We start from the raw sequence: 57671 nt of genomic DNA, 5'->3' as shown, positions 1-57671 counted from the left end.
CAAGGCCCTTAATTATGCCGTCTATGTATAAACCTGTTCCTCCGCATATAATAGGAAGGCTGTTTCTTTTTTTTATTTCATCCAAAAGCGATTCCGCGTCTTTTTTAAACATAGCTGCTGAATAAGCGCTTTCAGGGTCAATTATGCCGATAAGATGATGAGGAATACCTTTTTGAGCTTCAATTGAAATTTTATTTGTGCCTATATCCATATCCCGGTAAACCTGCATGGAATCGGAAGATATTATTTCGCCGTTTAAAACCGCGGCCGTTTCCACCGCAATGGCAGACTTGCCCGAGGCTGTAGGGCCGCAGATTACCATAAACATTATTCCGTCTCCTTGTTATTAAGACAAAGATAATCTTATCGGATTTTACGCAATGTTATTCTTACAGTTTTCTTTTGAACATTTTTTCAATTTCTTCAAACCCAATTTTAACGATAGGCGGCCTTCCGTGAGGGCATGAAAACGGCGCGTCTATTTCAAAATACCGGGTAAGCAGCGCCTCTATTTCATTCTGGTTAAGCGCGTCGCCCGCTTTATACGCCGCCCTGCACGCCATTGTGGCGGCCGCGTCTTTCATAGCTTCATCCGCGCTTGCCGTCCCTTTTTCTTTTAATGCGTCAACAACCGCTTTTACTATATTTCCTATGGCTTTATTTTTAATAATTACGGGGTGAGCCCTTATGCCAAAAGCATTGCCGCCAAACGGCTCCAGCTCTATTCCCATTTTTATGAAAACTTCCATATTATTTTCCACGGTAAGTTTTTCCGCGGGTGTCATTTCCACCACTTCCGGTATCAGCATTTCCTGAATTCTTACTTTCCCGGAATTAATCTCTTTCATTATTTCCTCAAAAAGCACTTTTTCATGCGCCGCGTGCTGGTCAATTATTACAAGGTTTCCCTGTTCTTCACCCACTATATAAGTAAGATTGACCTGCCCTAAAAACCTGAAATTAAAATACTGCCTTCGCTGAGACTGCGTCTGAAAAGAGACATCTTCCCTTGGCCCTGAAACAAGCGGCGACGTAAACAGCTGGTGCGATTCATTTGAAAAAAATCTGTTTACGGATTCTCCCACCGCGTTTTTATAGCTGTCCTGATTCTGATTGCCGTCAAAAACATCAGCATATGCGTTTCTGGTTAAATTGCCCGCTGCCAGAGCGTTTTCCACTGCCTTTTTTATAAGGACATAAATGTCATGTTCATTTCTGAATTTTACTTCCGCTTTTGTAGGGTGCACGTTGACATCCACAAAAGACGGGTTTATGTCTATAAATATGAAAGTCACCGGGTAATTGCCTTTCATTAGAAGGGTGCCGTACCCTTCATAGACGGCGTATGACAGAGCCCTGCTTGAAATCACGCGCCCGTTGACAAACATAAACTGCCCGGAACGGTTGGTTTTGGTGACAGACGGCGCGCAGATGAAACCCGTTATCTTGATGTTATCCGTGTATTCGCCTATTTCCAATAAAGCGGCGCAGGCTTCATTTCCGAATACCGCGCAGACTTTTTCCTTAAAATCCGCCCCCGGCGGAAAAACCACCGCTTCTTTTCCGTCAATAAAAAGTTTAAGGGAAATATCTTCTTTTGATAACCCCTGTGACATAACCGTATCAATTATCTGCGCTTCTTCCGTGTATTTGGATTTTAAGAATTTCAGGCGTGCCGGCGTATTATAAAAAAGGTCCCTTACCCTTATAATAGTGCCCGGGTTTGCCGCGGCCTTTTCATTTTTCTGAATTTTGCCGTTTTCAAAAAGTATCCTTGTTGCGGCTTCATCTTTTAGCGTCCTGGTTATCATTTCCATCCGCGAAACAGAGGCAATAGATGCCAGCGCCTCCCCGCGAAACCCCAGCGTCTGAATTGAATCCAGGTCTTTTATCGCGGTTATCTTTGAAGTGGCATGCCTTAAAAAAGAATTAACGGCGTCTGTTTCATCCATACCGCAGCCGTCGTCTTTTATCTCTATTAATTTTTTCCCGGCGTCTTCAATATTGATTGTAATATTTTTCGCGCCCGCGTCAATTGCATTTTCCAGAAGTTCCTTTACGCACGACGCAGGCCTTACAACCACTTCGCCTGCCGCTATCTGGTTTGCCACATTAGCCGGCAGCACCTGTATTCTTCCCATTTAGTAACCCCTGCTTTATTCTCTTATTTAACTACAGCTGCTTTTTCTATTACCCTTACGCCGTCCATTTCAAGCACAATAAGATAAGCGCCGGATGCCACTTTCTTACCGGACTGATTTGTGCCGTCCCAGAAAATGTCACCGCTTTCAAATGGCAGATTTTTAGTTATTCCCTGTTCTGATGTACTTTCAATAAGCGTCCGCACATGCACTCCGCTTAAAGTGGTGATATAAAATTTAAGTTTGCCGCTCTTTACAAGCAGGTATTTTAATCTTAGTTTTTCCCCTTTGCTTAAATCCACAAGGTTGGAAAACACCCTTATTTTATTTTTCGGAAGCGGCAGTTCCACTTTAACAGGCGTGTATGTGGCGTCTGTATTCCCGCCTGAATCCACCACACGTACCATATAAAGATAATTATTATCCCATTCCGTTGCTGTATCGGTGTATTCCACAACAGAAGCGGCAGTTACACTTAAATGCACATAAGAATAACCGTTGTCATTGCTTCTGAAAACGCTGTAACCCGCAACCTGATATGTTCCGTCAGACGCGGGATTCCACCATAACCTTACGTCTTTTTTATTTTCTATTTCAAATTTTACCGAAGCGTCCGCCGGAAGCCCCGAAGCAAGGTACGGCGTGACATAAACCGGATTGGACTTGGGGCCTTCACCGGAATCATTTACCGCGGCCACCGCGTAAATGTAAGTGATGTTATTTTCCACATTACTGTCCACGTACTCTTTTACGTCAAAACCCAGATTATAGGCAATAGGCGCACCAAATTCAGCCGCCGTCTGTGTTGTTTTTCTGTACACACTGTAAGAATCCGGATTTATCGATGACCAGACAAGCCTTACCTGTTTGTTGGAAGCCACGCCTTTTAAAACCGCAGGCGGTTCCATAACCCCGCTTAACACTATCTGCACGCCCGTTGTGGATGTATCTTCATTTCCCATGTCGTCAATAACTTTTATCTTATAGTAATAAGTTCCCGCCGTATTTATCTGCGCGTCAATATAACTTGCCCCCGTATATTCCGATGCAAGCGCGGTAAACGCGCTTTGGCTGTAAGAAAGCGACGAAGTGCTTCTGTAAATATTATATTTCACAGTTGTTTTGTATGTATAATCATTTGCCGGTGAATCCCATGTAAGATATACCCTGTCATACAGGCTTGTAAGCGTAAGATTTAAAGCCGGACCCGGCCTGATAAACGGTGCTGCTGAAACTTCAGCTGACTTTGCGGTTTCTGACACCCCATAGCCGCTGACTTTATAATAATAAGTGGTAAGCGTGGCGGCCGCGCTGTCTGTATATGCGGTGATTGTAACAGCCGTCGCGTAAGGCACAGTGTCATAAGACCCTGACACCGTGCTTCTATATATTTTATACCCTGTAATTTCCTGCGATTGAACCGCGGACCATGAAAGTATTATTCTGCCGTCCCCCGCTTCTGCCGTTGCAGTCAGGTTTTTTGGTTCCGTAAAATACCCCGCCTGCGGGGTAATGGTCACATGCTCGGAGTGGGTGCTTTCGCCATAAATATTTACAGCAGACACGCGGTAATAATAGGTACTGCCGTTTGTAAGCCCTGCGTCATTAAACTGCGGGGGCGAAACTGATGCCAGATAATTAAAAACAGAACCATCTGTGCTTTTATATATTTTAAATGAAGCAATCGCGTATGACGCGCCGGGATTATCCCACGAAAGTTCGGCATAATTGCTGTAAGCGGTTGCTGTCAGATTTTCCGGCTGCGCCGCGTAAGTCACAGCCATTGCAGAGACTATTTCAGAAAAAGACTCATACGCAGTTTCGGTCACCGCTGATACACTGTAAAAATATGGCGTCCCCGTTACAACGGCTGCGTCTGTAACGCCGGCTGTTCCCGTACTTAAATACGGGGTTGTATAATTAAATGTCACCGCGGACGTGGCCCTGTAAATATTATATGTCTGAATATTTTCTTCAGCATTATTATCAGCCCAGTTAAGATAAACAGTTCCGGGCAGCACACCTGTGGTTGCAGTAAGACCTGCCGGTGGCGCGGGTATAACCGTCTGTGTCACCGCAGATGAGCCATCCCCTGTGCCGAAAGAATTTATTGCCTGAATATAATATGAATATGTATTTCCTAAAACCACATCCATGTCTTCGTATGAAGCGGCGGTTGGGGTGGCTTTTGTGGCAATTATTGCGGAGTTTCTTATTACCTGATACGCGGTAATATCTTCAGCTGCCGGATTTGCCTGCCAGGAAATATTTATCCGCGCCGCATTTGCCGCCGTGACAGTAAGCCCCAAAGGTACCGACGGCAATCCTGGATTATATGCGGAAAACCAATACGCCGGCGAGGAATTTCCCTGTGTGTCAATGGTGCGCACCGCGTAATAATATAACTGCCCGGCAAGCGGCAGGGTTTCGCTGTAAGAAGTGTACGTAACAGAAGCCGGAGAAAAACTTTCATCCCCATAAGAAGTTGACCTGAATATTTTGAAACTGTCTATTTCGTAAGTCCCCTGCAGAGCGGACATTGTCCAGGCGGCGGTAAGCTCCCCCGCTTCCACAAAAGCATCAACTGCGCTTACAGGAAAAGGAGGAATATATGGCTTTGCCGAAGCAGAACACGCGCAGGCACCTTCCTGATTTGTTTTTAACGATGCCACCCTGTACCAGTAAAGGGTGCCGTTTGCAGCGCTTTCATCAGTGTACTCTGTACTATAAGTATTATTAAGTATCTTAAAACCATATCCGCTGCTTCTGTAAATGTTATATGACTCAACCGCACCGTCCGAAGACGGCTGCCAGGATAGCATGTTTTTTGCATTATAAGGTACTGCCTGCAGGTTTTCAGGCGAAGCCGGCAAAGTGCTTTTTGCCGCTGACGCAGCGCCTGTAGCGCCGGTAAAATCCACCGACTTAACCGTATAATAATACGCCAGCGTGGTATCAGCTGATGCGTCATAGTAATTATTAACAGAAGCGGTAACGGTAAGGTCAAACGGCCCTGCGCTTATCACAGACCTGTTTATGACATAAGATACAGCAGTCGAAGTGTCAGACGGCGCGTCCCATACAAGTTTTATGCCGCCGCAATTATATACCGACAGCCCGGTTACCGCATATGGCGCAGCCATGGCAAAACCGGATAGAAGCATTAAAAGTGCTGTTAAAAATAATTTTTTCATAAAATAATTTCCATCCCTTTTAAAATATTTGCTAAAATTCCGCTATAAACTCAAGCGTGCCGCCAAAAGATTTAAAACTGTCCCTTGCCTGCCCCTGCGAATCGTCTTTCTGCCTGTAGCGCAGGTTGACATTGGTGCGTATATTGCTGAGGATATTGTAAGAAAAACCCAGATCAGCAGTCAGTTCTTTAATGTCTTTCTTGCTTAAATTATTATCGCCCCTGCCGTCGCCCTGCATAACCGAATACGCCAGCACGCTTCTTAGATTTATACTGTTATCAAGTTTTATTATTTTATTACCCAGAAACGGTATCCAGCCCGGTATTGTAAACGGCTGTGTAATATTAAGCGCGTAATTAAGGCTTAATTCCGGCCGCAGAGTCCAAAGGTAATTTTCAATATATTTCTCTTTTGAATCAGACCTGCTGTAAGTTAACCTTAAAGATCCGTTTATAGGGTTATCCCCTTCTGTCTTATATGGCAGATTAAAACTGGCATCATGCCCTTTAGTTCCCCTTATAAGTTCTTTTCTGTCAAGCGGGTTATATGTATTTGTAACCGTGTAATTATAAGACCCGGATACAGTCTGGTCCTTTACTAAAAATTCCAGCCCCGGCAGAGTAACCTTATCAAAATAAATTTCACGCGCCGACAGCCTTAAAGAATCGTTTATCCCCGTTAAAGTCCTGGTCTGCGAATCGCGCCTAATACTGTAATTTGCGCCGATAGCTATCCTTAGCCTGTCAAAAAATTTAATTTCCGCCAGGTCAAGGGTATAATCGCGCGACATGGCGCCTCCATAAGACAGCGCTTCAAGCCTTTCCACAGATTTTTCGTCGTAAAAGTACTCCCATATAAAAACATACCATTTTTTCTCAAACGGCAGTTCATCAAACGCCTTAAAAGAACCCGGGTAATAATTGTTGTCATAACGCCTGTTGCTATCCGATACCCCCGCGGAAATATTCGTGATATCCGGAAGCACCGGTATAATTTTACTGATTGCCACGCGCGCACGCGCCGACAGCGAGGCGTTTGTATAAAGCAGGTTTGACGTATACTCATAGCGGTATCCTGAAGTGTAGTCAATGGAAGGTGAAACTATACCTATCTCCTGGGCGCTGATATTAATCTTTGGTGTTATTTCCCGCTTTGTCACAAGGTATTTATCGGTATAATTTTTATCGCCTATTGAATCATAATAATAATTAAACCGGCTTAAAAGGTTTCCTTTTTCTTCGCCAAGTTTATAATTATATGACGGGTTAATGGATAGCTTATCTACCGTAAAACTCCCCTTATAGTCGTGGTCCTGTTCCCTTTTTAAGTTCCACTGATCATAATATGTCGCCTGCGTGTTCATTGTCACGCCGAAATAATCCGCGTAATCGGTTTTGGTGTTTGTTACAAGCATGCTGCTTTCAAGAGTGTTTGTCCCAAGCGGTATGGTAAACAGGTCTCCCACTTTTATCTCTGTGGGAATCATATAGCGCGCGTAAGGCCTTACTGTGAACACCTCACTTAGATTATTCTGATATTCATAAAGCTGAAAATAATTGAACTTCATATTTCTTAAGGTAATAGCATTGGAAAGCGTAAGTCCGGGCACCGACATCAGCGATATGTCATTTCTGAAACTGTCCACCACGGTGTCAGGCGTTGAAAAACTGTTGGTGTACGTGGGGTCATTTCTGTACTGATCTTCGGTGTACCTCTCGGTTTTTGCAATCTCCGCAGAGACAGGCACCTCTTTTATCTGTGTGTAGTCAAACCTTACCCTGTTGTCCCTTGAATGCTGCAGATATTTTGCCCTGTCCATATCAAGGATTGTGTTGAATCCGGAATCAAGTTCTTCGTATGTATGCGTCAGGTTTCCAAAACCCGCCATATTAAGGGCTGAATTGGTATACCTTGCCATACCCACTTTTGAAATCGGATCCACAAGCCTTATGTTATTTACATATATGACGTCGTCAGTTACGGTGTTATTCGGATTTATGAAACCCAGAGTAATGTACTGCACTTTTCTTAAATTCGGAGAACCCACGGCGCCGCTGCGTTTTTTATCGGACCCGTCAATTTCAAATTCCACCGTATGCCAGCCCCCGTCCGCCGGTACAGAATCCATCTGAAGGTTGTACTGGTAATAATTTGTCTCGTCCACACCGGGCGGCGGCGCAGCGGTTCCCAGGCGTACAAACATAACCCTTCCCGCGCCCGCATCCCCGCTTTTTCTGGAAAATAAAAGGTCCATCTTTATTTTTTTATACTGCTGGTAGTCATACCCCGTGGACTCGCTTAAAAATTTGGTGGTGTAATATATTGGCTGACCGTCCGAAGGCCTCTGGTCATAAGCGGAAAGTTTATAGGAAATTTTAAGCGCCTCTTCGGATTTTTTATCTTCGTCCTTCTGGTAATCAAAATAATCCACGTTAGGCGTATACGCTTCATCGGTATTCTGATTTACCGTTTCCACGTTCATCTTTGCGGTATTCGGCGAATTTATAATATTACCCACCATGTCTGTAGCGCCGGTTAAGGTCTTTAACCTCCACGAATTTCCCAGAAAGTTAATGGATTCAATTTTAATATGCCCCGCGCTTGGCGACGCGCCGGCGCCTTTTATGCTTACCCTTACGTGTTTGATTATGGAGAAAAATGCCGTACTGCTTGGATTGCGCTGGTCAGAATTAAGCCCAAAAGACTGTGAAAACTGAGAAAGGGGTATCTTTACCAGATGCCAGCCCTTCTGGGACAGTGTCAGCTGCGGATGGTAATAATTGGGGCCGTCCGAACTGAATTCATAATATGACTCTGAAGTGTCCATCTGCCCGTCATTGTCCATATCTTCAGTGTCAAGGACATCATTGCCCGCGCCCCAGTAGTCCGGATTTTCCGGATAAATACCCCTGCCTATGCCTATATCATAAACGGCTTTTAATTTGCCGTTATTTTCCGCGTCTTCACTGTCCCGCCTTACACCGGACGTGGAATTCAGCTGAAAAGTATTATTGCCGTTGCTGTCTTCGCTTATTATACCCACATCCACTTTAAGCTTTACCGGATTGTCCGTATCCACATAAACCCACATTTCCATATAATTTAAATTATTAAGATTTTCCCCGAAAGCGGATACCACATACCTGTACGCGTCCCATCTGTCCTGCGTAAGCCCGCTGTAATTTAAACGCAGCATCACCTGTGCCGAAGAACCCAGCGTGCCTTCGGTGACTATCTGATGCCCGTTTTCAGTGACATTTTCTTTTCCTGTAAGCACCCTGTTTTCAGGCACCACTCCCGCCGGTATGCTTGCCGGAAACCATGAATACCTGTTCGTGGAAAGCGATAACACATTATCTGCGCCTTCCATATTATCAATCATGGCTGCGCCTTTTTCCTTTGTCCTGACATTTTCAAAAAGGTTAGGGTTAAAATCGCTGTACGCCACTTCACCCTGAAAGCTGAAATCCACCGGTAAATCCGCCCCGTCCACAAACGGCACGCCGTTTATAACTTCGTTAATCTGTTTTTTATCCAGCGTAAGTTTTATGTCTCCGTCAAGCATGTACATACTGGCAGGCGTTGAAAGCCTTGTGTCCGTTGAACGCGCGTCAGGGACTGTTGTCCCGGCGCTGGAAAATTTCCACAGCCACGTACTGCCCAGGTTTAAATTATCAAACAGCTTATAATCTATCCTTGCACCCACAACCGTGCTTTGAAAACTCTGAAAGAACGGAAAATATTCATACGCAATTTTTATCCTGGAACTTGGCTGCACAAGATTTTTATCTATAAAAATTATTTCACCGGTCTCATAAAAAATATTATAGTCTTTATCCTTTAAAAGGTCGCGCCCGTCAATCTGAACCCTTTCGCTGCCGTACACCACGGGCGAATTATCAAGCCTGTAAGAAGATACCCTGTAATTATATTTAAGATAAATTTCATAAAGGGACTTATTCGCGCTTAAGCTGTACGCGTCTTCCGTTAAGTTAGAAGGCCTTACATTATTGCCCGGGTCTGCCGGTGTTGAATAATTTGAAGCAAACGGAAAGAACGCCTTAAATTTTAAAAGCCCCATATCCGTGTCAATTTCATAATACCTTGAAGAATCATTGTTATTGGGCTGCGGAATATTAATGCTTTCCTGCGATTTTTTTCTTATCTCTATGTAAAAATACCCGTCATTGGCCGGGTTTTCTATCTGCGTTTCGCCAAGGTAATAATAGTTAAGCACTTTATGGGATAAATCGCCTGTTGTATTCTGCCGCCCATCCTGTATAAGATGCGCGCTGTCGGACGTGTAACCGGTGCTGGCGGATGTAAGCCCGGTTTCGTTAAAATTAAAACTGCCGTCCGAAGAATACCCCACCCTTTGCCCGTCGCTTGTTTCAAAAGCCACAGCCATGGTGCTTGTATCAGGTATGCCGATGTTAAATTTCACAACGCCGTTCTTATAGTCAATAACATAATCCGAACCTATTAAAAGCGGCCTGAAATGAAAAGTCCTGTTGGGGACGGAATAAATAACTTCGGCGGGAATGTCATTGCTGGCTATCCCGTCGTCATAATAAATTAAAACAGAACCCGGCTTTATGGAAACCGGCACGGCAGGAACGGGCAGCCCGGCGTTGGGCGCAAGCGCGCTTACGTGCGCCGGGTCTTTTGACAGGTAATAGTAGATGTTTTTCTGATACTGGTTGTCAAGTATCGTGTAACCTTCTTTTCCGTTTACTTCTTTCTGCCTTAAATTTCCGGTAAATTCCTGCACGGCAGAAATACCTTTTGCCTGCGCGCCAAAAGCGGTCACAGAAAACTTATCGCCAAGCACAGCCCTTCCTTTTATTCCAAAAAGCGTCTGCGAATAGCTGGCGTAGCGCGTGGGCGGCAACGATAATGTTATATCGCCGAAAGAAGCTTCCTGAATTGTCTCTTCTTTCTCGCCCTGATACTGTATGGAAATTTTTGTGTATTCACTTGTGGGATTCTGGTCATCATAATCCACATCCACAAGTATCTTCCTGCCTATGTTGCCGTTTAACCTTACTCTGAACGCCTGCGTGAAATCAATACCTTTTTTATCGCCTGTCACTATGGCATCATCCGGCATTACACCCGTGTAACCAATCTTAACAGACTTCATCCCCCGGATTTCAAGCTTGGATTCCGGCGGCAGCCCGTACTGGGAAATATCAGCGGAAAGAATACCCGTCTGCGGCACGCTTACCCATTCTATTTTTGTTGACACAGGCACACTTGCGGTGCCGGAATTGCCATAAGCGTCAACAGGCACTATCTTATAAAAATATTCCACTCCCGGGACAGGCGGGTCGCGGCTTAATATTATGTTATCGTAATAAAAAGACCTGCCCGCTTCATCTTTATACGGTTTTACAATGCCTATGTTAAGCGGCTGTTCCGAAAAAGAGGATGCATTATTGCTTCTAAAAATATTATAACCCTGTATTCCGGCAGCCCCTGTTACCAATGGTTCCAGCCAGGACAGCCTTATGCTTTCCTGAGATACGGCTTTTACCGTGACATCAGCGGGCCCGCCCAAACGCGAATATGGTATAGCGGATACAGGAAGTGACATTACCATGCCGCCCCTTAAATCAACAGTCTGCACCCTGTAAAAATATTCTGTCCCTTCAGAAAGGCCTGTATCTTCATAAGTGGTAACTTTCAGGATTTCAGGGTTAATCCGCATTCCCTGTTCTTCCCTGTTAAAGGAACGGTAAATGTTATATCCGGACAGTTCAAAAGGCCCTGTGGAATCCGGCTGTACCCAGTTTAGCGTTACCGAAGAAAAACCCGCAGACGCTTCTATCTGGCGCGGCGCTTCAAGCACGCCGACCGGTTTTGCGGTAGCCACATTTGAATCGCCAAGGTTTGCGCCGTTAAAAACCGCGCCGACTTTGTAATAATACGTGACATTGCTCTCCGGCGGAATTACGCTTGAATCCGCCGAATCAATGTATATGAGTTCTTTTAACGGCTCTTTTGTAATTGTAATATAGTCTTCATCCGGCCCGGACGCGCGGTAAACTTCGTATGTCACACCGTCTGCGGTATCAGCGTCCCATGACAAAATAACCCTTATGCCGTCAGTCTTGGCCCTTAAATTAAAAGGCGAGCGGTTGACAGACGTAACCCCTGAGGCGGCCGGCTCTTCTGCTATCGACGGCTCTGCCGCTGATAATTCCGCAGCGGCAAAAACCGCGGAAAAAATCAGCACGCTTAGAAATAATTTAATCGCGCGCCGAATCACGGCCTGTTCACCCTGTTGTTTGAATGCTGTGTTAACGTTTTTAAAATCATTGCACCCTCTATTTTGTTATGCTTATAATATCCATGGTTTCATTTTTATACCTGTCAGCCGTCTTTATTACGCCCTGGCCTTGGGCATACCATATACTTTTATCAGTCGCCCTGCCGCCTTTATAATCCACCCTTACCGCTTCCATTTCCCCGGCCGTTGTTAAAATCAGCTCCGGTTCGTTTACCGATCCCATAATCGGGCCGGCGGCGGTATCAGCCGCTTTAAACTTAGCGCCTTTTTTTACCTTTGGCGGAAGCATTATCATACCATAAGGTTTTTTATCGCCAAAGTTTTCAGAAATATACGCTTTTATAACTCCGGTTTTTCCGTATGAATAATATTCCTGCACTGTATAATTATTTCCCGTGTCTGTCCTGTTTAGTATCGCGAAAGTTTCTCCGTTTATAACTTCTTTTTTATCAAGAAACTCCCAGCGCTCCGGGCTCTTACCGGAAATATTAAACAGTGATAAACCGGTATTTTCCACGGGAAAATAAAGCCCCGCGTTTGGTTTCATCATTGTGACAACAATAAAAGCAATTACACCAAGCACAACCGCTGCCGCTGCGCCGTATATAACATTCATATTAACGCCGCTTTTTTTCTTTCCGGTTTTTCCCGCCTGTTCCCTTTGTTCCAGCATCTTGTCTATGTCAATTTCAGCCATGCCATCCTCCTTGATTAAACGCGGCTTTTTAATGCCGCAGTATTTTTTACCGTTTCAAAAACATCCGCCGCGCTTATCTTTTTCATGCACTCAATATCTTTGTCAGGGCACTGCGTTTTATCGCACGGCGCGCAGGCAAGCGCGCTTACCACCGCGGGATAATACGGGTTATTATGCGGATTCCACGAAATACTGTTTGTGGGCCCGAATATCGTAACCGCCGGCGTCTTCATAGCCACGCTGATATGTTTGGGCGCACCGTCGTTTGTAACCAGCACATCCATCTGCCCTATTAAAGCCGCAAGTTCCTTAAGCGATGTCTGCGGCGCAATTATTATACCCTGTTTTACCGGGCAATTCTTCAATACTTTTTCAGCCATGTGCTGTTCGCCGGGGCCCCACAGCACAATTACAGAACTTCCCTTTATGCCGCTTAGAATAAGCCCCGCCAATTCGCCAAACTTCTCTTCCGGCCAGCGTTTTGTGGGCCATGTGCCGGACGGGTTAAGCCCTATAACCGGGCCGCCGGTTTTAACTGTGTTTATTAACCGCGTCGCTTTTGCCTTTTCCGCTTCCGGAATTATAAAATCAAGTTCTTCGCCGTCTTCGGGAATGCCTATTGCCGTTAATAACTGCGTGTGGTAATGAACGTTATACATCGGGTCCTGCGCCGGCTTTACTTTGATATTATACAAATACTTTCTTACCCTGAAAGTGAAACCCGCCCTGTACCGCGCGCCGCTTAAAAAAGCCATAAGCGCGGAGCGCAGATTGCCGAACAGATCAAAAACAAGGTCGTATTTGTTTTTGGCAAGCGATAAATAAAAATTTAAATCATTAATATTTTTAACAATAAAATTTGTTTTTTTACTCTTGTCAAACACTATCACATTTGAAAGGTACGGATTCCCTTCAAGTATCTTGGCCGGAAAAGGCGCGGCCACGTAATCTATCACCGCTTCGGGCAGAGCTTTTTTAAGCGCGCGTATAAAAGGCGTGGTTAAAAGCACATCGCCTATGGCGCCGGGCCTTATTATTAAAACCCTTTTTATTTTAGACAACTCAACTTTAACCACGTTGCTCCTTATTGGCCATGAATTCTTGGCCGTAAAGAAATTCCCGTAAGAAACCAGAACATTAAAGCCACCTGCGATGAAAACAGGTTATATTCAAAGAGGCCGTTTATCACAAATACAACTGTTACGGCAAAAAAAGCAAAAAGCGCGTGTTTGTCATAACCGTTAGCTGACAGCGCGCCGCGTATCTGCGTGATTAAAAGCGATACAAAAAGCCATATTAATGCCGCCAGCCCCAAAAGCCCGTCTATTACGGCAATCTGAATCGCGGTATTATGAAGGTGCCCCTGCTGCCTCTCCCGCGCTTCCGGATTTATGTACTGCGGATATATTTTCCCGACATTTGCGGTGCCTATGCCAAGCCACGGTTTATCTTTTATCATTTTAATACCGCTTTCCCACATATAAGCCCTTTCAATATTTGAAGTGCCTTTGTTTGTATTAAACGAACTCATTGCCCTTTTGCCAACTGCCGTGTCTTTAAGGGCAAAACCCGCGGCTGCTATAATCACAAGAAAAATCACAAAGTATTTCTTTCCGGCCATAAAAAAAATAATAAGCATTCCACATAAAGCCGCCAGCCAGGAACCCCTGGTAAATGTGAAGACCAGCCCAAGCCCCGCGAAAAAAGAACCAAGCGAGTATAAAAGAACGTTCAACCGTTTAACGCTTAACGACTTTAATTCCGCCACCATAAACCCCGCCAGCACCACACATGCCATAGCAAGCATTCCGCCCGCGTGCATGTGGTTGCCGGAAAAAGAGACAGCCCTAAAATCCGCTTCGTGCATTATTAACCTGTGGTAGATGCCGGTGGAAAAAGCGTACCCGCCGACAAATATCGCCCCTGCCGCAAAAAACCGCATAAGCATCTCTTTATTCAAAGAGCTGCGGGAGATATAAGCAGCAAGAAAAACCGCGCCCATTATATAGACCTTTTTGAAGTCTTTTATACTGTTTAAAGGGTCAACACCAAAAACTGCCGCAATAAAGTGGATGAATATGAAAGCGGAAAAAGGGATAAGGATGAATTTGCTTATGTTAAAAGCAGTTTCATCCTTCTGCTTTACAAACAGGACAATCCACAAAACCAGCGACAAAATATAGAATATCTCCGCCATTGTGATGGACACAGCAGACACCGCCGCATACCCGCACAAAGCCCAAAAAGCGCCTGTTTTAAGGTCAAATTTAACCATTTCCAGCTCCTTTATATATAATAATATAATATTATAAACTAATATGGGAGTTATGGCAAACAGATAAAATGGAGGCTTGGAGGGTTAGAGGGTTAGAGGCTTGGATGCTTGGAAGATCGGATGTTTGGATGCTTGGACGCTTTGATGCTTGGAAAATCGGTGTGGTAGACGCGGGTCTTCAGCCCGCGGTAGTTGCCCTTGCTTTCGGCATTATCTTTCCCAACCTTCCAAACAGCAGAGCCATCTTTTCCTGTCGATTACTCTTCTACTAATTGTATAAAACATTATTACTATATATCCCCTATCACTGGTGTAACTTATAACACAAATACCGATGCGGTAATCGCAATTAATAAATTTGTATAAAATAAATTCAACTATCATTTAACTTAAAGACGCATAATTCCAGGATAAATAAACAAAATCAAAATATACATCAACGTTCCCAAAAATATCCATATCATCATATTCATCAACAGAAATTTGAATGCTTTATTTCTATTTTGTATTAACATTTTTTTATACTTTGAAAAAATTACAGCAATATAAACCAAACACAGTAAAACCGGTATAAAAGGGATAATAACATTCAGCCCCATCAAATAACGAAAAGGAGGAAATGAATCAATAAATATAACAATAAAATAATATATAGGTCCTAAAAAAATAGATAAAGAGTTTATAAACATATTCTGTTCAATTGGAAACACTGTATAATTCTGGTATAAAATATAAGTAACCCACAAAACTAACAATTCATTAAAAATTAAAAAAACGACAACAGAGAATACTAATAGCACATTCTTTTTTGCCGTCTTTAACCAATTGATAAACTCTTTCAATTCATTCACTTTTTATCCCCGTTATTTTTCAATTTCAAGTCCTTAAACCCTCTTAAAAAAAGAATTTGTATTGACTGAAAATAGAAAACCCAAGTATTAAAACACCCAGGATTCTAACCAATTTAACGTTGTATGACTTATTCGGGCCGTATTCCATGGATTTCCAAAACTCTTCCGAATGCACCTTCATCACGCCCGGCTTATTCTTTAAATATTCGTGTAATTTAATATGAAGTTCTATAGTCTTTTCCGGAAAAACAATAAGAAGCAATCCCGGAATAAGCATAACAGTTAAAACCAAAGCCGTAACAACATGCATATTATTCTTCGCAGTAAAAAATAACTGTATAGCAAAAAATACTGTTACGATTAAAAAAAAGATTATTTTTCTCATCTTTAATCCCCGCCATTTTCCAACATTACACCCAAGAACCATATATCAATTCCCTATCCACCAAGTAAAACACAAGCCTTTTATACATCAGATCTGCCAACAAATACCTTCCGATAGTTGTAATTAGTGTTGAGAAATTAATTTTATACAGACGGGAGGCGTTTTAAATACATACATAAAACAACTACTGCGGGCCGAAGACCCGCGTCTACCACACCGATTTTCCAAGCATCCAAGCATCTAAACATCCAACCATCTGCCTTACCGCTTCCGTACCGAGCCGCCCATGATAAATTCTGTCGGGACGACAATCTTTTCCTTTACTGTCCTTTTCTTGTTCATTATATCCAGCAGTATGTTTACCGCTTTCTTGCCCATTTCTTCTTTTGGCACGTTAACCGTGGCAATGGACGGGATAAAGTGGCCGGCAAGTTCTATATTGTCAAAACCCACCACAGACATATCATCCGGTACTTTTAACCCGGCGTCTTTAAGCATGTTTATCGCAAGTATCGCGTTTATGTCGTTGCACATAAAAAGCGCATCCGGTTTATTATCGCTTTCAATTACCTTTTTCATCCACGCGTAAGGGTCATCCGCCTCTTCCTGATTTTCCCTGCAGAACACTATCATGTTGTCATCCACCGGCAGCCCGTTGGCAATAAGCGCCCTTTTATACCCGTCGCGCCTTAAAAGAAAACTGTACCTTCCGTTTCGCGACATATAAGCAATTTTTTTATGCCCAAGTTTTATCAGCTGTTCAACAGCATTAAACGCGCCGCCTTCGTTATCGGCCACTATGCAGTCCGCTTTATCCGTGTCATATGAATTGTCTATCATAACCACGGGAATTCCCCTGTCTATTATCATGTCCGCGTAATCCGCGGGCATATGCCCAAGAAGTATCAGCCCGTCAACGCTTTTTTCTTTTATTATCTTCGGCAGTTCCATCGCTTCAATCTGCTCTTTTTTTACCACATTGGTGACAAGGTTAAAATCCGTGTCCGCCAGAACTTCTTCAATGCCTTCAAGTATCTTTGAATAAAACGGGTTGGTAATGACAGGCGCGCGGTAAAACCTGCCCGATACCACGCCTATGTTTTCTGTTTTTCTCATGGCAAGGGCGCGCGCAAAACGTGAAGGTTCATAGTTTAATTCTTTGGCTATTATCCTTACCGCTTCTTTTGTTTTATCGCCCACGTCTTTGCGGTCGTTTAACGCCTTAGAAGCGGTGGAAATGGAAACCCCGGCTTTTTTGGCAACGTCATATATCGTTATTTTCATCCCCGCCTCTTTTATCTGCTTAATTTTTTTATGGCAGCAAGTTTTTCTTTTGCCCTTGCGATATTTTTCTTTGCTTCAGCGTGCCCCGGGTCCATGGCAATGACTTTGCCCCATACCGTTATCGCGGCTTCAATCTCGCCGTTTACGTATTTATCAACGCCTTCATAATAAAGCGATTTTAAGGCCTTAGCGTCCACAGACGCTTTACTTTGGGTGCCTGTAAGTTTTTCTATACCGTTATTGGCCTCTTCGTTATTGGGGTCTATAGCAAGCACTTTCTGATAATAAGACTTGGCTTTTTCCGGTGAAGATTTATTCTGCCTGGCAAGGCTTAAATATTTATCCTTATCCGCTTCTATTTTCTGGTTCACCTTTGTTATTCCGTCAAGGGCGGATGAATTCTTTGGGTCATATTTCAGCACGTCATTAAATTTTTGTGCGGCTTTTCTGTAATCTTTTTTTACTTTTTTATCGCTGCCGCTGAAATGTTTTTCCGCCTGTATAAGAAGCGTTTTTAGTTTCGCATCGCGGGAAGCCCGGGCAGCGCGTATTTTTTCATCCACAGCCTGCGCCTTTGTGCCGGTAAGCAGTTTCTTTAATTCGTAATATTCATCAACCGCTTCCGTGTATTTTTCCTGGTTAAGATAAAGTTTTGCCTGCTTTTCCTTGGCGGAAATAAGCTCGCTTATATTTTTTTCAACCTTTGCCATTCCTGCTTTTGCTTCCCCGTTATCCGGGTTTACCTGAAGTACATAATACCAGGCATTATATGCCCCGCCCACATCGCCCGCTTCAAAAGCTTTTTTGCCTTTCTCAAGATAATCGGGAATCTGCTTTGATATGCTTTCGTTTACAGAAGACAGATATTTCTGTGCTTCGCTGTCGCCCGGTTTTACCGCAAGCGCAAGGGTAAACTGCTCTTTTGCCTTCATAAAATCTTCTTCCGTCAGATATGTTGTGCCGCTGCTAAGGTAATAGTCGTATCCGGTGGTCTTCACCTGCGCTAAAAGCGAAAACGTGGAAGAATCGCCCGGATTAAGTTTCTTGGCTGTTTCCAGCTCTTCAATGGCTTCTTTATACATATTCCTGTAATAATATGCCATCCCCAGATTATAATGCGCGTCGGAAAAGTTAGGGTTAATGTTAATTGCCTTTTTATACGCCGTTATCATCTTATCATACTCTTTTTTCTTAAAGTAATTAAGGCCAAGCAGATACTGCGCGTTAAAATTTTCCGGATTGGCTTTTACAACTTCTTTCAGATTTTCTATTGTTTTGTCAGCATTTTCCCTTTTATGGTAGATAAGCCCCAGAAGTTCCCTGCATTCCAGATGCTTGGGTTTTATATCAATACACTTTTCAAAATTAATAAGCGCGTCTCCAAAAACATTCTTTTTATAATACGACTGCCCCAGCCTGAAATAAGCCTCTGCCATGTCATCGTACCCTTTGGCTATGCTTTTGGTAAAAGCTTCTATTGATTTATCCAGATTTTCCTTGCGCAGGTAAGCAAGCCCCGTGTAAAAATAATTGGCCCCGTCCGCCGGGTTTAGCTGTGATGCTTTGTCAAAATATTTTATCGCTTCATCATCATTGTTTTTAAAATTAAAATAAATTATCCCTAAAATCTGCGCGGCGGAAAAATCCACCTTGTCATGCGACGCTTTGTCATCCCTGTTTATTTCCAGCACCTTTCTCATCGTATCAAGCGCTTCGTCGTGCCGTGAATCATTGTAATAGGCCAGCCCAAGGTTAAACCGCTTTACCACATTGTTACCGTCAAGCTCCACGGCCTTCTTATATTCTTCCACAGACGCAAAGACCGCGGATACCATAAACACCATTAATACGGCCGCAATCAGCCTGGCGATTAAACTTTTTTTCATAATAATACCTCCCTATTTTCCGCCCATTAAAAGGCGCTTTCTTTCAAGTACTATCAGATTAAAATCACTGCGTCCATCCTGCATAAAAATTAACTTTTCACCGTACTGGCTCCACGCCGCCATTACTACTTTTTTTAACTTAACCGTCCCCAGAAATGAAATGTTATTTCCGGTTTTTTCCATTATCCACGGATTGCCGTTATATATAAAAACTATCTTTCCGCCTTCCGGAGAAAACAGAAGCATTGGTTCCACATTTTTTCCGGAAAAAAGCTTTCTAACCTTATTCTTTTTGACGTCATAGACCATTATTTTTCTTACATTTTTTGTCAGAATTGTGTAGCCGATATATCTGCCGTCCCATGACCACTGCGGCGCCTGCCCGCCCGCGGATTGCTTTATCACTTTTACTTTTTTTCCCGCGGCATTATAAATAACAAGATTTTTTTGCTTTTTCCCGCCGTCTTTCTTCACCATATATTTTCTATCAGCCGAATATGCCTCTGCAAGTATGTAATTCCTTAAAGGGAAAACCTCTTTTTCAAGGCGTGATACAACCGACACCCTGCCGGCGGTTATCAGGTGCGCGTCAAGCGCAAGTATTTTCGCCCCCTGCTGTTCATCGCTTTTTAAAATTGTAAGTGTCTTGTCAATGGCGGTAAGCACAGGCGTAATTCCAAAACGTTTTTTATACCTGTCCCTTATTGCGTCCGCTTTGGCATTATCAGGGTAAACTTCCACATAAATATGTATAAGTTTTTCATATACCTTATCCAGGTGTTTATAATTTTTAAATTTACCCGCCAGGGCATTAAATACCCTTTCCGACTCTTCGTATCTTTCGGTGCGGTACAGCAGATTTCCAAGGCGGTACATAGCGTCAGCCGCGTAAGTGAATTTGGGATAATCTTCAATGACCCTGTAAAACAGGTCAATAGCCGCGGCAGAATCACCAATAGCCGCCTGTTCGTTTGCCCTGTTGTACAAAGCTTCCGGACTTTCCGCGGCATAAACCGCAGCCGCAAAAACAGCGCAGATTAACGCAGCAGCAAAAAAATTTCTTAACTTCATTATTTTTCACCCATTATGATTATTTCCACCCTTCTGTTAATTCTTCTTTCCGTGTCTGTGCGGTTTTTATTAAGCGGCACTTTGGCGCCATAACCCACCGTGGTAATTGAAAGCGGCGACATTTTATATTTTTCCACAAAATACCGCAATACTGTTTTTGCCCTTTCCTGGGACAGGTATAAATTCTGCGCGGAATCGCCTTCCTCGCTGGAATGCCCCTGTATATAAACCTGGACATTTTTCTGCCCTTCAATTTCGGCAGCCAGTTGATTTAACCTGTCAGCCATTTCCGGCATTATAACGGAAGAGTTCTGGTCAAAATATATCTTCTTTCCAAGTTTAAGTTTTTTGCTCTTTGCCGTGATAATAAACGGGTCGCGTATAACCTGCCTGTCTTTTATAACCGCTTTTTTGCCGTTAACGCCGTTTACGTTAAGCACGTATCTGCACCCTTTAAGGTCGTCCACGTATTTGCCCGCGGAATCAAGGCCGTCCCACACAAGGTACGAAGGCAGTGTTTCCCCGCCGGAAAACTCTTTTAACAGCATATCCTTTGAATCAAATATCTGAAAATTCCAGTCTTTAATTTTCTTAATCTCCCTGTTAACCATGACAAAAGGCACTGTTTTTCTTTCGTCACTGTCACTTGACACAAGCAGTGTTATCGGGGCTACAAGCATTTCGCGGTTTTTAAGCGGGACAAACGGTTTGTCCACCGGAACTTCAAATTCATATTTTTTGGGCTGAATAATCTGCCCCACCGTTTTTATAATCTGCCCGGTGTAGTCTTTAGCTTTAAAATCAAAGATATAATTTGTGTTTGCGCCCGCTATTTTACCCACGTTATCCGTGCCGTCCCAGCTTAAATCCTTTGGCACTTCGCCCATGCCGGAAAAAGACTTTACAATTTTGCCGTCAGACGTCTTGATATCAAGGCTCCATTCCTTTACTTTTTCTTCAGGGACATTGGGCTTAAAAGAAACTGATTTTATTCTTCCGTTTTCCACGTTCACCTTTGGCACTTCAATAGCTTTCGGCACAAATTCCGCGTTTTTTTCCGCCAGCTGCTGTTCATACATTGACGCGCCGAATTTAATGGTTGCGGATATCCTGTGCACCGCGCCAAGGTCACCCATTGGCGTAAAGGCGTAATCAAGCCCAAAATCGCCCACGTGAATCCCCAGCCCGCCGGTTAAGGACGTAAGTTTTGTCACGTCAGAAAAAGACATTTTGCCAAGGTCCATTGCATTACTATATTTTGCGCCAAGCCTAAGCGCCACCGCGCGGAATAAAAAATATTCAATTCCGGCTCCGGCAAAAATATTATCCGCGCCCGCGGCCTTGGAAAAATCTATCGCGGCGCTGAAAACATCAAAAGAACCTTCATATACCCTGAAACCCAAGCCCGCGCCGAATTCCACAGGAAACATGTCATTTGTTCCGGATAAGAATCCCAGATTTTTTACGGTTAATGCCGCATAAATATTATTTTCTAAAAGGCTTAACGAAATCCCCGTGTCAAAAGACACACCCATGCTGACATCGCCCATAAAATCTTCGTAAAGCCCCCTTGACTGCACGCCAAAACTGAAAGTGTTTCCAAAACTTTTTCCAAAACCGGCTGTTAAGACGGCATTTTTCAGGGAAACAGAAGGCGACGTACCGCCGGTAGAGTCATAAGAACCGTAATCAATATAAAGCAGGCTTACACCAAAACCGGAGCCTTTTTCAAACGGCACGCCAAAAGCAATGTGCTGCATGTTGATATTATTAAACCAGAAAATTCCGGTGGGAGTTAATTCCGCTTTATCCAAAAGCGCAAGATTTGCAGGGTTAAAAATAAGGGCATTTGTGCCGTCCGGAAGAGCGGTGCCCGCCTCGCCCATTCCCGCCTGAACAGCTTCTGGTTTTATCTTAAGGAATTCAGCAGTACTTGTGCCAAAACTGCCGGCATTAAGGGAGGTAAAAGGCGCAATAAATATAAATAATAATATTATTATGCTTATCTTTAAATTTATACGGTATATTACTTCTGCCACCGCACGCCCCTTTTAATTCATTTTTTGATTATATATAATTTTATCATTATATATAAAATAGTCAATAGTATTTATTTTGTTAAGTATTTAAGCGAAAAATGAACGAAAGCGATATGTTTTACTGTATTTTATACCGAAAACTTTCGTATATTCCCATTGCCCGAAGGCTGTTTTTTTGCTAAAATAAGAAAATTAACTGATTAATTAATCCCCGGGAGGTAATAATAATGGATGATAACCGCGCCAAAGACAGAAGAAAGAACCATGTTCCCATAAATAAAGATAAACGCAAAGGCCCGCGCCGCCTTACCTGCGACTGCGGCGGAAAGATTGAAGTTAAGGTAGAGGGAAAAGATTCATTTGTCTGCGCCCGTTACAGGTTACAGGTTACAGGTTACAGGTTACAGGTTACAGGTTACAGGTTACAGGTTACAGGTTACAGGTTACAGGTATACTATTAAACCCTGCTCCATTAGCCGCGGGTTTTTATATCGTAGATAATAAATCAACTGCCGCACCTTAAAAAACAATTCAACCTAAACTATTTCACATCCGCTTTACAATCATAAATTTGATAAAAAACACAAGCAATATTATAAACGGGGTTGCAATAAAATACGTCAGGAAAATAGCCTTATTTATACTTTCACGAAATATCACTACAAATAGAATGCAAATAATTAAAGCCGCATAAAATCCGAAAGTAAATTTTTCATTTTTCAAATAGAAAACTTTAAGATAAATATCGTAAATAACAATCCAGTAGCTTAAAGCAACCGCTAATGACAATACCGTTCTTATGCTGACATATAAGCTATTCTCTATCGGCGTCATTTTATTATAATCAATTACCGCCATCATAATAATATATAATATACCAAAAGTAAAAAAAACTGTCAGTTGTCTCTTATTTAAAAACTTTTTTGAAAGCATTTACTTCTCCAAATCATCATTTGTGTTATCATCTGCCAATGATAAATATCGTTGTCTGTTATATCCCCTGTTAATTTTCCGGTTTAAATTCAAAATTTCTCCCGTATAGACTGTCTTTTTATTCCCCAGATGATTTATATTACATCAAATATAAACGATTGGAAAGAAAGAAATCGAGGGACGGAAGAAAAGCAACTCGGCGGCTTGGAGAAAACAAGCAGATAAGCATTAGGCAGTTAAGCAGAAGCGTAGGAAAAATAAAGCCGAGGGTCAGAAGGCAGGAAGGTATTCAAATACAAAAAACAAAAGAGCCGGACAGCGCGGGAGCGCTGTCCCTACGAGTTCAAATACAAAACAAAACAAAAAACAAAAACAAGCAAATATATCTGCTGCCAAAACATTTTTTATATTCCGCTTATGCTTATCTGCCTATAGCTTAATCCGCTATTTTTACTACTTCATTATTATAAACTTATCTGCTTTGGATTTTATTTTGGAGCCGGCTTCTGTTTCAGCGGTTAACACATAATAATATGTCCCGTTTGACAGCGGTTTTAAGTCTTTCTCCGGTACTTCCACTATCACTTCCCCGTTCATCTGGGCGCCGGTATTTTTATGTTCTTTTAATAACCTGAAAGAAGCGGAATATAACCTGAACGAAATACCCTGCGTCTTCTTTGTTAAGGTGCAGCGTATTTTCAGTTTGCCGCCGGTATACGGGTTTGGGTATACCAGCAGGTCTTCTATTTTTGGATCCATTGACTCTGTAGGCGCGGGAGTTACAATTTCCGTAGGCGTGTATGTGTGCGTAAAGGTTGGTGTCGGCGTGTGTGTAAATGTATTTGTGTTTGTCGCGGTTGATGCAGGCGGTACTGTCGCAGTTGATGTAGGGCTATTCACAAAATTAAACGCGGCGGTTTCCGCTAAATCAGACTGAGCCAGAGCAGCATTGTTAACACTTACCCTTATTGTATAACTGCCGGAAGATACTGTGCTGAAAAGGTTTGTAACATTAAGTTCATCGTTATAATTACCCGGGGCTTTGGCAGTTGTGTCATACACAAGTGTTTTAACAGGAAGCCCGCCCTGCATAAGCATTATCACCACAGTATTTGCCTGCTGGTTCGCAATGGCGTAATTAAACTGTATTACGCTTGTGGAACCAAGAGTAACGGTTCCCGAAGGTATCATATAGTTTATGTTTACATCAAGCGCTGCTATTGCCGTGTTTGTGGGTGTATGCGTTGCGGTGTGCGTGTTTGTTATTGTAAATGTATATGTGTTTGTGGAACCCGGTATTGTTGTGTTGGTTGATGACGGTATTGTGGTATTTGTGCTTGTCGGCGGCACCGGCGTATTTGTGCTTGTGGCGGTGTGCGTGTTTGTATTTGTAAACGTGTTTGTTACAGTATAAGTATTTGTATTTGTGGAACCCACAGGCACCGTGTTTGTTGAAGTTGGTATTAAAGTGGCTGTATGCGTGTTTGTACTTGTAAACGTGTTTGTATGCGTATGCGTAAACGTGGGCAAAACCGCGGTGTTTGTGCTTGTATGCGTGTTTGTCGCGGTGCGCGTAAACGTGTGCGTTGCTGTAGGCGGTATTGCCGTAAATGTCCTTGTGGCTGTATTTGTTGCCGTGTTGGTAAAAGTTGACGTAGGCGGAACCGCTGTAAATGTCCGTGTCGCGGTGTTGGTGGATGTGTTTGTAAAAGTATAGGTTGACGTGGGCGGTATCGGAGTGTTTGTCCTTGTTGCCGTATTTGTCCTTGTCGCTGTGTATGTGGCTGTATTTGTTGATGTGTTTGTGTATGTGGGAGTATTAACCGCCCCTGTAAGCGAATACTTGCCTTTGCTGCAATACGCGGCAACCGCTTTTCTTACATATCCGCCTTCGTTATCGGCATCCGTGGATGTTGCCTTTCCCCATACATCAAATGAAACCGCCCCATTCGGGCTGGCGTCGCTTCCCGGATTTGTAATTCCGTCATTGGGCCAGTCTCTTAAATGCGTGACAGTATTAAAAGCAGTCTGGTACTGGTCATAACCGCCTTCGCCAAAAAGCACGCCAATGAAACCTTTGGACGCCCAGTAACCGGGCCCTGTCGTTGTGCTTGTGGGCGAATACGCGTCACCCGGCGTGCCGCTTGAACCGTCCATAGAGGTTGAAGGTATGAATTCCTGCGCGCTGTTGTCCCTGTAATGGTAGTCGGTGTTATTGCAGGTTTTATAATACGTGTTGCCCACCGGTATCTGCCAGAACATCATCTTTCTTGCCATATTTGTGGATACCCTGTCAAACACATAACCCAGCTTGCCCCATGTCCTTGCGTTTGTAAAACCGGAATGGTCCGGCCCTGTCCAGCGGGTATTGCCTTCACCGCCTTTTATTCTGAACCAGTCCGCGTCGCGGTCAGACGGGTCAACAAATATAAGGTCATACTTTTTTCCGTTTTCAACCTGATTCATAAATGTAGTTGTGTCATCAACGTGTGTGTTAACGTCATTCTGGCTTAACGATGTGTCAACAAGCACGTCTTTGGAAGATGCATTGCCCCAGTGAGTGTAGTGGTGAGCAAGCAAAACCTTGCCGGCACCGTACTGGTTTCTTATCCTGTATAACGCTTCGCTCCACCCCTGAATTGTATCAGGCAGGCTGTTAATTGCAACGCCGTCGCACGTCTCTCCAAAATTAGCCCCGCCCACCTTAACCGCGCCGGTTGATGTGGCTGACCTGCCTGCTTTTCTCCAGAATCCAAGAAGGTCAGGTTCAAGGTGAATGATAACTTTTTTTGTGGAATTCGCGGCTATAACCTGACAAAGCAATTTGAAGTCCTTATAATACTGATTCATTTTTCCGCCGTCATTATAGTTGGCAAGAGCGTAAGGTGTGTAATAAAAAGAAAAAACCTGTATCTGCCCCCTTGCTTCCCAGTACTTAAGTTCATTTGCAGCCCACTGGCCGCCTGCCACCCAGCCTGTCCATGTATTATATCCCGAAGCGCTGAAATCAGATGTTAAATATGCGTAACTGTAATCCCAGCAGGTTCCTGCTGTTGTCCCTTTAAAGAAATGAGGTGAACTTGCAGCATATGTATCAGACTTATCAATCGTGCCAAAACCAAAAACTGTGGGCAAGCCGGCAGGAATTGTGCCGCCTGCGGCAAATATGAAATTAAAACTTATCAAAGATAATAAAATGAATGTAAGCCTTTTCACGGTAAAGCCTCCTGAAATGTGTTTAGCATCATCTTTTTAGCGTTTCAGAACATGCCTTTATTTATGTTCAAAAATTAGACATCATTTAACCGTTTAAGTTTCGGTCAAAATTATACTTTTTTTGTGAATTTTTGCAAGAAAATAAAATCGTATTTATCATATTTACCTGTAAATAAAGGGTTTTATAACGTGCATCTATACATCATTATTGCCTATTTTGGCATGCGGTAAGCAGTTTCAGGAATTTTAAGACATAAGCAATTAAGCATTAGGCATTTAAGCATAAGCGGAAACGGAGGGACGGATGCAAGAGCCTAACCCATAAACTGTTATCCCATATCCCATAGATAAGAAATGAGGGACAGATGAAAATATGGTGACAAATCCGGCTTTTTGGAATTTAATGCGGTTAACTGTTATTTATTGAATAAATCTATGAAGTCATCTACTCTTCAAGGCAAAGTTCCGTTACTTCTTTTAAATTTATAAGCAATTCATCCATTGTTTTTGCCTGTGTGTGCGCGCCAGGTATCCCCGGAACTTCCGCGACGAACAAATTTGTTTCAGTATCTTTTTCTATATAAGCAACCAGACTTTTTTTCATAATTTTCTCCTGTTTAAGTGATTCGTATAATAATTATACAGTAATTACATATTTTTTCAATATAAGCATAGGTAATAATAAAGATAATAAGCAATTAAGCATTAGGCAGATAAGCAGAAGCGATTGAAAAAGGCAGCTCGGCGGCTCAGAAGCTCGGTTTGGTTGTGGATTTGGTAGACGCGGGTCTTTAGCCCGCGGCAGTTTATTTTTGTTTTGAATTGTTTTTATTGGTAGACTCGGGTATTTTTATTTTATATTCATTCAACTGCCGCACCTTAAAAGGTGCGCCTACCAGATCTAAACTCAGCTGCCTAGCTGCCTAGCTGCCTAGCTGCGCCTTAAAACCATTTCAATATTCCCCCCTTATGTGATATTATTAAGGAAACACCATCAGGAGATATAATGCAGCACACAAAAGCAATTTTTATTTTTATAGCGGCGGTTACCGCCGTACGACTTTGGTTTATTACCCTTTTTCCCCTTCTGGGGGACGAGGCTTATTACTGGCAGTGGGCGCGGCATCTGGATTTTGGATTCTACGAACAGGGCCCCGGCGTAGCTGTTGTCATCTGGCTGTTTACCCTGTTTACAAATATTAACACCGTTTTTACGGTAAGATTAGGCGCGGTTATTCTCTCTGCCGCCACTATGATAATTTCTTTCCTTATATATAATAAATTGTATTCCCACAACACAAACAGAAAAGAAAATTTCATAAACATCCTTAACATGGCGTCTTCCGTCATATTTGCGGCGGGAAGCATACTTATGATGCACGACACAGTAATGGGGTTCTTTGCCGCGCTGTTTATACTGCAGATGATTTATATATGTGAGAAACCGGACAAACAAAAATACTGGATGCAGGCGGGGCTTTTACTTGGTTTTGGCGTAATAAGCAAACTGACGCTTGCCACGTTTTATCCCGCGGTTATTATCTTCGCGCTGACTGCCCTTGCCATAAATAAACAGCTTTTTAAAAACCTTTTTATTTTCACCCTGTTCGCCGCAATTGCGGCTTCGCCGTATATTTACTGGAACATAACCCACGACTTTGCCACTGTTAAATACCTGTTTATCCGCGGAGGCGCAGACGGCGGGTTCACTCTGAAATATTTGGGAGAACTTATAGGCGCGCAGTTTGGTTTAATATCCCCTTTTCTGTTCCCGTTTATGTTAGCCGCGGCATTTACAGCGCTTAAAAAACGTGATAATAAAAACGAATACCTTATGGCTGTCCTGTTTTTTGTATCCATAATACCCTACCTGCTTCTATCGCTTAAAAGCAGGGTAGAGGCAAACTGGCCGGCATACTGCTTCTTACCTCTTTTCTTTATCACCACAAGGTATATTTTCAGCCTTAACCTTAATCCAATTTTAAAAAAACTTGCAGTACACGGCCCTTACACGCTTGGCCTTATAGCGGTTATACTAATACACGTTCACCTTGTTTACCCCATACTTCCCATACCTGAAAAAGCAAATCCGCTAAAAAAAGCGTATGGCTACAAAGAACTTGCCGAAAAAGCGGACGGCGTTTATAATACTTTAAACCAAACAGGCCCGTTGTTTATTGCTTCAAGGCATTACCAGACAGCCAGCCTGCTTGCTTTTTATATGAAAGATAATCCGGAAATTTACTGTTTAATACCCCACGAATCGCGCAAGCATTACAGGTTCTGGGACGGATATAAGAATTTTAAGGGCGGCAGCTGCATGTTTATTTATGGCGCCCCCTGGGAGCACGCGGAAATGGCCGTATATTTTACGGGTACAAAAACAACAGATGAATTTTTCTACAAAAAAGGCGCCGCCGAATTAAGGTTCTTTTTTGATTACAATACGGGGTTTAAAGGCATTCAATGAAAATAATTTCCAGATACATAATTAAAGAGGTGTCATACGTAACCCTTATGGGATTTTTTATATTCACTTTTTTTCTTATCATGAATTCCCTGTTTGTCATGAGCGACCTTGTGGTTAAATACGGCGTGGATATCCTGACCGTCGCCAAACTGCTTGTTTTATTATTACCCTCAACGGTTGCGGTTACCCTGCCCATGGCTTTTCTTGTGGGCATACTTTTAACTTACAGCCGCCTTGTGCAGGACAATGAATACCACGGTATGCAGGCGTGCGGAATAAGCATTGCAAAGGTAACCATCCCTTCAATACTGCTTGCCCTTATCGTCACGGCAGGGCTTGTGCTTTTTAACAACTATGTGCTTCCTGCCGCGAATCTGGAATACAAAAAAGTCTATTACGAAATAGTTAAAAAACGCTCCGGAATCCTTATACAGGAACACACTTTTATAAAACAGTTTGACGATTACGTCTTTTACATAGGCGAAAAGGACAATAAGAACGAGCTTTTAAAAAATATCCTTATTTTCATCAAGGACAAGGAAAACTCTGACGAACCGGTAAAAGTGATAACTTCCAAAGAAGGCGAATTTATATCCGATGAAAAAAGTTTCAGAATAGCGCTTAAGTTAAAAAACGGCGTGCTTCAGACAGGTTCTTTCACGGAACCGGAACGGTTAAATTCAATCTTTTTCGCCGTCAATTACGTGGACCTTGACATACAGGGCGCCATGCGAAAAAAGAACGTGGCTGATGATTTAAAAGGTTCCCGCGAAATGACAGCACAGGAACTTTATACAGAAATGAAGAAGGGGCCGCAGAGCAGGCACGACAAAAACTGGGTTATTCTGGAGCTGCACAAGAAATTCTCGCTTCCCTTCGCTGTAATAGCGTTTGCCATAATAGGCATACCACTTGGGCTGCTTACAAAGAAAGGCGGCAAGATAACCGCCATAAGTTTCTCGCTGGTTTTAATATTTTTATATTACATACTGCTTTCAGTGGGACAGTCTTACGGTTATTCGGGAAAATGGAACCACTTTACCGCGGCATGGCTGCCTAACCTTGCCATGATTGCAATAAGCCTTGTGCTTTTTATCGCCATATTTATGCCTTATATTGCGGTAAAAATACAAAGCAAGCGGGTGCAAAAATGAAAATACTTCATAAATATATCCTGACAGAGATAATAAAAGCTTTCGCTGTAATTCTTTCCGGCATTGTGGTCTTTATAATGGTGTCCAACCTGATAGACGAGCTTCCTATTCTGCTTGCGCATAAACCTTCTTTATTTCTGCTTTTATATTATTATGTACTTCGCGTCCCCTTTCTGGCTTCGCAGGCAATCCCTTTTGCCATGCTTCTGTCAATACTGTTTGTGTTCAGCCAGCTTAGCCGCAATAACGAACTTACAGCCATGAAATCAGCCGGCATAGATTTCAGGAACATTGCCATGCCCGTGCTTGTGCTGGCATTTCTGGTAAGCGCCGCCGCGATGGTGACAAACGAGACCCTTGTTTCAAAGAGCTATGAAAACGCCGCTTATATTAAGGACGTCAAAATAGAAAAAAAGAACATATCTTCAATGCAGGTGTCACACGACCTTGCAAAGCTGGCGTCTGACGGAAAGGTCTTTTATATAAAGTATTTTGACGGCCTTGTGGGCCAGATGAAAGGTATCTGCATCCTTGAAATAGACAAAGAATTTAACATTACTTACCGCCTTGACGCCAAAGAGGGCGTCTGGCAGGGCGGCACCTGGACGCTTAAAAACGGCGTGGAAAGGCGTTTTAAAGACGGCGCGGAGACAGATACAAATATCTTTAAAAGCAAAGAACTTCACGTATCCGACGCGCCGGAAGATTTCATAGTAAAAAAACAGTCCTTTGACGACACGCTTGCCATTAACATATTCAGGTTAAGAAAAATCATCAACACCCTAAAATCAAGCGGCTTTAAATATAATGAAGAAGAGGTTAACTTTCACCTTAAAATCGCCTACCCTTTCGCCACTTTTATATTATCGCTTTTAGGCATATCAATCCCCTTTATGTTTTCCACCCAGCGTTCTTTCGTTAACGCGGCTATCGGGTTTGTTGTCACTATTATAGTATCATTTTTCTACATGGGTTTTGTCACAATAGGGCTGTCAATGGGAAAAGCATCCATGCTGTCCCCTATACTGTCCGCATGGATATCCAATATTGTCTTCGCCGGGCTGGGAGTAATGGCGCTGTTAAGGGTGAAGAGATAAAGTCTTAGTCTTTTTTCCAGTCTTGGTAGACGCGGGTCTTTAGCCCGCGGATCTTTTAGCCCTGTCTTTATCCCTGGTAACCGCGCCTTTTAAGGCGCGTGTTCTGTTTTGGATTTGTTTGTTTTGTATTAGTTTTTCGTTTTGGTAGACGCGGGTCTTTAGCCCGCGGATCTTTTAGATTTATATTAATTCAACTGCCGCACCTTAAAAGGTGCGCCTACCAAATCTAGAGATAAAAACCAACCGCCCAAACTGAAACCTGCGGCTTATTTCTTATTATCACGTTTATTATCACATTTATTGTTTGTTATCATGTTCTTTTTCCACTTGGCATTTCTGCCGATACTACAACCTTTAGCTGCCCTTTTGTTCTCATCTAAAAACAAATCAACTACCGCGGGCTAAAGACCCGCGTCTACCAGTACATAAATCTAAACAACGCACCCTAAAGGGTGCGGCTAGCAAAGCAAAAAAAAATATAAAACAATAAAACACAAAAGATTATTACCTCATCAGGTATTTAAGCGGGTCGACGGTGCCCTGGCTGTTTCTTATTTCAAAGTATAACTCATCCCCATAAAATGACTCTGTGTCGCCGGTTTTGGCTATCACGTTCTTAATGCCCACCTTTGACCCTTCACTAACCAATATTTCAGAGAGATGGCAGTAAACCGTGTAGTAGCCGCCGCCGTGCTGAATAACTATCATTTTTCCGTAGCCTTCAAACCAGTCAGCGTATTTTACTATCCCTGAAAACACCGAATATACGGGCATTCCGTACTTGGCGCCTATGTGAATTCCCCTGTTATAAATTATGCTTCCAAATTTAGGGTGTTTGAATTTGCCAAACCTGGCAAGTATGTTCCTGCTGTCCACCGGCCACGGGAAACTTCCCCGTTTTTTCCCAAACGCCTCTGCCGCGCTTGCGTCAGATAAATCCGCGCTTACGCGCAGTTTTTCCATAAGTTTTGTAAGGTTCGCGGCGCTTTTTTCAAGTTCCTTTAACATCTGCGTCCTGCGGTTTATATTATTCCTGATATTCTTAAGGGTAACGTGTTTGCGCCATATTTCGTTCTGTATCCTTTTTTCGCGGTCTTTCTTTTCATTTTTCAGCGCTTTAAGTTCATTGCCGTATTCCACAAGGGCCGCTTTATCATTTTCAAGTTCAATAACCAGATTTTTATACGTATTTATTTTTTCAACATTTTTTCTGCCCAGAATTTTGGTGAACTTGTACCGCCTGATAAGCTGCCCCATATCTTTGGATTTAAAGATAAGTTTTATGTAACCGTCTTCCTTTTTCTTATACTGTTTTGCAAGCATCTCTTTTACGTCATTTTCCCTGTCCTGCATCTCTTTTTCTGCCTGCGCTATCCTTGTTTCTATCTCTTTTATCCCTTCAGTGACCACGCTTATATTGTTATCAAAGACCCTTAATTCCTTGCGGGTGATATCAATTTCTTTTTCAATACCTCTAAGAGAACCTGCCGTCAGTTTTTCCTGTTTTTTTTCCGCGGCTATTTTTTTTCGTTCCTGTTCAATCCTCTTTTTAACATCGCTAAGTTCGCTTTTTTTATCCTTTAATATTTTTCTGTAATCCTTTGCCTGCGCCCCAAAAAGCCCTGCGGCAAAGAATAAAACCGCGAATGTTAAAACCAATAACCTGCTTAACTTCACTTAAATATCCTTCCCTGCGACATTAAACTTCCGGTTAAACCCAGCAGCGACCCCGCGCCTGTCATTCCAAGTATAAATTCGGCGGATAAAATGGTTTTATCAAACGCGTAAAACGCCGATAAATCTATACCGGTTTCCTTCTGCACCTGAAACATCAGAAAAGACACCACGCCATACAGTATAAGCCAGCCCATAACCCCGCCCAGAAAGCCGTGTATAAGCCCTTCAAGGATAAACGGCAGGCGTATATCCGCCCCTGTAGCGCCCACCATTTTTAACACGTAAATGTCCTGCCTTCTGTTATAGATGGTTAATTTTATTATATTGGACACTACAAGCAGCGCGGCAATCATGAAAATTATACCCGCCGCCCCCGCTATGTATTTTACCGCGTTGATTACGTTTAAAAGGTGCTCTATTTCAGCGGCCCCGTATTCCACCTCTTCAACCGAAGATTTTGACCGTAACACGCTTACAGCGTTTTTAATCTCCTGAGCTTTATATTCCGTAAATTTTACCGATATGGAATCCGGCAGCGGATTGCCCTCAAACGACGCAAGAATTTTCTGCATTTCCGGGTCTTTTGAAAAGTCCTGATACGCGTCGTCTTTGGAAATATACCGGGCTTCTTTTATCCCGTTCATTGCCGCAATCTCATCGCCAAGCATCTTTATCTCTTCGGCGGATGTGCCGTCCTTTAAAAACACTACAGCTTCAACCTTATTCTGCATTTCATCCGCGGCAAAGTTAACCACTGTGTGAATTATATAAAATCCGCCCAGCATGGTGACAGCCAGTATAATTGTGCCTATGGAAACAAAACTCATAAACCCGCTTCTTTTAAAGTTAAGGGCAACCTCTTTAAACAGCCTCATTCTTCTATTCTCCCGCCGCGCAGTTTTATGGACCGAAACCCGCTGTTTGAAATTATTTCCTTGTTATGGCTTGCCATAAGCACGGTTGTGCCTTTCGCGTTCGCGTCCTTAAACATTTTCATTATTTCCGACGCGCTTGTTTCGTCCAGATTACCGGTGGGCTCATCGGCTAACAGCACGGGCGGCGACATTATAAGCGCCCTTGCTATAGCCACTTTCTGTTTTTCTCCGCCGGAAATATGCCACGGATTATGGTCTTCCCTGCCTGCAAGCCCTATTTTTTCAAGGCTTTCCATGACAGTATGTTTTATGAATTTTTCCGGCGCTCCCGTGATTTCAAGCGGCAGCGCCAGATTTTCATAGATGCTTCTTTCAAAAATAAGTTTAAAATCCTGAAATACAAAACCAATCCCGCGCCTGTAAAACGGCACCTTGCCGTGGGAAAGGTGTGAAATATCCGTATTGTCCACCACAATGCTGCCCATATCCGGGGTTTCTTCCCTGTAAAGAAGTTTTAAAATTGTGGTTTTTCCCGCGCCGGAAGGCCCGGTTAAAAATACAAATTCGCCCTTTTCCACTTCAAAATTAATGTCAGTCAGCGCCTGTATGTTTTTTTCATAAACTTTAAATACCCTGCTGAATTTAATCAAGGGTCTATCACCTCTACGTATCCCGGCTCGGGATTGTAAACATTTTCAATCCCGGCGGCTTTTAATACTCTCATAAGATCTGCCTGTTCATCTTCTTCCCCGTGAACCAGCAGCACTTTTTTTAACTTTGGCCCCGATGCTTTTTTCACGAATTCCACAAGGTCAGACTGGCCCGCGTGTCCTGAAAATTCGTCTATCTTTTCCACCCTTGCCTGCACCGTGTGCGGCTCGCCGAAAATTTTTATGTTTCTGTCACCCTGCACAATCTTTCTGCCAAGGGTATTTGCCGCCTGATATCCCACAAAAAGAATGGTGTTATTAGGATTATCCACTCCGTTTTTTAAATGGTGCAGTATCCTGCCGGCTTCGCACATACCCTGCGCGGAAAGCACTATACACGGCTTCTTATACTCGTTAATAGCCATTGATTCATCCACGTCCCTTGTGTACTTTACAAGTTCCAGATAAAACGGATTATTATTATTGGCAATATATTCCATCATTTTTTCGTCAAAACACTCTGAATGTTTCTTAAAGACTTCTGTCGCTTCTATGGCAAGCGGGCTGTCCACAAATATGGGCATAGCCGGTATTTTATTCGCGATTGCAAGCTGATTTAAAACATAAAGCATTTCCTGCGCCCGCTCTACCGCAAATACCGGTATTATCACCCTGCCGTTCTTTCTATAGGTCTCTGTTATTATCATTGACAGCCTGTCCTGCGCTGTATCAATAGCTTTATGATCCCTGCTGCCGTAAGTACTTTCAAGTATCAGATAATCCACATCATATACTTCATCCGGGTCTTTCAAAATGGGCAGCGAACTTCTTCCTAAATCGCCCGAAAAACATATTTTAATTTTTTTATTACCCTCTTTAAGTTTTACAACAGCCATAGAAGAACCCAGAATGTGCCCCGCGTTAAGCAGGTATGCGTAAAGGCCGTCTGTAAGCGGAAAATTTTCCCCAAGGTTTTTTGGAACAAACTGCTTTAAAGCGGCCTCTGCCTGAGCTTCCGTGTACAGCGGGTCAAACGGCGCTTTGCCCTGTTTAATCCTTTTTCTGTTTACGTATTCAAGGTCTTTTAACTGGACAAACGCGGAATCCGGCAGCATTATTGAACATAAGTCTTTTGTGGCATAAGTGGAATAGATGTCCCCTTTAAAACCCTGCGAAGTAAAGGTGGGTATGTTGCCTGAATGGTCAATATGCGCGTGGGTAAGTATCATTGACTGTACATCTGACGGCGGCAGCGGAAAATGCCTGTTTCTTTCATAACTTTCTTTCCTTTTGCCCTGTATCATTCCGCAGTCTATCGCGAAATTCTTCCCGTCTTTTTCTATTATGTGAAAAGACCCTGTCACTTCACGTGCCGCTCCGCTGAATTTAAGTTTTAACAAGGGGTTCTCCTATAAAGAAAATATTTTATTCATTTCGTAAGAGTCTTTGTCAATATCCCTTTCTTTTCCGGTTACATCTTTCATCTCATGAATTACAATCTTTTCACCCTGAATTCCAACCATCTTGCTTTCGCCTGTTTTCATTTTTTTAATAAGTTTAACCGCATTGTATCCGAAACTAAGACCTAATTTTCTGCTTCTTGCGGTCGGCGTGCCGCCCCTTTGAATGTAACCCAGCACAGAACAGCGCACTTCAAAACCCAGTTTCTTTTCAAGTTTAACCGCAAAATCAATACCGCTGCCAAGCCCTTCGGCCATAACTATTATGCTGCTGCTTTTTCCCCTTTTTATGCCTGCCTGAAGGGAATTCGCTATCTTTAAAAGGTTAAAATCTTTTTTAAATTCAGGTATAAGGATAATTTCCGCGCCCCCTGTTATCCCGCATTCAAGCGTTAAAAAACCGTGCTCCCTGCCCATTAATTCCACGATAAAAACCCTTTCATGCGAAGCCGCGGTATCCCTTATCTTGTCAATCGCTTCAAGCGCCACATTGACAGCCGTGTCAAACCCTATTGTAAAGTCAGTCCCATAGACATCATTATCAATTGATGCCGGTATAAATACAGTTGGTAATCCTGTTTCTTTCGTGACGGTGTACGCGCCCATCCTTGACCCGTCGCCGCCAATAACCACAAGCCCCTCTATAAGGTTGCGCTTTAAAAAAGAGTATGCCTCTTTTCTTTTTTCCGGCAGCCTGAAATCTTTTGACCGCACAGTCCTTAATATTGTGCCGCCCTTATTTACAATATTGCTTACCGAATATGATTCCATCTTTTTGAACATGTTCTGCAGAAGGCCGCTGAAACCCTCTTCTATCCCGTAAACTTCCATTCCTAAACCTATAGCGGTCCTTACCACGCCCCTTATGGCGGCGTTCATGCCGGGCGCATCTCCTCCGGTTGTCATTACGGCAATACGTTTAACCATGATTAATACTCCTTTGAATTTTAAATAAGATTATTGGCGCTAAACGCCGCCTGATTTATGATAAAAACGGGGTAATCAATTATTGAAAAAATTTGCTAAATACTAATCTGCCTGTTTTTGCCCGCAGACTTCCACATTATTACTTTTAATTCTTCTTCATCCCTTGTTTCCCAATACATTGTGGTATCAATCACTTCAAGGTCCGTGACATATTTCTTTTTTATGTAATCAAGCACTTTAACCGCTTTAATATGGTGTTCCGCGTTTCTGGTGAACATTTTTATATAAGGGCTGTACATGAATTCGTATTTTTTTACCGTAATCTTATGCGTTGAAAGCGGGTCATCCACAAGCTGCATGGACACAGTGGCCATGCTTCCGTTTTTATCAAACGAAAAGGTTAAAGGGTCATTTCCATGGTCAATAAACAGCGAAATACCGTCAAGATAAACTTCCGCACTGCTTACCTTTCTTATTTCCCCGCCGAATTCCGGCCCTGTAATTTCTTCAGGTTCCGGAGTATTCTTTGTTTTTCTGCTCATGGTATGGAAATTTTCTGTTATAAACTGATATTTCCATCCGCTTATAGATGATATATCGGCAAGTTCTTCTTCAAGCTCTCTTAAAATTTCCCTGTGGGATATGGTGCCCCTGTATTTTAAATAAGCCACAATTTTACCCTTTTATCCTGAAGACTACCCTTCTGTTTTTTGGAACATTTATATCCTTGTACGCTTCAAATTTAAAATTATTCTTGGGAAGTTTTAACGCTTCCACAATAACCTTTTGAAGCGTCCTTATCTGTTCGTTTGCAACAGCTTCATCATCAGAATATACTTTAATGATTACAGGATAAAGGTTGCTCATCTTAATGTAATCCTTTACCTCTTCAATGGCATTTTTGCCGTCTTCAGTAAGCCTTTCCCTTCTTTTTTCCTGAAACATCATGGCTTCAGCCGCTTCCAGAATAAGAGTGCCGTCTTTCTTATACTTTATCGCGTTAACCACGCGCGGTTCTTTTCTGTTAACAGCCCCCGGATTTCCTGCTTTGTCCATCCAGTAAAGCCTGTATGTATATCCGGAATTCATCCTTAATACATATCCTTCTTCATCAAAACCATCCCACGAAAACTGTTCCGGCAGGTTGCCTGACCCTTTAAGTGTCTTAACTGTTTTACCGGCAAGATCAGTAATTTTGAATGTCCATTTTTCAATTTCTATATTCTGTTTTTTAAGCGCCAGGTTAAAAATAGGAGCTTCTTCAAAATAATCAAAATTCGGGTGATAATCCGCGCGTTCTTCATATACGGAATCAGGAAGGCTCATCTTAACATTCTTAATGTCTTCCGGAGCCATTGACAAAAACGCTTCTTCAGTCTTTATGACTTTACCGGCAGTTTCATTTATATCCGTTTTGATGTCCATGTCCGGTTTCTCTGTCTGAATTTTAATTTTAAGCTGGCCTTTTACAACAATTTCCTGCCCGGAATCGGCGCCCTGTCCAGCTTCCGCGGCAAAAACATCCGCGGAAAATATTACAAGCGCGAAAAGACAGGCCGTTAATACAGCCGTTTTTTTCATTAAAATCACCTCTCTAATTGGAATCTGAATACTACGACTCCGGATTCATCGGCGGAGGTAAGCGAAGGCGCGAACATAAACTGCATTATCGCTTCCATCGCAAGCTGATCCAGTTCTCCATAACCTGATGATGTCTGTATATACGCATTATCTTTGACGCTTCCGTCCGGTTTAACGGTTACATTAATAAAAACTTCAGCCTGAATGTTCTTTTCCTGCGCCCATAAAGGGTATGTGGGTTTTGCAGCCCTTAACACCCTTCTGTTTGCAATCTGCCCGGTAATTAAAAGTGCGCCTTTTTTTGGGGCTATCTCTATTTTTTCCTGCGCCGCGGCTTTCATAACGGGAGTGGGTTTGTCTATTTTAATTGTTTCAGGTTTTAAGGCCGGCTGTGAAGACTTCATTGTGCTTATGCCGGGCCTTGCAGAAGGCAGAAAACTTGTGGAAGGCTTCTGGCTGCTTAAAGAAACCTTCTGAGAAGTGGTGGCTATTTCCCTCTGCTGCGACTGATTAAGCTCCACCGCTTTTATCTGCGCAGGCGATAATTTTGTTTTTCCTATTTCATTGCTTATATCTATTTTTTTCATAGCCGGATCAAGTTTAGCCATTTTATCCAGCGCCAATGCCTGCGGTTTGGACATTTCCAGCTTTGGTTTTTCCATCATTGCCTGGGGTTTTGCAAGTTCCACTTTTGGCGCAGACTGTTTAATAGGAATTAACTGCTTAAACATATCTGCCATGCTTTTGGGTTTCTGTATTTCTACCGGCTTTTGCTCGTCCGGCACCGTTTCCATCATTGTTATTTCGGTCAGCGTGTAATCAGCCAGTGTCCTTTTCTGTTTTGCCTGAAATGACAAAAACATTAAAAATGCAAGTACATGCACTGTAATCGAAAACGCAAAACTGCCTGAAGTTCCCTTTACGTCAAAATCGCCGGCAAACATTTTATATCCCCTCTTTTTTATGCTGTGTAGCAAAGTATATTTTATTTGGTTTTGCTTTTTTTGCGGCTTCCATTACATCCATAACAGTGCCGTTTTCAAGAAGTTCATCAGCCTTGATAATTACCACCTGTTCATCAGACTGCGCAAGTTTTCTTGCCAAAACGGGCTCCATCTGGGCAATACTGTATACCACGGTTTCATTCACGTTTATCTTGCCGTCTTTATCTATTGTTATTGTCACGTGGTCTTCATTTTTAGACTCATCCGTTGCCGCTTTAGGCAGCGTCACCGAAAGTTTTGACTGCGTCATCATGGGCGCCGTTACCATAAATATGATAACAAGCACAAGGCAGACGTCAACCAGCGGTGTTACGTTTATTTCTGTTATCGGTTCTGCGTCATCGCCGACATCAACACTCATGGCTTTCCTCCGGTTATATTAATTTTATTTACTGCTTTTCTTCTTTCATAAGGGTAAGCGTTTTAGCGCCCGCCTTTTTTGATTCGTCAAGAATAGTGACAAGCGTTCCGTGCTGCACCACCCTGTCAGTGGTAATCATAACCAGCTTCTTTTCATTTTTTGCAAGCAGCGCTTTTAAATGTGCCACATACTGGTCAGGCTCCACTTTATTATTATTGATAAGTATGGACCTTGCCGTAAGTTTTACCTGTATGGCGTCGCTTTTGGTGCTTTTCCCGACTGACGCAGTCACCTTGGAACTGTTTACAATTATACCGGACTGCACGGTCATAGGAGCGGTTACCATAAAGATGATAACCAGAACCAGCGCGATATCTACAAGCGGGGTAACATTTATATTTGTTATCCCTTCGTCGCTATTTCCTCCGGCCTGCATTGGAGCCCTCCGCGTAGTTCGCAAGTAATACCAGCATTTTTTTAGCCATAGCTTCCATTTCTACCGCTATGTTTTTTACCCTTTTTGTGTATATGTTAAACATAACAACGGCCGGGATAGCAACTGCAAGGCCCGCGGCCGTGGCTATAAGGGCTTCGGCTATACCTACCATAACAACTTCCGGCCCTCCGCCGGCTGACGAAGCAAGGTCTTTAAAAGCTTTTATGATACCAAGAACCGTTCCAAGAAGCCCGATAAACGGCGAAATGTTACCCAGGGTTCCAAGGACGCCAAGGTAGCGTTCCATGTTTATCTTCTGTTCCATATGGGCAACTTCCATAAGCTTTGAAACTTCTTCCCTTGGAAGAAACCTGTTTTCAAGCCCTTCAAGAATAACTTTTGGAACGTTGCCTTTTGTATTTTTGCAGAATTCTTCCGCTTCTTCAAACTTTTTATCAACTATATAACCCTTAATCTTGGCCATAAATTTATCTGAATCAAGTTTATTTTTCTGAAAATACATAAACCTTTCCACGGTTACGCCCACAACAACAATTGAAAGCACAAGCATAAGTATAATAACCCAGCTGCTTCTTAACACCTGAAGCGTGTCAATCTGGTAGCCGCCCGCTTCTCCGCCTTCTGCTGCAAAAAGAGCTCCGGCAAAAAACACTGAAAGTACAAAAGTTAAAACCAATGTCAAACTGCGTTTCATTCTACTTCCTCCTTATTTGATATGATATCTTATTATTTTGTCTTTGGTACGGTTACTTTAAACGCTTCCGGATATGCCTGCTGAATTGTGGGAATCCTGTTTGTTGCAAAATCCACATATTCCTTTGTTCCGTTGCTTACCTTTATTACTTCATAAATCCTTACCGCGTCTTTCCACGCCTGCTTCTCTTCGTACTTGCCTGCCAGATCCACAAGCCCGTTTAACCTGTATACGTTATCAGCGGGCTTAACGTCAATTAATCTGTTATATGTCTCTATCTGTTTCTCAAAGTTCTCCGTTGTCCCATAGATATTTCCCATTGTATAAAGCGCCTGTATTTTTTCATCATCTGTCCCTGTCTGATAAACCTCTTCATACGCTTTCAGCGCTTCCACATAACGTTTCTGCTCAAAATAAATCTGTGCTATATAAGCCTTTAGCCCCTTGGATTTATCGTCATCGCCGAATTTCAACATAAAGCTGTTGTAAATTTTAATGGCGTCGTCGTGCTTTCCAAGTTCCGTATAAGCAAGCGCGGAGTTGTACATGGAATTATTGGCATACTGGCTGTCCGGATATTTTTCAAGGATACGTTCGTAATAGAATATCGCTTCCGGGTAGTTTTTAACCTGAAAAGCCGTCGTGGCAAGGTTAAAGGTGACTTCCGCGGCAAGTTCATGCTTTGGATAGTTTTTTACAAAAGCTTTATACGCCGCAATAGCGTCTTCAAACCTTTTAAGTTCCTGATAGCACGCAGCCACATAATAGTTGGCGTTAATAGCCATAGAGTCATTCGGAAACTGCTCTATTAATTTATTGAACGTATCAATGGCTTTTTCAAATTTATTGTTTTTGTAATAAAGCTCCGCCGCTGAATATAAAGAGTTCATAGCCAGGTTGCTTTCCGGATACTTTTCATAAAATTCAAGCATCATGTCCGGATTTTCCTGTTTTTCAGCCTTTACAAACATCGCTCTCTGCATTCCCTCTTCCACATTCTGTATCTTGTTGCTGTCCGGATATTTTTTAAGGAAATCGTTATATGATTTTACAGCTTCCGCTTCTTTGCCGGAATTGTAATAAACTTCTGCAATCGCAAGCATTGAATCTTCCGCCAGTTCCGTGTCCGGAAATTTTATCATTACCTGCCTGTACCAGTCTATTGCAGTCTGATACTGCTGGGCTTTAAAATAAATATCAGCGGCTTTAAATGTAGATTCCGCCGCCCTTTTGCTTTTGGGGTAATTAATGGCGGACGTTTTCCACGATTCTAAAGCGTCGCCGTACGCTTCCATTATTTCCTGGGCTTTACCTTTCTGAAAAAGCGCTTCTGCCGTAAGTTCGCCGTTTTTATCTTTAGAGTGAGAATAAGCAAAATCTGTATATTTTACAATAGCGGTTTCAAAATTCTTTTCGCTGAAATAAGAGTGAGCGATTAATATTTCACACGCGCTTTTTACTTCGGCGTTTGTAAGATTGCTGTTGATTACGTCCCTTGCCATTGTCCTTGCGCCCTGAAAATTTTCAAGTTCATAGTAACACCATGCAAGATTAGCCCTTGCTTCATTTGTAATATCACTTTCATAATAGTCATCCAGTATTGATTTAAACGCCTTTGCAGCCGGCCCAAAAAGCCCTGTTTTAAAATACGCCTGCCCTAAATAAAAATACGACCTTGCCCTTATTTTCTTGCCCTCCGGATCCTTAAACTTTGCGGAAAGCTGATTTAAGGAATGCGCCACTTCTGTGGCAAGCATGTCATACTGTTTCTGATTGTAATATGAAAGCGCCATCATTAAAAGCGCCGCTTCAGAAATATTGCTGTAGTTGAATTTTTCAAGTATAAACCTGTATCTCGCTACCGCCTGGTCATACTGTTTTTTATTGTAATTGGCATTGCCAAGCAGGTAATAACCGGTGGCTATGTCATCGTGCGTGGTAAACTTCTGCGTAAAACTTGTAAGAATTTCTTCCGCCTTATCATATTGCCCAAGGTTAAGATAACACCAGCCCGCCCTTAACTGCGCGGATGCAAGCGCATCGTAAATGGTGGGATAGTCGCTTATCACCTTCTCATATGAAACAAGTGCGCCTTTATTGTCATCAAGTTTTCTGGCGCATTCGCCTGATAAATATCTGGCGTATGCCTTCACCCTTGCGTCCCCGCCGCCTGCCATTACATTGTCGTATGCTTTTGCGGCTTCCTTATATTTTCTGTCATTAAAAAGCGTGGAAGCATATTTTAATGACGCATAAGGCGTAAGTTCGCTTGCGGGAAATCTTAAAATAAAAGCCTTGTAATCTGCCGCGGCAACCGGAAAATTCAACCCCTTATAAAAAGCTTCCGCTTTATTATACTGCGCGCTTTCAAGGTATTTGCTTGTTTTAAATTCTTCCCCAAGCTTTTTAAACGCGGTTGCGGCTTCAAGATATTTGCCGGATTTTGTAAGGCTGTGCCCCATATAATAATACGCGGCATCTCTTTTTATTCTTTTAAGTTTTTCCGCGGACGCGTCGTACCTTTCAAGGTAAAAATCTATAATACCGCCTATAAGTTTTACTTTTTCATCCGCAGCGTAAAACGGGTTTTTTTCAAGAAACTGCGTAAGTTCCCTGTCCGCTTTTTTATATTCAAGAAGATTCAGGTATGAAAGCGCAGTAACATAAACAGCTTCCATATGAAAAACGCTTGATGAAAATTTAAACCTGTAATTGGTTAAAAGTTCAATTGCCTGCGTATATTTCCCCATATTATAAAGGCATTCGCCCATTTTATACATGGCTGAATCCGCGTATGGCGAAGAACCAAATTCATCAACAACTTTCTTGTAAGCGTCAAATGCCGCCTGATATTTTTTCCCTTTATAAAAGATTTCCGCGTTAAGGTATTTTGCCCTGGAAGCTTCGTATCTATTGGAATTTTTCCAGCGTTCCGCAAAGTTATTCATTCGTTCTATTGTTGCGGACGCATCCGGCGCAGCTTTATACGCTTCTATTGCGGCCTGCCAGTCTTTACTTATTTCTTTTCCCTTATCATCTTCCGCGAAAACAGGCGCGGATACGGCAGCGCACAAAATTATGAATAAAACTGTAAGTTTTAATTTCATTTTTTCACCTTTTCAATATTGGTTTTTATTTAAGCGCGCCTATATTACTCTTCCAGCTCTATAGTACCGGGCTGATTAAGAAGCGAGCTTGATATTTTGACGCTTTCGGCGCCTGATTCGTTTACCTTTCCGTTTTTGTCTATTGCCTTCATTACGCATTTATATTCGCCGTCAGACACAGGCAGGCCGCGGTCGTCCTTGCCGTCCCATATTATTGACGCCGGCGGATTATCATCACCGCTGTAGCTTCTTACCACGTCGTCATCTTCGTTGATTATATTAAGTTCCCATTCTGTTATAGGATACTTTGTACTTGCGTATATTGTAAGTGTGGTGTTTTTTCTTGTTCCTACAGGTGAGAATATTTTTGGTTCCGCGCTGACATTAACATCAAAACCGCCGAACATAAACGTAAATGATACCCTGTGCGTCATACCAAGCACGCCTAACTGCTGTGATAATTCCTGCGATGACAGCGAGTAGTCAACTTTATAATTTTTAAGAAACTTGTATCCGGCGCCAAAAGTTATTTCCGTTTCATCCAAACCCGCCCTTATGGCAAGGTCGTTAATAGGATATACTTCAAGCCCCATCTTGAATTTTAAGCCTTTATTTGACATTTCTTTTTCCACATCAAGCGTCGGTATAATTCTTTCACCCAGAAATTTTCCGGCAATACCAAACTTTATCACCATTGGGAAAGTCTCTGTCAGTGTGTCAAGTTTTACGGCGGGCGGAAGAAGGTTTATTACACTTAAACCAAAGCTTACATATTCCGAAGGGACAAACATTAAACCAAGGTCAGCGCCATAACCCGCGCCGCTTTTATCATATACAGATTCCATAATTACCTTAAGGTTAATACCCGCGCTTAAAGACCCTACAATATCACGCGCGTAAGAAACAAAAATTGCCTGATTTGAAATGTCAAAATTACCCCTTGCCTCCCAAAGTTCCGACCTGCCGTCAAAATTTGACGAACCAAGGCGGACATATGCAAGTCCAAACGTACCCACTCCGGAAAACGGAACGGACGCCGCGGCAAAATCATACATTGTGTCTTCATATAATATCACATGCATAAGTGTAAGCTGATAAGGGTTCTGCTGCGCAAGTCCGGCGGGATTGTAGTAAACCGCGGAAGCGTCATCTGCAAGGCCGGTAAATGCCTTTCCCATTCCAAGCGAGCGCGCGCCGGCTCCCCAGTTTAAAAACTCGCCGGGAGTCCCGTAATCGCCATTGGCCAGAGAAACAGCCGAAAAAGCCGTTAAAATTGATATCACCAGCAGTAATTTTTTCATTAATATCCTCCTGCGTTATATGTTAATAACAGATGGTCGGATGCACAGATGCTCGGATGGTCGGCTAAACCTTCTGACCCTCCAACCTTCTGACCTTCCAACCTTCCTTTTATTACTTCGCTACACCAATCTTTCTTACCATCTTTTCCCTCTTGCCGTCTATTACAGCTTCAACAATACATATATATCCACCGTTTCCGACAATATCGCCCTTTTGGTTTTTACCGTCCCAGGCAAATGTGTTCATTCTGCCGGCAATAGCACCCGGTTCGCCTGACCTGAATTCTTTTGTAAGGACAAGATCGCCGAAAAGCGTATATATTTTTATCTTAACATCCGTTGTTTCATTAAGCAGATAGTCTATATTTGTGCTTTCAGTACCCGCCCTAAACGGGTTGGGGTAATTGGAAACTTCGCCTATTACCGGGTCTGACATTGAAGTGAAAAGGCTTGCTGTTGTGGTAATAGTATTGTACTGAGCTTCAATTATATTTTCTTCATTCATATAGGCGCCGGTTATTACCGATATTGCCCTGCCGTCAGTGCCTGTAACGGCAGTTGCAGTTACAAGCCCCGCAAACTGTGAATTACCGCTTAACACGGTAAAATTAACCGGCATACCAGAGACCGGGTTGCCATTTCCGTCTACAAGCGAAGCCACTATATTACTTTGAGTGTTAGCCCTTATATTTGAAGGGTCTGCTTCAAGTGTAAGTGTTACATTTGAAGTGTTAGCGCCCATATCAATTATACAGGAATACTTTGTTGCAAGAACTCCATTAGGATCAACAGCCCTTATCCTGAACTGCCCTGCCCTTGTATAGTGCGCCTGAACAGAAAACCGGCCGTTTGCGGCAATACCACTTGTAGGATAAAGCGTTGTGCCTGTAATCGGCGTGTATGGCGGGTCAATATTAACCGGCGTTAAGACAAAACTTTCATTTGAACCGCCTACAGGAACCGGTGTGTTAGAAGAAGGGTCAACCACATTTATGATAAGACTAAAAGTTGCCGGATATGCGCTGGCCGCAACGCTTTGAAGCCCGTTAATATCTTCAACACCATTAGTTATAATCTGATAATTTAAATTTCCGCTATTTGTAACCAATACAGAAGTGTGTTCAAAAAGCACAGGATTATAAAGCGCGGGATAATCAAGGTCATAAGCATATAACTGTCTGTCACCCAAAGTAAATAGCGCTCCTGTGGTATTTGCTATCCCATCAACAGTCTGCATAATAATAGCATTAACAGTACCTGGATATGCGTTAACATTTGCATCCGAGGATGTAATTCTTACATTATGAGCAACTCCCGGCTTAAAATTACCATATATATCAGCTGCACTTATAGTTATATCAAAATACGAACCCACCAGCTGATTATATTCAAATCCTCTTATCGCGTTATCCCAAGCGCCTGACACAATTGTTCCCGCGCCTGCGTCAACATAAACTCCCGGAACAAGAACCTGAAATCCATAAAAATCTCCGGCTGTTGTTGTAAATGCAGGGGTTTCAAAATCCTGTATTCCTTCCCTTGTTATCTTGGCTCCCACTGTCACACCGCTCATTGCCGTGTGGAATTCAGGGTAAACATTAGTAACATAAGAATCTGGAGAAATCCATGCGCTTGCAATTGCAGGTGCATGCGGATCATTGGTGGTAACAGTTATCGTATGACCGATAGCATCAGCTGTCATTGTCATGTTTCCGTAAGCATCGCAGGTATAAACCTGAAAAGACTGAGCCGGATGCGACGGATTATCATTTACAATTCTTGCAGACGGAGCTCCTAAATACATATTGAAGGTTGTTGGCGGCTCTTCTTCAAAATAACCCGCATTTGTTGCCATTCCGGTTGACATTACAAGCAGCCTTTCAAAAACATTCGGCAGAATCTGCACAACAGGCAGCGGAGTAGTTGTAACTGAACCATAAGACGCATTAATACTTTCAGTTGACTGAGCCTTAAACATCCTAACGTTCGCAACTGCAAATCCTGATGAAAGCGGATAAGACTGAGGGTACATAGTATTCAAAGCCCCATTTACCGCAGTTAAATCAACTGTATTATTAAAAGGTATACCTTCGTTTCTTTCATCACACATATTTGCAAATTCATCCCTTGCCACAATGGTAATGTTAAACGGCACACCCGCAATAACCGAACCTGAAGGAGCATCAACGGTAAAGTGATCAAGGTTAGTGTGTTTTACCCTTATTAAAGGGGTTGTGTTGTCTGTTATTCCTGCCGAAGGATGGTCAACCGAAATAGTCTGTGTTCCGGCGCCGCTACTTACAGTCCTTAAAATTGCCGTTTTTTCATACATACCTTCAACAAGATTTATTGTTTCCGGCATAGTTCCTTCAGGCACCGACGCTAAAGGATCTGATGATGTAAGCGTAACAGCCACATTCGGCGCAACACGTCTGATATTATAATAATTATCAACCAGATAAACCTTAAAGTCAAAACTTTGGCCTGCTTCCACTATCCTTGTTGCGCCTTCATATCCTTCATATCCCTGCAAACCAACTATAGGGCTGACTCCCGGATGATATGTCATGCCGTCAACAAGAGTCATTACCCTTGTTGCGGTTCCGGGCCATACGCTGAACTTATTACTGTCAGATGAACCGTCCACACCCACAGTCCCGAATATCGGCCTTATAAATGTTCCGCCGCCGGGCCCGCCTTCTATTGTGGTTGATGCCCTGTAAAGCGTTACATTCATTACGCATATCCCGTTAACAAAAGGGTCTGACAAAGTCTTATCAATACAAAACTGATTATCACTGTAATTATTACCTGCTTTTAACTGAATCTGCCCGTTAAACGAATCAGCGTAATCGGTTGATCCCGATCCCGCCTTTGCGACAATTGAAATGCTGAAAGGTTCACCAGCCACCTGATCGCCTATCGCACCGCCGGTAGGAGTATAAATAAGAAAGTTATAAATCTGGAATACGGTAATATTAGGCGAATTATCCATGCCTATTGTGGTGTCGTCATGAGTTGCTTTCAAATACAAAGTTGTCGTATTATTGTCGTGCCTTACCGTAAATGTGGCAACACCGTTATTTGTAAATTTATGAATTGGGTTCTGCGTGGTAGGCCTTACATCGTCAATATACGAATTTGACGGGTCGCTTGTATTTAAATTTACACCCTGAACACTGTTTACTATGTTCCACCACATATCAACATAATGAACCCTTACAACATCAGAAAAATCCTCTGCCCTTAACTGCCCTGTCGGCGTATTGTATTCGCCGTCAACTGTACCGGGCCTTGCTTCCATTCCGGGCGGCAACACCTGCAGTTTTACGCCGTTATTGGGCAATATGCTTATTGCCTGGCTTGTTCCGGTAGAACCCATATATGACACCGGAGTATCATCGTAATCTGTGCTTACAAATAACCTTGCCGTGTATGTAACAGCCCTGTAAAAAGCAACATTAAGCGTCCTTTGCCCCATATTTGCCGCTGTAAATGTTACAGCCCACTTGTGTCCAAAAGCACCGGTGCTGTTATCGGAACTTGGCACAGACATTGTAGATTCGTATGGAAGAGAATAATCTGTATTGGGCGAAGACAGATATATGATACCTGCCCAGTCTGTCTTTATGTTGCCAAACTGGTCCCTTGCCACTATTGTAGCTGTTGTTGTAACACCTGCAACATAATTGCCGGAAAGTCCGGAAACGCTGAAATAAGAGACATCAGTTGCCAGCACAGGTATTGTTACAGTACTTGCCGTAATTGCCGCATTGTCGTAATCTGTTCCCGTGATTGTCTGGGAACCGCCTGTCCTTAATATCATATTAAACGAAGCTTCACCCGCAGTGAGAGTTACATACTGAGGCATGTATCCGCCGCCTATGGTTGCAAGAGTGTCAGACGATACAATCTGCGAAAGGTCATTAACACTTGTAATTTTATTTCCGTAAGCGTCAGTTGCATATATGGTAAGCGTCAGTGATGTTCCCGCAGTCGCGGTCAAAGGTGTGCCTATTTTACCCCTTGTCACAGCCAGCCTGTTGCCCGGGTCATATGTTTCTCCCGGTGCGACTATAAGCATTCTGTTAAAGTTACCCGCATTAACCGTAAAATAATTACTTATTCCCGTTGCCACACCCGCGTCCATAATGCTTAACTGCGCGTTAAACAGTTTCTGAAAAATTGTAACGCCAAAAGCGGCAATACCATTTGTAAAGGTAAGATTTGTAGGGGTTTTTGTCCAGTTATTTGTGCTTACAGGAAAACCGCCGGTAAGGACGTATAATGTGGTGGTTCCGGAGTAATTAAGCACTGTATTGCCGTACGCGTCCATCGCAACCACGCTTGTAATAAAAGGAGTTGCCGCGGTCTGAGTATTTATTGTTGTTGGAAAAACAAACTGCGTTGCCGTGGCACTGTATGTCATTGGCGCTATATCTGTTCCTTCCGTAATTCCGCCTTCACTTGAAGATGCTGTTATTGTCTGCGCTTTGCCCGCGCCGACAGTTCTTAACGTTACAGAAAAAGAAGCCATACCTGAAGCTAATGATTTTGTAGCGCTGTCATAACTGTCATTTGTGTCTGTAGAATCAAGTGTTGCAGTACCGGCAGCCGAAGGCACCGTGTTCCAGTAATTATCAACCGCGTAAACATTAACATTAAAAGGTGTTCCTGCTGTCTGAGTTGTTGTAAACGTCGAAGATGATACCCTTCCATTTCCGCCGTTGGTTCCGGGATAATATGTCTGGCCCGGCCCCACTACAAGCATGCGCGCGAAAGCGCCCGGATTTACTGCAAAATTATTGCTGTCATTTGAACGCGACGGGGTTGTAGATACGCAGCGTATTAATACGTTTCCGGATTCCGCGTTATAAAGTGTTGCCAGCCCTATATATTTGCCGCCTGTAAATGTAACCGTTCCAAGTGATACGTTATCCCCGCTGTTTGGATAAACAGCTGTAAGCGCGGCCGTTCCGTTAAAACTTGTGACCTGCGCGCCTGTATTGTCAATTGCGGTAATTGTAAGCTGTATTGGCGTGCCTGCCGTGGCAGATGCGATATTTACAAAACTGAAACTTTGAATATACTGCGCGGTTACTGTAACAGATGCGGGTGAAAGGCCGGAAATTGGTGCAATGCTGTTATTCACATACAAACCTACAGCGCCTGTTGCAGCGGTGTTAATTGTCGCGCTTACTGTTCTGGTTGAATTTATGGTTGTAGGATCAGGTGAAAAAGAAGCTGCAGCAGAGGCGGATAAATCTAATCCGGCTCCGGCTGCGTCAATTAACTGCCAGCCAACATCATTAACAGCATAAACATTCACATTAAACGGCACACCGCAGGTCTGCGGTAAAGGTGCTCCTGTTTTAGCGCTGCCCGGAGTGAATGACTCTCCCGGTGCAACAATTAAAAGCGCGGACGCCGCGAATGCCGAAATTGAAATTGAAAGGAAAATTAGGGATAGAATAAAGGCTTTAAATTTATGTAGTTTCATTAAAAACCTCCAAATTTTTATGAATAGATATTAACAATATATACCATCCCCACCATAAAAGCAAGTTTTTTTTAAACGTTGTACTAATCAAAACCCCTTATTTTAAAGGAAAAAACCGCAGCAAAAGAAGTTTTTTGGAACCTTTGTCCACTTTCGCCCTGTCATCTGTCCTTTTGCCCGCCACCCAAATAATCTTTTTTTTGTCACAAACCAGTATTATATCTTCTTTTATTTTTTGCGAAATAATAAAATCCTTTATTTTCACCTGTGAATTCATGCCATAAGGGGTAAATTTATCGCCATTTCTCCTTTTTCTTATGGTCAAAGGAAAAGTTATTTTTGATAAATCAACGTACGCGCTGTTCTTCCCTTTTAAATTAATCCCCTTATTATTGTTTACAATTCTTGTTTCAAACACAAACCCGCCATATGCGGTTTTTAAGCCGTTTTTTTGAATTATCACGGCTTTATCATTATTACCAGGAGTTTTATCCCCTTTTTTAATAATCACATTTTCATTTTCGTACCTTATAGCAAAACCTGCCGGCAAAGACATGCCACTATTTTCCGCAATAGATTTTTCCGCGTCCGCTACCAGCGTGTAATCCACTTTCCTTTTAGCGTCTAAAACCCTGTATAAAACGGCCATTATTACCCTTTGCCTGACAGCGGTATGAAGAGATAAAAACTTCACCCTTGAAAAAACAGCCTTATTGCTGTCAATTAAGGCGTTTTTTTGAATAAATCCGTCAGCTTGCGCCTGCATAAAATCTTCTTCATTTGCCGCAATTACGGCATTTCTTACAAGGCACTCTTTTACCGCGGGATTCATCTCTTTTTCTATGAAAGGTATCAGTTTATTCCTGATAATGTTTCTCTGATATACAGACTTACTGTTGCTGCTGTCAGTTATATATTTCTGCTTTCTTTCTTTAAGGTATGAAATAATCTGTTTTTTGGAAAATTTAAGGACAGGCCTTATTATCGTAATACCGGCGCCGGAAAGGTTATTATGCTTAATTCCAAATTCGCCGTCCTTTACCTTTCTTTGCGCCGGAATCCCGCATAAACCCTTTGTGCCGGTGCCTTTAATAAGACGGAATAAAATTGTCTCCGCATTGTCATCCAGGTTATGCGCAAGCGCTATTTTTGAAGCTTTATATTCAAGGGCGCTTTCAATAAAAAACCTGTACCGCTCTTCCCTTGCGGTTTTTTCCGTTCCAAAACCGGTTTTTTTATTAAGGGCGTCTATATTTTTACTTCTGGTAACGAATACATTGCCCGCTTTAACCGCTTGTTTACGTACAAATTCCATATCACGGGTGCTTTCCTTACCGCGCAGCATGTGATTAAAATGCGCCGCAATGATTTTAAGGTTATATTTTTTTGCAATGGAATTTAAAAGGTTGAATAAAGCCATTGAATCCGGCCCGCCGGATACACCAATAACTATTGCATCGTTTGGCCTGATGAATTTTGTAATTTCTTTAAGCATGGCAGAATAAAGTTTCATAAATATGTTTTCCCCTGACAAAAGAAACATTTAAGGATAAGTTATGGTTTTCATGCAGTATCTTTTATTAACCCGGAGTCTTTTAATTCTTTTGCCCTTACTGTAGAGGCGCAATACATTGCGCCTTGTTTTTAAAAAATAAAACAACACAACCTTAGACGCAACATGTTGCGTCTCTACTTTAAAAACTTATTATATATTTTTGGTAGCGGGGAAGGGATTTGAACCCCCGACCCACCGGGTATGAACCGATTGCTCTAACCAACTGAGCTACCCCGCCACCTAAAAATAAAACTATTTTAAAAAGAACGTTTTAAAACTTAAATACCGCTTTTAAATATACAACTCCTAAAACATTAAGGTTATATCAAATTTACGGGTTTTTGGCAATAGTATATCTGCCATTTTTATTTAAGCTCTTTCCTCATCCCCTGCCTGCTTATGACCTGAACAAGAATAACTTTATGTGTTTTTCCCTTGAATTAAAGCCAAAAATTGATAGAATTATAAACGTATTTATTCAGGCATACTTAAAAAAATAACAAGAGGTGTAATTTGGATTATAGAAGCATCTATACAGGAAAGTCATCCACAGAGTCCCCTGATAAAAATCAGGTAAATATCCCTTCCCCTGAAAAGAAAGGTAAATTCATGCTGGCGGTATATATCATCGCGGCTTTTGTAATACTGGGCGCCGTTACAGGCATTTTTCTTGCATATACACAGGAAGTTCCGGAAGTGGCGGATTTAAGAAATTATAAACCCAACATGTCCACAGCCATTTATGACAACAACGGCAACCTTGTTTCCCAGTTATTTGCGGAACAGCGCACGGTTGTGAAAATTGCACAGGTGCCTGCCATATTGCAGAACGCCATTTTATCCAAAGAAGACCCAAATTTTTACCAGCACGGCGGCTTTGATTTTAAAGCCATAATACGCGCCACAGTCAATAATCTTTCCCACGGAAAAATCGTTGAAGGCGCCTCTACCATTACCCAGCAGCTTGCAAGGAACCTATTCTTAAACAGAGAAAAAACAATCGGCAGAAAAATAAAAGAAGCCCTGCTTGCGCTGCAGATAGAAAAATATTATACAAAGAGCGAAATACTTGAACTTTACTGCAACCAGATATTTTTTGGAGCCGGCGCTTACGGAGTTGAAGCGGCTTCAAGGACTTATTTCGGAAAACACGTGGAAGAACTTACCCTTCCCGAATGCGCCGTGCTTGCCGCGCTTCCACAGGCGCCTTCCAGTTATAACCCTTACAGAAATCCGGAACTTGCCCTTGAAAAAAGAAATGTTGTATTAAATATTATGACGGAACGCGGAGTTATAACCCCCGAAGAACGTGACGAGGCAATTAATACGCCTTTGACATTAAGCAAATTAGAGGTAAAAAACGCGCCGTATTTTGTGGAATACATCCGCCAGCAGCTTGAAGGCACATACGGCAATACCGTAATATATAAAGGCGGCCTTAAGGTCTATACCACTCTTGATACCAACCTGCAGAATATCGCGCAGGACCTTATGACAAAACACGTAAGAAACCTGCAGGCAAAAATAGAAAGCAAAACAGGAAAACCGCTGTCACAGCCGCTTCAGGGCGCTCTTATCGCGATGGAACCTTCCACCGGAAACATTAAAGCAATGATAGGCGGGCTTGATTATAATGAGAATGAATTTAACCGCGCGGTACAGGCAAAAAGGCAGACCGGCTCCGCGTTTAAACCGATTGTTTATACATCGGCAATTGACAACGGCTTCCGCGTGTCCGACGTTCTTATGGATTCACCTATTGTTTATAAAAATACCAACGGTACTGACTGGCGCCCTGAAAATTACAGCGGTAAGTTTTCAGGCCCCGTGATACTTTTAAACGGGCTTGCTTTTTCCATGAACGTGGTCACTGTAAAATTGCTTGATAAAATAGGAATACGCACCGCACAGAAATACGCCCACAAAATGGGAATTTCAAGTTCCCTTGCGGATGACCTTACGCTTGGGCTTGGTTCTTCATCTATTTCACTTCTTGAAATGACAACAGCTTTTGCAACACTGGCAAACGGCGGCATGAAACCGGAACCATTGTCCGTGCTTTCCGTAAAAGACAATTCAGGCAAAGAACTTGAAAACCATATTTCAAAACTGACCGAAGCGCTTCCGGAAACCACAGCGTATATTGTCACATTTATGATGGAAAACGTTATTGACCGCGGTACCGGCACTTCTATAAGGCGCCTTGGTTTCACCGGCCCGGCAGCGGGTAAAACGGGTACAACAAACGAATTCACCGATACCTGGTTTATTGGTTTTACACCGCGCATGGTACTTGCAATATGGATAGGCTGCGATACAAAAGAAAATCTTGGCAAACAGATGACAGGCGGTTATGCCTGCGCGCCATTATGGGCCGAAATTATGCTTAAAGCTTACGGTTCATCGGATGCCGAATTCCCCGTTCCAAACAATATTGTCTTCAAAAAAATATGCGTAAAAAGCGGTATGCTGGCGGATAAAAACTGCCCCGCTCCGATAGACGCCCCGTTTGTCGAAGGCACAGAACCTGTAAAGTTCTGCACACTTCATTCCGATACATCCGCAAGTTTCATGCACAGTGATTTTGATGATTATGAGAGCGGCGAAGATGCCCCTGCAAATCCCGCGCCAAAAACAAATAACGAAGACCCTGATTCCGAAGAAGAAGGCGGAGCGTTGACTTTCTAGTACAAGTTACAGGTTACAGGTTACAGGTTACAGGTTACACGTTACAGGTTACAGGTTACACGTTACAGGTTACACGTTACAACTTACAAGTTACAACTTACTATTACTACTTGCTACCTGTCACCTGTCACCTGTCACCTGTCACTTGTCACCTGTCACTTGTCACCTGTCACTTGTCACCTGTCACTTGTCACCTGCTACCTGTCACCTGCTACTTGTCACCTGCTACCTGTCACCTGCTACCTGTCACCTGCTACCTGTCACCTGCTACCTGTCACCTGCTACCTGTCACTTGCTACCTGTCACCTGCTACCTGTCACTTGCTACCTGTCACTTGCTACCTGTCACCTGTCACTTGCTACCTGTCACCTGTTGACCATTTCTTCTTCAACATCCCTGTAAGCCGCGCTGTATTCGCGGATTAAGCCCGCATCATAAAAACTGAAATAATTGCCTCCGCCGCCCACAACCAGATGGTCCAGCAGTGTCATATCCATTTCTTTAAGGGAGAATAACAGCCTTTTGGTTATTCTTTTGTCGCTTGCGGAAGGAGCCGGGTCGCCGCTTGGATGATTATGCACAAGCACAACGCTTAACGCCCCGCATTTAATACCCGCCTTAATTATCTCCCTTGGATATACCACCGATTGTGTCAGCGTGCCTTCACTTACTTTGGTATTCATAATCACTTTGTTTTTAGCGTCAAGATACAGCGCGTACACCACTTCCCTGTCCGTGCCTTCACACAGCGCCCTGAAGTATTCCACAATATCCTTCTGGTTTTTTACATGAATTTTTTCATTTAAAAAAGCATCTTCGGCAAAACTGTTTACAAACGTTTTTACAACTTTAAAAAAGACCTTTGTCTCTTTCCCAACACCCGGTATGCTTTCATTTTCAACAACAGAAAATACCTGCCTGAAGTTGCCCTTAGAAAGCTGAAATATTTCCCTTGCCTGTGGTTTAACATCTTTTCTTTTGATGACATACGATAAAAGAATTTCAAGTATTTCCTGTTTGGATACAGCCCCGGCATCAAACCTGTCTTTAAGCCTTTGTATGTGGCCTTCACCATAAGCCTTAATCTGTGGCATATTTCCCCTCCCGATTAGTTCTTACTGCAGAGGCGTAGTGCATTACGCCTCCGTTTTTTATACCCAGACGCAACATGTTGCGTCTCTACTTTAAAACTCTTTTGCCATTACTGTAGAGGCGCAACATGTTGCGCCTCCGCCTTTAAGCATTTTCTTTTAAAACCGCGAGACGCAACATGTTGCGTCTCTACATTTAAGACCTAGCCGCCAATACAAAACATTTAACACCGAACACCTTTATTTATTGTACTCGTCCAATTCCCACCTTAACGGATTCAACTGTATATACTCACTTATTTTTATCATTGATTTTTCATTTCTTATAATGTGTTCATAATATCCGTCTTGCCAATTAAATTCTATATTATTTTTAACCGCAAATCTTTTTACCGCCGCTTTGTACTGGGATACTATCAATCCAAGAGATCCCTTTCTGTGCCCTTTTAAATTACGGTTATTATTTTTTTCTGCCTGCATATCTTTCTCTTTTTCAATAACAATAATCCCATGAATATGATTGGGCATAACTATGTGATTGGCAATAGATACATTATTAAAGTGTTCAGGTATGTCCAGGAAGAAACGTGATTCGGCCCCCCCAAGCCATTTAGATTAACCGATTGACTGTCAACAACACCAAAACTATGTTTGTGGTTCAAAACACAAATCGTAACATAATAAAAACCCGATAAGCTGTAATCCCATGTTTTTAACCTTAAAGAGTCTGTGCGGTATTTATTATTAAACAACTGCATAAAAACACCCCTCAATGTTTTTCACCCCGAAGACGCAACATGTTGCGTCTCTACTTTAGAAACCAAAATCTAAAACACTATTAAATAATAAGAGGCAGATATGACCTAAGCCACACCTGCCTCTTAAATATCTTAACTGACTATTTTTAGAATAAGAAGAGAACTGCTATTGCTCCCGCAAAAAGCCCTGCAAGTAAAAGCGGGTGAACGCCCATCTGCTGGCTTAAACGCGGTTCCGAAGAAGCATCCCCGCCGCCAAGTTTTGCAAGAATATTTCTTACGCCTGTATTATTAGGGTTAAGCTGAAGTGATTTTTCATATGCAACTTTTGCGTTTGCCTTATCGCCTTTTTTGTAATAAGCGGTCCCCATAAACTGGTATGCCTGATATGTGGGCTGTGTTTTTGCGCTTGCGTTATAATACTGAATGGCCTTATCATACTGGCCTGCTTTCAAATATTTATGACCCATTGTCAAATACTGGTTTGCTTTGCTGCCGCCCGCTGCCGCTCCGCCGCCCTGCAGTTTTGCAACCATTTTCTTTGCATTTGCGTTTGCAGGATTAATCTTCAAGGCCTTCTGAAAGGATGATAAAGCTTCCGCTTTTTTTCCTTTCATGTAATATGCAAGGCCCATATAATAATAAGCCGAATCAGTGGGTTTCATTTTTGCGCTTGCATTATAATACTGAATAGCTTTGTCGTACTGTTTTGCTTTTAAAAATGTATTCCCCTGAGCAAGATACTGCTCCGGTGTAGCTGCAAAAAGCAAACCGGAAGCGAATACAACTGCTAAAGCAACAACCAATACTTTATACGCCTTAAATTTCATAACTTCACACTCCTTTTAAGAAATTATATGTTTTTTAATTTATGGCATTGGGGGTAATTCATCACCCGGCATCATACCCATTTCATCTTCAGGAAGTCCCATGTCATCGCCCATGCCCATGTCATCCATTCCCATATCATCAGCGGGCATTCCCATGTCATCGCCCATGC

At 42.6% G+C, this 57671-nt stretch carries 40 protein-coding genes and 1 tRNA gene (1 of these 41 cut by a window edge); 6 read left to right on the top strand and 35 right to left on the bottom strand.

Annotation, left to right across the window (positions count from 1 at the left end; genetic code table 11):
- The 7 genes from CVV21_01960 to CVV21_01930 all read right to left on the bottom strand — a co-directional run.
- A protein-coding gene (locus CVV21_01960) for a tRNA (adenosine(37)-N6)-dimethylallyltransferase MiaA (protein ID PKL92546.1) crosses the window boundary here: on the bottom strand, positions 1–328 show its 5' portion. 593 nt of this gene lie to the left of the window's left edge; the window shows 328 of its 921 coding nt (coding positions 1–328); its start codon is at positions 326–328; its stop codon lies beyond the left edge, outside the window.
- Between the two features lie 61 nt (positions 329–389).
- Positions 390–2141, bottom strand: a complete 1752-nt coding sequence (locus CVV21_01955) for a DNA mismatch repair protein MutL (GenBank protein ID PKL92545.1) — start codon at positions 2139–2141, stop codon at positions 390–392.
- A gap of 23 nt (positions 2142–2164) precedes the next feature.
- Positions 2165–5335: a hypothetical protein gene (locus CVV21_01950; protein PKL92544.1), complete on the bottom strand. Its 3171-nt coding sequence runs from the start codon at positions 5333–5335 to the stop codon at positions 2165–2167.
- 31 nt (positions 5336–5366) lie between these two features.
- Entirely contained in the window at positions 5367–11573 is a 6207-nt protein-coding gene (locus CVV21_01945; protein ID PKL92543.1) for a hypothetical protein, read from the bottom strand.
- Positions 11574–11664: 91 nt separating this feature from the next.
- Entirely contained in the window at positions 11665–12324 is a 660-nt protein-coding gene (locus CVV21_01940; protein ID PKL92542.1) for a hypothetical protein, read from the bottom strand.
- A 14-nt stretch (positions 12325–12338) separates the two neighbouring features.
- The gene (locus CVV21_01935; protein PKL92541.1) at positions 12339–13478 is read right to left on the bottom strand and encodes a hypothetical protein; all 1140 of its coding nucleotides are present in this window, start codon (positions 13476–13478) and stop codon (positions 12339–12341) included.
- Complete coding sequence (locus CVV21_01930; protein PKL92540.1) at positions 13409–14599, bottom strand: hypothetical protein; 1191 nt, start codon at positions 14597–14599, stop codon at positions 13409–13411. Before CVV21_01930 ends, CVV21_01935 begins: the two co-directional genes overlap by 70 nt.
- 68 nt (positions 14600–14667) lie before the next feature.
- Between CVV21_01930 and CVV21_01925 the strand changes: the two genes are divergently transcribed.
- Positions 14668–14871 carry a hypothetical protein gene (locus CVV21_01925; GenBank protein PKL92539.1) on the top strand — a complete coding sequence of 68 codons (204 nt, stop codon included), beginning with the start codon at positions 14668–14670 and terminating at the stop codon, positions 14869–14871.
- Positions 14872–14988: 117 nt separating this feature from the next.
- On the opposite strand, the gene CVV21_01920 is transcribed toward CVV21_01925, so the two are convergent.
- From CVV21_01920 to CVV21_01880, 9 genes are all read right to left on the bottom strand, one after another.
- A complete protein-coding gene (locus tag CVV21_01920) occupies positions 14989–15450 on the bottom strand; it encodes a hypothetical protein (GenBank protein PKL92538.1) in 462 nt (153 codons plus the stop codon).
- Between the two features lie 43 nt (positions 15451–15493).
- The gene (locus CVV21_01915) at positions 15494–15835 is read right to left on the bottom strand and encodes a hypothetical protein (protein ID PKL92537.1); all 342 of its coding nucleotides are present in this window, start codon (positions 15833–15835) and stop codon (positions 15494–15496) included.
- A gap of 261 nt (positions 15836–16096) precedes the next feature.
- Entirely contained in the window at positions 16097–17119 is a 1023-nt protein-coding gene (locus CVV21_01910) for a hypothetical protein (GenBank protein ID PKL92536.1), read from the bottom strand.
- A gap of 11 nt (positions 17120–17130) precedes the next feature.
- On the bottom strand, positions 17131–19005 hold the full coding sequence (locus tag CVV21_01905) for a hypothetical protein (protein PKL92535.1): 1875 nt from the start codon (positions 19003–19005) through the stop codon (positions 17131–17133).
- Between the two features lie 12 nt (positions 19006–19017).
- Positions 19018–20076, bottom strand: a complete 1059-nt coding sequence (locus tag CVV21_01900) for a hypothetical protein (protein PKL92534.1) — start codon at positions 20074–20076, stop codon at positions 19018–19020.
- Positions 20076–22115: a hypothetical protein gene (locus CVV21_01895; protein PKL92533.1), complete on the bottom strand. Its 2040-nt coding sequence runs from the start codon at positions 22113–22115 to the stop codon at positions 20076–20078. Before CVV21_01895 ends, CVV21_01900 begins: the two co-directional genes overlap by 1 nt.
- 546 nt (positions 22116–22661) lie before the next feature.
- Positions 22662–23048, bottom strand: coding sequence for a hypothetical protein (locus CVV21_01890; GenBank protein PKL92532.1), 387 nt, complete (start codon positions 23046–23048; stop codon positions 22662–22664).
- 453 nt (positions 23049–23501) lie between these two features.
- The gene (locus CVV21_01885) at positions 23502–26264 is read right to left on the bottom strand and encodes a hypothetical protein (GenBank protein PKL92531.1); all 2763 of its coding nucleotides are present in this window, start codon (positions 26262–26264) and stop codon (positions 23502–23504) included.
- A 445-nt stretch (positions 26265–26709) separates the two neighbouring features.
- On the bottom strand, positions 26710–26868 hold the full coding sequence (locus CVV21_01880; GenBank protein ID PKL92530.1) for a type II toxin-antitoxin system HicB family antitoxin: 159 nt from the start codon (positions 26866–26868) through the stop codon (positions 26710–26712).
- Positions 26869–27270: 402 nt separating this feature from the next.
- Between CVV21_01880 and CVV21_01875 the strand changes: the two genes are divergently transcribed.
- Genes CVV21_01875 through CVV21_01865 form a run of 3 tightly spaced genes read left to right on the top strand, consistent with a single transcriptional unit; the run spans position 27271 to position 30985 of the window.
- Positions 27271–28734 (top strand): hypothetical protein, encoded by a 1464-nt coding sequence (locus CVV21_01875; GenBank protein PKL92529.1) that lies wholly within the window; start codon positions 27271–27273, stop codon positions 28732–28734.
- On the top strand, positions 28731–29888 hold the full coding sequence (locus CVV21_01870; protein PKL92528.1) for a hypothetical protein: 1158 nt from the start codon (positions 28731–28733) through the stop codon (positions 29886–29888). Before CVV21_01875 ends, CVV21_01870 begins: the two co-directional genes overlap by 4 nt.
- Positions 29885–30985, top strand: coding sequence for a hypothetical protein (locus tag CVV21_01865; protein ID PKL92527.1), 1101 nt, complete (start codon positions 29885–29887; stop codon positions 30983–30985). The genes CVV21_01870 and CVV21_01865 overlap by 4 nt, the downstream gene beginning before the upstream one ends.
- Before the next feature lie 504 nt (positions 30986–31489).
- On the opposite strand, the gene CVV21_01860 is transcribed toward CVV21_01865, so the two are convergent.
- The 16 genes from CVV21_01860 to CVV21_01785 all read right to left on the bottom strand — a co-directional run bounded on the left by CVV21_01860 (position 31490) and on the right by CVV21_01785 (position 52372).
- A complete protein-coding gene (locus tag CVV21_01860; GenBank protein ID PKL92526.1) occupies positions 31490–32644 on the bottom strand; it encodes a hypothetical protein in 1155 nt (384 codons plus the stop codon).
- Between the two features lie 14 nt (positions 32645–32658).
- Positions 32659–33537, bottom strand: coding sequence for a hypothetical protein (locus CVV21_01855; protein PKL92525.1), 879 nt, complete (start codon positions 33535–33537; stop codon positions 32659–32661).
- Positions 33534–34208, bottom strand: coding sequence for a cell division ATP-binding protein FtsE (gene ftsE / locus CVV21_01850; protein ID PKL92524.1), 675 nt, complete (start codon positions 34206–34208; stop codon positions 33534–33536). Before ftsE ends, CVV21_01855 begins: the two co-directional genes overlap by 4 nt.
- Positions 34184–35587 (bottom strand): MBL fold metallo-hydrolase, encoded by a 1404-nt coding sequence (locus tag CVV21_01845; protein PKL92523.1) that lies wholly within the window; start codon positions 35585–35587, stop codon positions 34184–34186. The genes ftsE and CVV21_01845 overlap by 25 nt, the downstream gene beginning before the upstream one ends.
- Positions 35588–35596: 9 nt before the next feature.
- On the bottom strand, positions 35597–36574 hold the full coding sequence (locus tag CVV21_01840) for an ATP-dependent 6-phosphofructokinase (protein PKL92522.1): 978 nt from the start codon (positions 36572–36574) through the stop codon (positions 35597–35599).
- Positions 36575–36669: 95 nt separating this feature from the next.
- Positions 36670–37245 carry a hypothetical protein gene (locus CVV21_01835; protein ID PKL92521.1) on the bottom strand — a complete coding sequence of 192 codons (576 nt, stop codon included), beginning with the start codon at positions 37243–37245 and terminating at the stop codon, positions 36670–36672.
- Positions 37246–37249: 4 nt separating this feature from the next.
- A complete protein-coding gene (locus CVV21_01830; GenBank protein ID PKL92520.1) occupies positions 37250–38155 on the bottom strand; it encodes a hypothetical protein in 906 nt (301 codons plus the stop codon).
- Between the two features lie 5 nt (positions 38156–38160).
- Positions 38161–39099 (bottom strand): hypothetical protein, encoded by a 939-nt coding sequence (locus tag CVV21_01825; protein PKL92519.1) that lies wholly within the window; start codon positions 39097–39099, stop codon positions 38161–38163.
- A 1-nt stretch (position 39100) separates the two neighbouring features.
- Positions 39101–39520, bottom strand: coding sequence for a biopolymer transporter ExbD (locus CVV21_01820; protein PKL92518.1), 420 nt, complete (start codon positions 39518–39520; stop codon positions 39101–39103).
- A gap of 28 nt (positions 39521–39548) precedes the next feature.
- Positions 39549–39956 carry a hypothetical protein gene (locus CVV21_01815; GenBank protein PKL92517.1) on the bottom strand — a complete coding sequence of 136 codons (408 nt, stop codon included), beginning with the start codon at positions 39954–39956 and terminating at the stop codon, positions 39549–39551.
- Positions 39937–40671 carry a MotA/TolQ/ExbB proton channel family protein gene (locus CVV21_01810; protein ID PKL92516.1) on the bottom strand — a complete coding sequence of 245 codons (735 nt, stop codon included), beginning with the start codon at positions 40669–40671 and terminating at the stop codon, positions 39937–39939. The genes CVV21_01815 and CVV21_01810 overlap by 20 nt, the downstream gene beginning before the upstream one ends.
- Before the next feature lie 32 nt (positions 40672–40703).
- Entirely contained in the window at positions 40704–43778 is a 3075-nt protein-coding gene (locus CVV21_01805) for a hypothetical protein (protein PKL92515.1), read from the bottom strand.
- Positions 43779–43822: 44 nt separating this feature from the next.
- Complete coding sequence (locus CVV21_01800; protein ID PKL92514.1) at positions 43823–45079, bottom strand: hypothetical protein; 1257 nt, start codon at positions 45077–45079, stop codon at positions 43823–43825.
- A 112-nt stretch (positions 45080–45191) separates the two neighbouring features.
- Positions 45192–50579, bottom strand: coding sequence for a hypothetical protein (locus CVV21_01795; protein ID PKL92513.1), 5388 nt, complete (start codon positions 50577–50579; stop codon positions 45192–45194).
- A gap of 97 nt (positions 50580–50676) precedes the next feature.
- Positions 50677–52122 (bottom strand): tRNA lysidine(34) synthetase TilS, encoded by a 1446-nt coding sequence (gene tilS / locus CVV21_01790; protein ID PKL92512.1) that lies wholly within the window; start codon positions 52120–52122, stop codon positions 50677–50679.
- A gap of 173 nt (positions 52123–52295) precedes the next feature.
- Positions 52296–52372: transfer RNA gene (locus tag CVV21_01785), tRNA-Met, on the bottom strand.
- Between the two features lie 275 nt (positions 52373–52647).
- Here CVV21_01785 and CVV21_01780 point away from each other — a divergent pair.
- The gene (locus CVV21_01780; GenBank protein PKL92511.1) at positions 52648–54822 is read left to right on the top strand and encodes a hypothetical protein; all 2175 of its coding nucleotides are present in this window, start codon (positions 52648–52650) and stop codon (positions 54820–54822) included.
- Between the two features lie 215 nt (positions 54823–55037).
- Positions 55038–55247, top strand: coding sequence for a hypothetical protein (locus CVV21_01775; GenBank protein PKL92510.1), 210 nt, complete (start codon positions 55038–55040; stop codon positions 55245–55247).
- Here the strand turns inward: CVV21_01775 and CVV21_01770 are convergent.
- The 3 genes from CVV21_01770 to CVV21_01760 all read right to left on the bottom strand — a co-directional run bounded on the left by CVV21_01770 (position 55188) and on the right by CVV21_01760 (position 57501).
- Positions 55188–55916, bottom strand: coding sequence for a hypothetical protein (locus CVV21_01770; GenBank protein PKL92509.1), 729 nt, complete (start codon positions 55914–55916; stop codon positions 55188–55190). The genes CVV21_01775 and CVV21_01770 overlap by 60 nt on opposite strands.
- Before the next feature lie 237 nt (positions 55917–56153).
- Positions 56154–56393: a hypothetical protein gene (locus tag CVV21_01765; protein ID PKL92508.1), complete on the bottom strand. Its 240-nt coding sequence runs from the start codon at positions 56391–56393 to the stop codon at positions 56154–56156.
- A 424-nt stretch (positions 56394–56817) separates the two neighbouring features.
- Positions 56818–57501, bottom strand: coding sequence for a hypothetical protein (locus tag CVV21_01760; GenBank protein PKL92507.1), 684 nt, complete (start codon positions 57499–57501; stop codon positions 56818–56820).
- Positions 57502–57671 lie beyond the last annotated feature (170 nt).

The sequence above is a fragment of the Candidatus Goldiibacteriota bacterium HGW-Goldbacteria-1 genome (assembly GCA_002839855.1).
GTDB lineage: Bacteria > Oederibacteriota > PGYV01 > PGYV01 > PGYV01 > PGYV01.
The sequence above is the reverse complement of the archived record's forward strand: the minus strand, read 5'-3'. Positions and strand labels throughout refer to the sequence as shown.

Excerpts from the sequence above, each read along its gene's own strand:
- CVV21_01900 (PKL92534.1), bottom strand. The coding sequence starts at position 20,076 with ATGAAGTTAAGAAATTTTTTTGCTGCTGCGTTAATCTGCGCTGTTTTT.
- CVV21_01890 (PKL92532.1), bottom strand. The coding sequence starts at position 23,048 with ATGCTTTCAAAAAAGTTTTTAAATAAGAGACAACTGACAGTTTTTTTT.
- CVV21_01825 (PKL92519.1), bottom strand. The coding sequence starts at position 39,099 with ATGTTTGCCGGCGATTTTGACGTAAAGGGAACTTCAGGCAGTTTTGCG.
- CVV21_01910 (PKL92536.1), bottom strand. The coding sequence starts at position 17,119 with ATGAAAATAACGATATATGACGTTGCCAAAAAAGCCGGGGTTTCCATT.
- tilS (PKL92512.1), bottom strand. The coding sequence starts at position 52,122 with ATGTTTCTTTTGTCAGGGGAAAACATATTTATGAAACTTTATTCTGCC.
- CVV21_01870 (PKL92528.1), top strand. The coding sequence starts at position 28,731 with ATGAAAATAATTTCCAGATACATAATTAAAGAGGTGTCATACGTAACC.
- CVV21_01805 (PKL92515.1), bottom strand. The coding sequence starts at position 43,778 with ATGAAATTAAAACTTACAGTTTTATTCATAATTTTGTGCGCTGCCGTA.
- CVV21_01795 (PKL92513.1), bottom strand. The coding sequence starts at position 50,579 with ATGAAACTACATAAATTTAAAGCCTTTATTCTATCCCTAATTTTCCTT.
- CVV21_01830 (PKL92520.1), bottom strand. The coding sequence starts at position 38,155 with ATGAAAAAAACGGCTGTATTAACGGCCTGTCTTTTCGCGCTTGTAATA.
- CVV21_01950 (PKL92544.1), bottom strand. The coding sequence starts at position 5,335 with ATGAAAAAATTATTTTTAACAGCACTTTTAATGCTTCTATCCGGTTTT.
- CVV21_01810 (PKL92516.1), bottom strand. The coding sequence starts at position 40,671 with ATGAAACGCAGTTTGACATTGGTTTTAACTTTTGTACTTTCAGTGTTT.
- CVV21_01770 (PKL92509.1), bottom strand. The coding sequence starts at position 55,916 with ATGCCACAGATTAAGGCTTATGGTGAAGGCCACATACAAAGGCTTAAA.
- CVV21_01925 (PKL92539.1), top strand. The coding sequence starts at position 14,668 with ATGGAGGCTTGGAGGGTTAGAGGGTTAGAGGCTTGGATGCTTGGAAGA.
- CVV21_01940 (PKL92542.1), bottom strand. The coding sequence starts at position 12,324 with ATGGCTGAAATTGACATAGACAAGATGCTGGAACAAAGGGAACAGGCG.
- CVV21_01875 (PKL92529.1), top strand. The coding sequence starts at position 27,271 with ATGCAGCACACAAAAGCAATTTTTATTTTTATAGCGGCGGTTACCGCC.
- CVV21_01955 (PKL92545.1), bottom strand. The coding sequence starts at position 2,141 with ATGGGAAGAATACAGGTGCTGCCGGCTAATGTGGCAAACCAGATAGCG.
- CVV21_01815 (PKL92517.1), bottom strand. The coding sequence starts at position 39,956 with ATGCAGGCCGGAGGAAATAGCGACGAAGGGATAACAAATATAAATGTT.
- CVV21_01905 (PKL92535.1), bottom strand. The coding sequence starts at position 19,005 with ATGAAAAAAAGTTTAATCGCCAGGCTGATTGCGGCCGTATTAATGGTG.
- CVV21_01915 (PKL92537.1), bottom strand. The coding sequence starts at position 15,835 with ATGAGAAAAATAATCTTTTTTTTAATCGTAACAGTATTTTTTGCTATA.
- CVV21_01930 (PKL92540.1), bottom strand. The coding sequence starts at position 14,599 with ATGGTTAAATTTGACCTTAAAACAGGCGCTTTTTGGGCTTTGTGCGGG.
- CVV21_01880 (PKL92530.1), bottom strand. The coding sequence starts at position 26,868 with ATGAAAAAAAGTCTGGTTGCTTATATAGAAAAAGATACTGAAACAAAT.
- CVV21_01855 (PKL92525.1), bottom strand. The coding sequence starts at position 33,537 with ATGAGGCTGTTTAAAGAGGTTGCCCTTAACTTTAAAAGAAGCGGGTTT.
- CVV21_01865 (PKL92527.1), top strand. The coding sequence starts at position 29,885 with ATGAAAATACTTCATAAATATATCCTGACAGAGATAATAAAAGCTTTC.
- CVV21_01840 (PKL92522.1), bottom strand. The coding sequence starts at position 36,574 with ATGGTTAAACGTATTGCCGTAATGACAACCGGAGGAGATGCGCCCGGC.
- CVV21_01820 (PKL92518.1), bottom strand. The coding sequence starts at position 39,520 with ATGAGTGTTGATGTCGGCGATGACGCAGAACCGATAACAGAAATAAAC.
- CVV21_01800 (PKL92514.1), bottom strand. The coding sequence starts at position 45,079 with ATGAAAAAATTACTGCTGGTGATATCAATTTTAACGGCTTTTTCGGCT.
- CVV21_01760 (PKL92507.1), bottom strand. The coding sequence starts at position 57,501 with ATGAAATTTAAGGCGTATAAAGTATTGGTTGTTGCTTTAGCAGTTGTA.
- CVV21_01765 (PKL92508.1), bottom strand. The coding sequence starts at position 56,393 with ATGCAGGCAGAAAAAAATAATAACCGTAATTTAAAAGGGCACAGAAAG.